Below are 57,671 nucleotides of genomic sequence, written 5' to 3' on the forward strand. Positions count from 1 at the left end.
CAATCCGCCGAACCAGCCGTTGCCGATGTGATAGGGCAGCGACATCGAGGTGTAGCGGATCTTGGTCGGGAACAGTTCGACCAGCATCGCCGCGATCGGCCCGTAGACCATGGTGACGAAGATCACCAGGATGAACAGCAGACCGATGATCGCGGCCACCTGCGGACGGAAGATGTCGAACGGATGCGCCATCTTCACGATGCCGGGGTCACCCGCCTTGGGATAACCGGCTGCCTGCACCGCCGCGAGGACGGCCGGGTTGCTGTCCTTGGCGTTGGCGTAGGGCACTTCCGTGCCGTTGACGACGACCTTGACGCCGGAGCCGGCTGCGCCGGGCATCGTCACGTATTTGACCGACGACTGCGACAGGAAGGCGCGTGCGGTGTCGCAAGGCGCGGTGAAGACGCGGGTGCCGACCGGGTTGAACAGGTCGCCGCAGCCTGCTGGATCTGCCCACACCTCGACCTTGCCGGCTTCGATCGCCTTCTCCAGCGCCGGGTTGGCGTTGGTGGTGATCATCTTGAAGATCGGGAAGAAGGTCAGCGCCGCGATCAGGCAGCCGCCGAGGATGATCGGCTTGCGGCCGATCTTGTCGGACAGCGCGCCGAACACGACGAAGAAGCCGGTGCCGAACAGCAGCGACCAGGCGATCAGCAGGTTGGCGGTGTAGCCGTCGACCTTCAGGATCGATTGCAGGAAGAACAGCGCGTAGAACTGGCCGGTGTACCAGACCACGCCCTGGCCCATGGTGCCGCCGAGCAGAGCGAGCAGCACGAGCTTGCCGTTCTGCCAGTTGGCGAAGGCCTCCGTCAGCGGCGCCTTCGAGCTCTTTCCTTCGTCCTTCATCTTCTGGAAGATCGGCGATTCATTGAGGCGGAGCCGGATCCAGACCGAGACGCCAAGCAAGAGCACCGAGACCAGGAACGGAATGCGCCAGCCCCACTTCGCGAACTCGGCTTCGCCGGTCGCGGTGCGGGTGAACAGGATCACCAGCAGCGACAGGAAGAGGCCGAGGGTCGCGGTGGTCTGAATGAAGGAGGTGTAGTAGCCGCGCTTGCCGTTCGGCGCGTGCTCGGCGACGTAGGTCGCCGCACCGCCATACTCGCCGCCGAGCGCGAGACCCTGGGCGAGGCGCAGCGCGATGAGGATCACCGGAGCTGCGAAGCCGATGGTCGCGGCGTTCGGCAGCAGGCCGACGATGAAGGTCGACAGACCCATGATCAGGATGGTGACGAGGAAGGTGTATTTGCGGCCGACGATATCGCCGACGCGGCCGAACACGATGGCGCCGAACGGACGGACCAGGAAGCCGGCGGCGAACGCCAGCAGCGCGAAGATGTCACGGGTTGCTGGCGGATAGTCCGAGAAGAATTGCAAACCGATGATGCCGGCCAGCGAGCCGTAGAGGTAGAAGTCGTACCACTCGAAGACGGTGCCGAGCGATGAGGCGAGAATGACGAACCGTTCGTCCTTCGTCATGCCTCCTGCGCCAGCACGGGACACAGTCATTGTCGTCATGTTGAAGTCGCTCCCCGTAAATCGTTTCCTCGCTCCCAGATGTCCGGACTCAGCCGGCGGCTTCTGGGCTTGCTTACCCCCAAGGTAACATCGCCGTGAAACCGGTCCCAATACGACTTTTGGCCTTTCGCACTGACGCGTGGCTGACGGCTGCTGGCATGCAACGCCCCGGGAGGTGGAAGATCGGGATTAACCCCTTTGCCGCAAAGGGATAATGTGGGCTTGCATGCCACGGCCGCTCGGGGAAGAATTGCCCCGCCGGCGCCTGGCTAGCTGGCCCGACCACAATGACAGCAAGAGATCGATGAACGCTCCCGCAACCCGCCTCGTCATCGCCGATGACCATCCGCTGTTCCGCGATGCGCTGCGCCAGGCCGTGGCCGGCGTTCTGACTTCAGCGCGGGTCGACGAGGCCGGATCGTTTGAGGACCTGACCAAGCTCCTGGAACAGGATTCCGACGTCGACCTGGTCCTGCTCGACCTGTCGATGCCGGGAATCTCGGGCTTTTCCGGCCTGATCTATCTGCGTGCGCAATATCCGGCGATCCCCGTGGTCATCGTCTCGGCGTCGGACGACAGCGCCACGATCCGCCGTTCCCTCGACTTCGGCGCCTCCGGTTTCATACCCAAGCGGTTCGGCGTCGAGACCCTGCGTGACGCCATCCTGAAGGTGATGGATGGCGACGTCTGGGTCCCGCCGGATACCGACCTCAACTCGGCCGCCGATCCCGACATGATGCGTCTGCGCGACCGTCTGGTGACGCTGACGCCGCAGCAGGTGCGGGTGCTGATGATGCTGTCGGAAGGTCTCCTCAACAAGCAGATCGCCTATGAGCTCGGTGTCTCCGAGGCGACCATCAAGGCCCACGTCTCCGCGATCCTGCAGAAGCTTGGCGTCGAGAGCCGCACCCAGGCCGTGATCGCCGCCGCCAAGATCGCCGGCGGCCAGTGGAAGCAGGGCACGCCGACGCAGTAGAACCAAGCTGTCATTCCGGGGCGATGCGAAGCAACGAACCCGGAATCTCGAGATTCCGGGTTCGTTTCGCGCCCCGCAATGACGTCATCTCACTCCGCCGCCACCATCTGCTGGGTGCGCCATTGCCCGAGAAGGGCGCGGAGCGAGGCGGGCTTCACCGGCTTGTTCAGCACGGCGATCTGCTCCTCGCGCGCGGCGACCTGGACGGCCGGGCTGCGGTCGGCGGTGATCAGGATCGCCGGAAGATTGTCACCGAAGCGGCGACGGATGTCGCGGATGGCGGCGATGCCGTTGCCGCGGTCGAGATGATAGTCGACGAGCAGGCCCGTCACGTTACGTCCGGCGGCTTCGATCGCACTGATCGCGCCCTCGGGGTCTGCGACCGCGATGACCTCGGCGTCCCAGGCTTTCAGCAGCGTGCGCATGCCGTCGAGGATCGCCGCGTCGTTCTCGATGCACACGATCAGCGCGCCGGCAATCGGCGCGCGCGCGAGCGGTGTGGCGCTGGTCACGGCTGCGGTATGGGTCGCCGCCTTCGCGGTCGGCACCGTCACCGAGAACATCGAGCCGCCGCTCGCATTGGCATCGATGGCGATGCCGTGCTTGAGCACGCGCGCCAGGCGCTCGACGATCGACAGACCAAGGCCCAGGCCGCGCGCAATCCGCGCGCCCTGTTCGAGGCGGTGGAATTCCTTGAAGATCTCGGCGCGCTTCACGGTCGGGATGCCGACGCCGGTGTCGTAGACGCAGACTTTCAGCGATTGTCCCTGGCGGCGGCAGCCGACTAAAACGCGCCCGCGCGGCGTGTATTTGATCGCGTTGGAGATCAGGTTCTGCAGCAGGCGCCGCAGCAGCAGCCGGTCCGATTTGACCGCCAGCGAGCAGGGCATGAAGGTCAGCCGCAAGCCCTTGGCGCGGGCGATCGGCGCGAACTCGATCTCCAGCGACCGCATCAGGTCGCCGATCTTGAAGCTCGAGATCGAGGTCGTCATGGCGCCCGCATCCAGCCGCGAGATGTCGAGCAGCGCGCCCAGGATCTCCTCGATCGCCTGGAGCGATTCGTCGATGTTCTCGACCAGCCGCGTCTCTTCGCCGCCATGCTGACGCTCGACCAGGCTCGTGGCGTAGAGCCGCGCGGCGTTCAGCGGCTGGAGGATGTCATGGCTCGCCGCCGCGAGGAAGCGCGTCTTGGAAATGTTCGCGTCCTCGGCGGTGCTCTTCGCCTGGGCCAGCTCCGAGTTCAGCCGTGTCAGCTCCTCGGTGCGGTCGCGCACCCGCTTTTCCAGCGATGCGTTGGCGCGCTCCAGCGCTTCCGCCGCCTCGAAGGACGGGGTGACGTCGGTAAAGGTGATGACGAAGCCGCCGCCCGGCATGCGATTGGTCAGGACCTCGATGACCAGGTGGCGATCGGGCAGGCGCTCCAGATACGGCGCGCTATCGGTCGTATAGGCGATGAGCCGTCGTGCCAGCATCGCCTCGTGGTCGTCGACCTCCGCCGGGTTGCCGGCGCCCATGAATTCCAGGATCTCCCGCAGCGGCGTGCCGAACTGGATGAAATGCGGCGGCACGCTCAGCAACTCGCCGAACTGCCGGTTCGAGCAGATCAGCTGCAGGTCCTCATCGAACACCGCAATGCCCTGACGCACATGGTTGAGCGCGGTCTGGAGGATCTCGCGGTTGAAATGCAGCGCCGCATGGGAATCGTCGAGCAGTTTGAGCGCGGCTTTTGCCGACACGGTCCGCTTGCGCAGCAGGAGCGACATCACGAGCCGCGAGGAGGCCGCTCCGATCGAGGAGGCGATCATGTGCTCGGCGTGCTGCAGCAGCTCGAAATCGGCCGGTGCCCCGGCTTCGAGCCGAACATTGCGCCGTGCCGCAAAGGCCTCGAAGGAATGCCGCGCGCGGTCGGGCCCGAGATATTGCGCGACCGTGCTCTGGATGTCCTGCACGGTGACGGTGGTGCGCCAGCGGCGGAAATTCGGTGCGATCGGCGCGAGCGTGTTGGGGACGAACAGGTCGCCCTGCACGAGCTCGATCGAGCTCGGCTGGCGTGCCAGCGAGAGCAGCACGTAGGTGAGGATGTTGAGCGACAGCGACCAGGCGACCCCATGCAGCAGCGGCGGCAGGTCGGCGCCGAACAGCGCCTGCGGCCGCAACGCCTCGATGCCGAACGGGCCGTGCTGTAGCAGCAGGATGCCCGAGGTCGAGGAGTCGAGGAAGCTCGGCAGGAACAGCGTGTAGAGCCACACAGCGAAGCCGACCAGCATCCCGCCGATGGCGCCGCGCGCGGTGGCGCGCCGCCACAACAGGCCGCCGAAGAAGCTCGGCGCAAGCTGGGCGATGGCTGCAAAGGACAGAAGACCAATGGCCGCGAGCTGGGTGTTGCCAAGCGCGCGATAATAGAAATAGGCCATCACCATGATGGCGAAGATCGCGAGCCGCCGGGAGCGCAGCAGGAAGTCGATGAAATCCGTGGCGCCGGTGCGGCCCTCGGGCCGGCGCTTCAGCACCAGCGGCACCACGAGATCGTTGGAAACCATGATGGAGAGCGCGACGCATTCCACGATCACCATCGCGGTCGCCGCCGACAATCCGCCGACGAAGATGCCGACGCTGAGCAGGTCGCTGCCGCCCGCCATCGGCAGCGCCAGCACGTACATGTCGGGGTCGATCGCACCGAACGGGAAGGTTACGAGGCCGGCGAGCGCGATCGGGATCACGAAGACGTTGATGGCGACGAGATAGAGCGGGAACAGCCAGCGCGCGCGGCCGACTTCGGCATCGGACGAGTTCTCCACCACGCTGACGTGGAACTGGCGCGGCAGCAGCATGACCGCGCAGAACGACAGCAGCGTCATGGTCAGGAAGTTGCCGATCGAGGGCGAATAGTTGATGGCGCGCACCGCCTCCGGCGTCTTCATCGCGCGCTCGATCAATTCGTGCGGCGAGAACATCCAGAAGGTGACGAAGGCGCCGGCGGCGAGGAACGCGACCAGCTTGACGATGGATTCGGTCGCGACCGCGAGCATCAGCCCGTGCTGGTGCTCGGTGGCATCCGTCTGTCGCGTGCCGAACAGCACGGCGAAGGCCGCCATCGCCAGCGTCACCATCAGCGCCATGTCGCCGAGGATCGGGATGTGGGAGAAGGCCTGGTCCTCGCTCAAGATGGTCTCGAGCGAGGAGGCGACGGCCTTCAGCTGCAGGGCGATATAGGGCACCGAGCCGATGATGGCGATCAGCGCGACCGTTGCCGCCACCGCCTGGCTCTTGCCGTAGCGCGCGCCGATGAAGTCGGCGATCGAGGTGATGTTCTGTGCCTTGGCGAGCTGGATCACGCGGCGCAGAATGCCGGTGCCGATCCCGATCATCAGGACCGGGCCGACATAGATCGCGAGGAAGTCGGTCGAGGTGCGGGTGGCGAAGCCGACGGAGCCGAAGAAGGTCCAGGAGGTGCAGTAGATCGCGAGCGAGAGCGGATAGATCAGGCCGGAGGCACGGCCGGCCCGCGCCTGGGAGCGGCGGTCGCCGTGGCTCGCCACCAGGAACAGAAAGCCGATATAGCCGAAAGCGGCTGCGATCACGCCCCAGTCGTGCAGCATTGCTGGGGAACCTCTCCCTTGCGTCGCGGCCAAAGCCGCGTCCGATCTCATTTTCCGAAGAAAATCTAGCGCTTAAGCTTGCCGCAAGCGACAGCCATTTTTCCGGTTGTCGTAGGAACCATCATCGTCGTTAAGCCCAAGGCGAGCTTACCCTCCCTTGGAGGGGAGGGGTCGCTTCGCATGCAGCGCAGCGCAATGCGAAGCGGGGTGGGGTGATCTCTCCCCTCGGACACCGCTTCAATGGAAAGACTGTCATCCCACCCCGCTCGCGCTTCGCGCGATCGACCCTCCCCCTCCAGGGGAGGGTGAAACGCAGCCTACTCCGCCGCCAGCGACTTCTGGCGCAGTGGCAGGCCGAGGCGGTCCCAGACCTGGAGGAGGGCTTCGGCGAGCTGATCGATGAGGCCGTCGTCGTGATAGGGCGAGGGCGTGATGCGCAGCCGCTCGGTGCCCTTGGCGACGGTGGGATAGTTGATCGGCTGGATGTAGATGCCGTGCTCTTCGAGCAGCAGGTCGGAGGCCTGCTTGCACTTCTCGGGATCGCCAACGAACAGCGGCACGATATGGGTATCGCTCGACATCACCGGCAGGCCGGCGGCATCGAGGATCGCCTTGACGCGGGCGGCGCGGTCCTGGTGGCGCTCGCGCTCCCAGCTCGAGGTCTTCAGGTGCTTGATCGCGGCGGTTGCGGCCGAGCAGATTGCCGGCGGCAGCGCGGTGGTGAAGATGAAGCCCGGCGCATAGGAGCGCACGGCGTCGATGATCTGGCCGTTGGCCGCGATATAGCCGCCGAGGCAGCCGAAGGCTTTCGCCAGCGTGCCTTCCAGGATGTCGATGCGATGCATGACGCCGTCACGCTCGGCGATGCCGCCGCCGCGCGGACCGTACATGCCGACCGCGTGGACTTCATCCACATAAGTCATCGCGCCGTATTTCTCGGCGAGGTCGCAGATCCTGGCGAGCGGGGCGACGTCGCCGTCCATCGAATAGAGGCTCTCGCAGGCGATCAGCTTCGGCCGGTTCGGGCCGGCGGCCTTCAAGAGCGCTTCGAGATCGGCGAGATCGTTGTGGCGGAACACGATCCGCTCGCAGCCGGACTGGCGGATGCCCTCGATCATCGAATTGTGGTTGAGCTCATCTGACAGGATCAGGCAGTTCGGGATGAGCTTTGCGATCGTCGCAATCCCGGTCTGGTTCGAGACGTAGCCGGAGGTGAAGAGGAGAGCAGCCTCCTTGCCGTGGAGGTCGGCGAGCTCGGCTTCGAGTTGCACCAGCGGATGGTGGGTGCCGGCGATGTTGCGGGTGCCGCCCGCACCGGTGCCGACCCGGGTCGCGGTCTCGACCATGGCGCCGACCACCTTCGGGTGCTGGCCCATGCCCAGATAGTCGTTGGAGCACCAGATCACGACGTCGCGCTTGCCGTTGGGCGAGTGCCATACCGCATGCGGGAACCTGCCGGCCATGCGCTCGAGATCGGCGAACACGCGATAGCGCCGCTCGGCGTGGAGGCGGTCGAGGGCAGAAGAGAAGTACTGGCTGTAATCCATCGGCAGACCTGCAGCGGAACTTAAGGGCCCAAGCGGCTAATCTTCTTAGAGCTTTTCAAGCTCTAATGTCTATGCGCCAACCCGCATTTGGCAATGCGGCGGGAAGGACCATTCATAACGGCGGGGCATCAGCAATAATTGATGTGGATCAACCGGCTAGCGCAGCCGCGACGCGGCGGGGCGCCGGCGCTTGGGCTGCGTGGTCGCGCTCGCGGCGGCATGGACATTTCGTCCATGTCGCTTCGCCGGTCATGATCGCGGAACCGGCTGGGCCGGGCGCGGCTGAAACGGCTGCGGTGCCGCCGTCCCCGGGCGGACAGCTCTTGCAAAGGGAAGCGCTATGAAACGAGTGATGATCCTGAACGGCCCGAACCTCAATCTCCTCGGCGTGCGCGAGCCGCACATCTATGGCACGACGACGCTTGCCGAGATCAAGGCAAGCTGCGAGGAGGCTGCTTTGAGGCTCGATCTCACGGTCGCCTTCCACCAGTCCAACCACGAGGGTATCCTCGTCGACCTGATCCAGTTGGCGCGGCAGGATGCCGATGCCGTCATCATCAATCCGGCTGGCTTCTCCTTCACCTCGGTCGCGATCATGGATGCGATCAAGGCGTTCGAGGGCCCCGTGCTGGAGGTGCACATCTCCAACATCCACGCCCGCGACGAATATCACCGGCATTCAAAGATTTCGTTCGTCGCAGCCGGCGTGATCTGCGGGCTCGGGCCCTATGGCTACATCGCGGCGATGCACGCGATCGCGCAGATGCAGTGAGGGCGGGCGCTCAGGTCGTCCTGAACTGGAGCACGCCGTCCTTCTCTTCCGCGGTCAGGCGTCCCTCGACCAGCATGTAGTTGACGTGGGCGATCAATTCGCCCGCGGCAAAGCCCATCTGGTGGGCATCGAGCACATGCTTGTGGAACACGACCGGCACGAGCTGGGACGAGGTCTGCGGCACCTCGCGGCACGCTTCCGCGATCATGCGGCAGCGCTCCTCGTGATGGTCGGCGAGCTGCTTGATGCGGGTCTTCAGCCCAAAGAACGGCACGCCGTGGCCCGGCAGCACCAGCACGTCATATGGCAACGTCGTGGTGAGGCTCGCGAGCGAGGCCAGATACTCGCCGAGCGAGTTCTGGTCGGGCTCGACCGCCCAGACGCTGACGTTCGGCGAGATCTTGCTCAGCACCTGGTCGGCGGAGAGGAACAGCTTGTCGTCGGCGCAGTACAGCATCACCTGATCGAGCGCGTGGCCGCCGCCGGTGATGACCTTGAAGCGGCGGGTGCCGATCACGACCTCGTCGCCATGCGAGATGCGGCGGTAAGAGGCAGGCAGCACCGACACGCGCTTCAGATATTCCTGGCCGCGGCCGAGCAGCTTGTCGGTTAGCGTCTCGTCCATGCCGTGGCGGCGGAAGAACAGTCGCTGCGCGTTGCGCCGCTCCTCGGTGCCGCGGTTCTGATGGTAGACCGATTGCAGATATTCGACCTGTGACATCTCGAGCGGGCAGTTGAACCGCTCGACGATCCAGCCCGCCAGGCCAACATGGTCGGGATGCGAATGGGTGACGATCAAGCGCGTGATATGGACGCCCCTCAGCGGCCCGTCGAACAGCTTTGTCCAGGCCTCGATCGTCTCCTCGTTGCCGAAGCCAGAGTCGATCATCGCATAGCCATCGCCGTCGGCGAGCAGGTAGATGTTCACATGGTTGAGGCGGAACGGCAGCTTGAGCCGTACCCACAACACGCCGGGGCGCACCTCCACGACCTCTTCGGGGCCGGGATGCTGTTCCCAGGGGTAGCGCAGCGCCTCGGCTGAGGACTGCGCGCTGTCGCTCTTCGAATGCATGGACTATCGGTACCCGCACATCGGGCGGGACGCCAGCCGAAAAGCGCTGCGGAGTAACCCCGCATAGCGGTCATTCCGTCCGTAGTTTTCCGTAGCCCGGATGGAGCGAAGCGAAATCCGGGAATTCTCACGCGCAAATGCCCCGGATTGCGCTTCGCTCCATCCGGGCTACGCATACACGGTCATTCCAGGGGCGCGCGTAAGTGCCCCGGAATGTCGGCGGCGGCGACTAGGCCGCCCGGATATTGCTGAGGAACGCGTCGATCTCCCCGCGCAGCACGTCGGCCTCGCGGCGCAGCGCATCGGAGGCGCTCAGCACTTCCGTCGCCGCAGCACCCGCTTCGGCCGAGGCCGTGGAGACGCCGACGATGTTGCTGGAGACCTCGCTGGTGCCCCCCGCGGCGTGCTGGATGTTGCGGGCGATCTCGCGCGTCGCTGCGCCCTGTTGCTCGACAGCGGCGGCGATCGTCGTGGTCACGTCGTTGATCTCGCCGATGATCTGGCCGATGCCTCGGATCGCGCCGACCGCAGAACTCGTGACCTGCTGCATGCTGGCGATCTGGGTGCGGATCTCATCCGTCGCCTTCGCGGTCTGGCTGGCGAGGCTCTTCACTTCGGAGGCGACCACGGCGAAGCCGCGGCCGGCCTCGCCGGCACGCGCCGCTTCGATCGTGGCGTTGAGGGCGAGCAGATTGGTCTGCGAGGCGATGGTCTGGATCAGATCGACGACCACGCTGATGCGGCTCGCGCTGTCTGCGAGGCCCTGCACGGTCGCGTCGGTCGCGCCGGCCTCGTGGACCGCCTTCTTTGCGATCTCGGCCGAGGTGACCACCTGGCGGCTGATCTCGGCAATCGACGACGACAATTGCTCGGTACCGGCCGACACCGTCTGCACGTTGACCGAGGTCTCCTCCGCTGCTGACGCCACTGCGTTGACCAGCGCATTCGACTGGTCGGCCGTCGACGACATGCTCTGCGCGGTCGCCTGCATCGAATTGGCCGATTGGGCGAGGCTGTCGAGCGCTGTGCGCACGGTGCCTTCGAACGATCCGATCTGCGCCTCCATGCGCGCGGCGCGCTCGGCCTTCGCAGCGCGGTCCTTGTCCTGCTCGCTCGAGAGCGAGCGGGCCTTGATCATGCCTTCGCGGAACACCTGCAACGTGTCCGTCATCGCGCTGATTTCGTCATTGTGCCTGGAGCGGGCAATCTCGGTGTCGAGGTCGCCTGCGGAGAGCAATTGCATCGCGCGCTGCAGTCCGCCGATGCGCCGCAGGATGTTGCGTCCGACATAGAGCCAGACGAATAGCGCCGAGCCGACCAGGGTCAACGCGCCCAGCGCCAGCATGACCATGGTGGCGAACGAAATCTGCCTGCGCGCCTGGAAGGTCGAGTCGTTGGTCTCCCTCTGCACGCCTTCGACCAGTTGCTGCACGCTGATGCCGAGGCCGACATTGAGCTTGCGGGTTTCATCGAGCACGGTCTGGCCGTAGTCGGTGGCGTCGAGCTCCTTCTCACGCAGGTTGAACACACCGGTCTTCCCGGTGCCGAGCGCAAGCAGCTTTTCGGCCGTCTCGCGCAGCATCTTGCTGCCCTGATTGTCCGGCAGCAGGTCGAGGTTGGAGCGAAGGCGTCCCTGCGCCGTCTTGAAATCCTTCTGGATGTCATCGAGCTTGTCGGCGGTATTGGCCGAAAGCGCCGCGCTCATGTCGGCCGCCGCAAGATTGCCGGCGGCAACGACGTTGCCGAGCTGGCCGACGGTCTGCGCGGCTTCGGTGGCGTCTTCGGCCGAAAGGTTCGCGGAGCCGAGAATCGCGTTCACCTGGGTCTGGGCGTTGAGCATCGCGGGGCTGGCCGCGCCGACGAAGTCGCCCTGCGCCTTGCGTAGCGCATCGTATTGCTTGTCGTGAAGGGCCGCGACGTCGAGCCGCTCGCGCGCGGCCGAGGTCAGGCTTTGCGCCGCCTCATTGAGATTCTTGATGGTGTCGTTGAGTCCCGTGACGACCGTCTTATCGGCGCCGAGCTCGATGATCTCGCCGAGCTTCTGCTGGACCTGCTGCTGCAATTCCTTGAGCTTCCTGGTGTGCTCGTTCAGCGCATCCTCGCTCGGCGCCGCAAGGAGCGCCGGACCCTGTGCGGCGAGGCTGGCGCTCAGTGCCGACAATTGCAGACTTGCAGCGAGACGCGGAATGTCCCGTCCGCTCAGATCGACCATGCGTTCGCCGAGATTTTGCAGCACGTAGCCGGCGCCTGCCGAGATCACGAGGCCCATGCCGGCGATGACCGCGAAGGCGGCGAACAGGCTGCCGCGCACACCCCATTTCAGCAACGAGACACGAGGCCTGAGTCTGCCCAGGCTCATACGGATCGCCATCAGAATTCCCCCACGCCGACTGCTTTATATTTTGCGGGCGGCAGTATCGGGGTAGCGAGTTAAAAAATCGCAAGTGACGCAATTGCTTGCGCTCTTTCCACATGGCGAAAAAAGAAGGGCCGGCAAGATTGCCGGCCCTCCTCGCAAGATCAGTGTGGTTAGCGATCAGTAACGCGCAGCCGCTGGGCCGGCCCAATTGAAGCGGTAGTTGACGCCCGCCTTCACGGTGTGATCGTCGGTGGTGAAGCTGCCGGCCGACACCAGCGCGGCCGGCGCGATGAAGGTGGCGCTGCCGAAATTGTAGTACTGATACTCGGCCTTGGCCGACCAGTTCGGAGCGAACATGTATTCGAGACCGGCCCCGACGGTGTAGCCATTGCGATGATCGCCGGAGATCGCGAACGCGACCGGCGCCCCGCCGAGTGTCACATGCTCGTTGTTGTCGGAATAGGCGTAGCCACCCTTCACGTAGAGCAGGCCCGGGCCCCAGGTGTAGCCGACGCGGCCGGTGATCGAGCCGAGCCCGCGCTGGTCGTTGGTGTAGGCGTAGCCGCTCGGGAACACCGCGCCGACGCTGCCGGACAGCCAGGAGTACTGGCCTTCGACGCCGACCACGAAGTTCGGGTGGAACTGCCAGTCCGCGCCGGCCTGGAGACCGCCGAGGAAGCGGCCATTTCCGTTGTTGCCGGTGGAGAGGCCGTTGAAATTGTTGTCGCTCGAGAACGCGCCGCCGAGATGCGCACCGAGATAGAAGCCGGTCCAGTTGTAGATCGGCGAAACATAAGCCGGCGCAGGCGCCTTGTTGTAATAGGGCCGGGCGCCGAGATCAGCGCCGACGGCGGGCGCGGCCGCGCTCAACGAGAGCAGCGCAACGGTCGCGAACAGAATCTTCTTCATCGTCTCTAACTCCAACACTTCATTCCCGGCAGGCGCGCTTTCCGCGCCGTCGTTGCCTTGGCAGATAGCGGGCTTTTGACTAAAATGCTGTCGCATGCGTGGCACAGTCGCCGCCAACCCAACGTATTGGCGGGTAAATGCTTTTCGTGCTTAACGTCGGCTTAAGAAACGGTGAAGGAAAGCTTAACGCGCAGCGTTCGTGGAGACGATCGGCCGCTCTTCGTTACGCCAGGCGCCGGCGCACCTCCTCGCGCATCTGCTCGCGAAACTTTTCGCGCTGCGCGGGCCGGTCCTTCTCTGCGATGGTATGACGATCGAAGATGTCGAACTTCTCCAGGATCGGATAGCGCTCGCTCGCCATCGCGAGCACGCCGAGCACCTTGGCCGCCGACGCGCTCGGGCCGCGGACCTCCCAGCGCCGGATCGTCACGGTCCCGCTCGCAGCCGGCAGGCCGCACAGCTTCGCCATGTCGGCGACCGTCAGCTCCCGGCCGAGCGCCTCGGACAGGTCGGCGCGCAATTGCTTCAGTTCGGGGCCGGTCATGTCACCTCAAGTCAGCGAAATCGAGGTGAATGCACTAGCGCTGATTCGGGCCGATCCGAAGGCGGGCCTGTCTCATCCGCCGGGACCTGCCAAAGCGACGCAATCAACCTCCACGTCGAATGGCCCCGGCCACGACGGGACATGCACGAAGATGCGCGCGGGGGATTCGTCCTCGAAGTAGCGGGCGTAGACCTCGTTGAACGCGGCGAAGTGCGAGGGGGCGGGCGTGCAATAGACGTTGCACTTGATGACCTGTTTCAGCGCGGAGCCTGCCGTTTCCAGGCAGCGCTTCATCTGGTCGAGCACGATTTCGGCCTGCCGCTCGAATGGCAGTGGTCTGATCTCGCCCGTTTCGGGATCGAAGGGCGGCAGTCCGGACAGATAGACCAGGCCGTTGGCGACGACCACCGGATAGATCGGGCCTTTGCGGCGGCGTTCGAGATAAGTCGAAATCGGCTCCACGCGGATTCGTTTCATGTCGCTCCTCCTGGCCCTGCTGGCAGCCACCAAGCTACCGCATGCCGGCCGTCAATGGTTCGGCGGCTGCCGAACTGTCGCCGTTGTGGAGCTGCGGCCGTCGCGATAGGATCAGCCATGGTCGCGGCGGCAAACATGGTCGAGGTGGCGGCATTGGTTGGCGACACCGCCCGTGCCACCATGCTGGCCGCGCTCATGGGCGGACAGGCGCTGACTGCAAGCGAGCTCGCTGCGCGGGCGCGAGTATCAAAGTCCACCGCTAGCGGACATCTCGGCAAGCTGGTCGGTGCGAGGCTGCTCAGCGTGACGCAGAAGCGTCGCAACCGCTACTACCGCATCGCGTCACCTCTGGTGGCGAGGATGCTGGAAAGCATCAAGGCTGTCGCCGCCATCGAGGCTCCGTCGCGTCACCAGCCGCGTTCGATCGGCGATGACCGGCTCCGTTTTGCACGCACCTGCTACGATCATCTGGCGGGTCATCTGGGGGTTGCCATCGCCGATGCCCTCGTTGCCAAAGGGCACGTCGTCCTTACGGACGACGGCGGCGAGGTGACCGCTTCCGGTACGCGTTTCCTCTCCCTGTTCGGTGCCGAGCTGGCACCGACGTCCCGGAGCAGGCGAATTTTCTGCCGCCCGTGCCTGGACTGGAGCGAGCGCCGCTATCACGTCGCCGGCCACGTCGGTGCGGAAATTCAACGATGCTGCCTGGAGCTCGGCTGGCTGAGGCGCGATCGGGACACGCGGGTCGTGCGCATCACGCCGGCCGGGCATATCGGCTTGCGCAAGACATTTGGCGTCGACCTGAGCGACGCCAGCCGCGGTTCTTCAAATGCCCGTTCGTGAATTCCCATGCTAGTCTCTCCTTGCCGGTTGCGCGTCAGCGAGGGGAATTTGCATGCCCGTGTTCAAGCTGCCCCTGTCGGGGGATGTCGTTCAGTCGATCTATCCGTCGTTCTTCAGCCCCACCGGCGGCCAGCTCGGGCTGGTCAACATCACGGTCGGGCAATCCTCGGCGCCGGAGGTCGAGAAGGACGTGCTGTCGGATGTCGGCAGCTACGGCAAGCAGATCGGCCAGATCGCGGACGCGCTGCTCGCGGTCATCGAGCATCTGGAGGGGGACGCCGACGGGATGCTTAAGCGAGACAAGGCAATCAAGGACTTCAAGACCATGCTGCACGCGGTCGCCAAGGTGAAGAACGCCCACCATCGCGAGGCACGGCGCCCGCGCGACTGATCGCGTCATACGTTCTGCACGTTCTGTCCGGGGGAGGCGGCGAGCGGCCCCTTTGGCGCAGTCGGCATCCGCCGCACAAAAAATGTACAGCGCGATCCTGTTTTCACTTGATTCATCTCCCTGTCACGGAGACAAGTCCGCCATGGACAACGCCACCCGCTCGGAACGATCTCGCAACGCTGCGCTGGAAGCGGCGATTGCCATCATTGCGCGCGACGGACCCGGCCGGCTGACGCTCGACGCCATCGCGCGCGAGAGCGGCCTCAGCAAGGGCGGCGTGATGCATCAGTTCCGCACCAAGGAAGCCGTGCTCAAAGCACTGCTCGAGCGCCAGATGGCGCATTTCGAGGAATTTTCGAACAGCTACATGGCGAAGGTGAGCGCAACCTCCGCGAACCCCGCGCTCGCAACCCAGCTCGCGACAGTCCGCGAAGCGGCCGCGTCGCCGAATTCGGCGGCGCTGGCGCTGGTCGCGGCCATGGTCGAAAATCCCGGCCTGATGTCGTTGCCGCGCGATCGCGAGATGAAGCGGGTCGCGGCCATCAAGGCGGAGGCCGCCGACCCGGATCTTGCATTGCTGCGTTGGGCCGCTGCACGCGGACTGCTGCTCAGCGGCCTGTTCGGCATGTCGCCGCTCAGCAAGGAAGAGCATCAGCGCCTGTTCGCGCGCCTGCTCGACGATAGTCAGTGGAGCGCGCTGGAAAAGCCTGCCAAGCCGCGCACCGTGAAGACGGGTGCAGCGACGCCGGCCAAGAGCGCAACCGCGCGCAAGCGCGCCTGAGCGGCCGTCAGCAATACGAATCCCTCACCGCCAGGCATGCCCAACCCCTCATCCTGAGGAGCTTGCGGAGCAAGCGTCTCGAAGGATGAAGGCCAAGCTGCAAGAGGCGGGCCTTCATGGTTCGCCCGGCGATGCGAAGCATCGTCCGGAGACGGCGCTGGCGCGCCTCCTCACCATGAGGGTCAAATAGCGCGACCGGCGCGGCCGACGGTATCAGCCGCATTTTCGTACTTTACAAACCGTCTGGTCGGTTTTATAAACGAGGACACTGAGGCCCGGCCCAAGGCTTCGGATCATGGCCCCGGAAGATGCCTTGGGTCGGTAATTGTGAGCACCGCAGCCGCGTTCTTGTCCCGTGCGCGGCTGCGGTCGCCGCTGCCTCTCATTGCGTCTTAAGAGGAGTATGGAATGGATCGCTCGATCGCCATGCGCGGTCTGGGAACGCTCGCGCTGTGCGCCGTCGTGGTCGGCTGCGCCAGCGTGACGCCGGTGCCCTATTCGGAGATGGCCTCGTCGGCCTACATGGCGCCAGACAAGTCGGACACTTCCGGCCGCGTGCCCTACCGCTACTCCGCGCAGGTCGATTGGCGCACCTACAATAAAGTCATCCTCGACCCCGTCGTGATCTACCGCGGCAAGGATCATCAGTTCGGCGACATGTCCGACAAGGACAAGGCGACGCTCGCCGCCTACATGCAGAACCGCTTCGCCGACAAGCTGCGCAGCCGCTTTGCGCTGGTGAGTGCCCGCGGGCCGAACACGTTGCGGGTGCGGCTGACCCTGACCGGTGCCGTCGCCAACACGCCGGTGCTCGGCACGCTGTCGCGCTTCGATGTCGCGGGCGCCGTCTATAACGGCGTGCAGGCCGCGCGCGACGGCGAGGGCACGCTGACCGGCTCGGTCATCTACGGCGTCGAGATCTTCGACGCCTCGACCTCGCGCCTGCTCAGCGCGTACGTCACCAAGCAATACCCGAACGCCTACGACATCAAGGCGAGCGTCGGCTCGCTCGCGGCCGCCACGGCCGGCATCGAGAAGGGCGCCGACGCCTTCATGGCGCAGCTGAACTGAAGCGAGAGAGGCCGAGAGATGAACATCCTTCTTCGCATCGTCGTCCGTGTCGCGATCACCATCGCGCTGATGATCTTCGACGGCCGCGCCGGGGCGATGAGCCCCACCGATCCCGCCGGCACCTGGGTCACCGAGGACGGCCGGGCACGCATCCGTCTCGAGCGCTGCGGTTTGGGGCGCGACCGCATCTGCGGCTTCATCGTCTGGATGAAGACCCCGACGGACAAGCGCGGCCAGCCGTTCCGGGACAGCGAAAATCCCGATCCCGACAAGCGCGCTCGCGCGCTGCTCGGCCACCAGCTCATCATGGGCCTGGAGGCGACACCGGAAGGCCGCTTTGCGGGCGAGATCTACAATGCCGAGGACGGCAAGCGCTATTCCGTCTCGCTGTGGCGCGAGGCCGCCGACAGACTGAAGCTCAAGGGCTGCCTGATCAGGTTCTTGTGCCAGACCCAGACCTGGCAGCAGACCTTCGACGCCCAGCCGGGCCAGCTCATCGGCCTGACCGGTGACGTCAACGGTCCCCGCGCCGACAAGGAATGGGCCGCGGCGTCGCCGCCGAAGCCGACGCCGGTGAAGGGGAAGTAGAGGCTACTTCCGCAGCGGCTCACCTGGTCGGTGAGGGGTTGGGCGCCGTCTCCTCATACTCCGTCATTGCGAGCATAGCGAAGCAATCCAGAGTCCCTCCGCGGAACGATTCTGGAATGCTTCGCTGCGCTCGCAATGACGACGTGGTGGAAGCGTGTCCGCCGCTACTTCCCCAGCGCCTTCTGCAACTCGGCAGGCGCCTCGCCGAGTTGCTCGCGATGCGCGGCACTGATCTAGAAGGCGATGGCACTGTCCTGCGCCGCGTGCCAAGATGCATCCGATCGTCAAAAACAGTTTCAACAACCAGATCGGTGGATCATGAATGATCAGCCTTTTCCAGGACCCGCCTTGCGCCCGCTGAGCTTGCAGATCGGCGCCCAGATAATCGCCGGCTTCGAGAGCGCAGGCACCGGCCGCCCGATCCTCCTGATCCACGGCAACTCATCCTCGTCCCGGATCTGGCAGAAGCAGTTGCAGGGACTGCCGGGGACAAAATTCCGCGTGATCGCGATCGACCTGCCGGGGCATGGTGCGTCGTCGCCTCCGCCCAATCCTGAGGCCGACTATTCAGGCCCGGGCTATGCCTCCGTGATTGCCACGATCGCCCGTGAGCTCGATCTGAAAAAGGCCGTGGTGGTCGGCTGGAGCCTCGGCGGCCACGCCGTGCTCAATGCGGCGGCTGCGCTGCCGATGGCCGCCGGTCTGATGATCTTCGGCACGCCGCCGATCGGCAAGGCGCCGGACGGCTTTTCCGGCTTCAAGGGCCTGTCGGCGACGGTGTTCACGCCGAAGCCGAGCGAGCCCGAGATCGAGGATTGGACGAAATCGGCCTTCGCGCCCGGCTATGCTCCGATTCCCGATTTCGTCGTCGCGGACTTCCGCAATACGGACGGCAACGCCAGGGGTTATCTCGGCGCCAACGTCCAGGCCGGCCGCATCTCCGACGAGGCCGAGATCGTCCGCAATCTCAAAATTCCGCTTGCGATCGTCCACGGCCGTGAAGAGCAGATCGTCGATCTCGGCTATCTCCAGCGACTGGCGGCGCCGACGCTGTGGCGCGGCGAGGTGCAGGTGATCGATGGCGCCGGCCATGCGCCGCAATGGGAGAAGGCGGAGGCGTTCAACAAGTTGCTCGACGAATTCGCATCGAGCGTTTGACCTTCCTCATCTCAACCCCGCCCTTCGAAATCCCTCCAGATAGTGCTCGCGATCTGCTTCGCTCCGCCAGGGCAGTTGCGTCGTGATCCAGGCGAGCGAGATATTGGGCTGGGTGCGGCGCAGCTCCCGCAAAGCAGTCGTGGCCAGCTCCTGATCGCCGCGCATCCCGGCCGAGACCGCGAGCACGCGATAGGCGCCGGTGAGATCGCCGCGGTGGCGGATCGCCTCCCGGGCAAGGGCGATCGCCTCGTCATAGCGGCGCTCGGTGAAGCGGGCGTAGCCGGCGATGCCGTAGTAGATCGCGAGCGACGGATCGCGCGGACTGAGCCGAATGACCTTTTGCGCCGCCTCGAACGAGCAGCTCGACCGGCCGGCATAGGACAGCGCCAGCGCGTAATAGCCCTGCGCCAGCGAGAAATTAGGGTTGAGCCTGAGCGCCTGCTCGAACTCCGACAGCGCGTCGTCCAGTCGCCGCGTCGAGAAGTAGACGCTGCCGAGCGCGGTATGCGCCCAGGCATCCTCGTGATCGCATTTGACCGCCGCGAGCGCGGCAGCTTCCGCGACGGGGGCCGCGGTCGCCAGCTCCGCCCAGCCGAGATGCACGCCGAACATGTGGCTTGCCGCCAGCAGCGACAGGGCCTGGCCGTAATCGGGATCGATCGCGATCGCCTGGGCGAGCAGCGCCTGCGCCGTCAGATGATCTTGCGGCGTCACACGCCAGTAGTGCGACAGCCCTCGCATCAGCAGGTCCCAGGCGTCCAGGCTCGATGGCTGCTTGCGCCGGGCGTGAAAATTCTCCGCCGCATAGATCTGCGGCTCGATCGCCGCGACGATCGCGTTCGTGATCTCGTCCTGAACGGCGAAGACGTCGCCGAGCTCGCGATCGTAGTGCTCGGCCCAGATGTGGCTGCCGGTGACGGCGTCGTTGAGCTGCGCAGTGATCCGCACGCGGTCGCCGGCCTTGCGCACGCTGCCTTCGACGACATAGCCGACGCCGAGCTCGTCGGCGATCTCCCGGATGTGCACCGCGCGGCCCTTGTAGGTGAAGGACGAGTTGCGGGCGATCACCAGGAACCAGCGCACCTTCGACAGCGCGGTGAGGATGTCCTCGGCGATCCCGTCGCAAAAATACTCCTGCTCGGGATCGTCGCTCATGTTCTCGAACGCCAGCACCGCGATCGCCGGCCGCTCGGGAGCGCTCCGTGGCGCCTTCGCCTCGGCCGCAGGCGGCGCCAGAGTCTCGTCCAGCACCTCGCCGACGAAGCGAAAGCCCTTGCGCGGGATGGTCTTGATCAGCCGCTGCCTAGCGCCGTCGTCGCCGAGCGCCTTTCGTGCCGCATTGATGCGGCTATTCACCGCAGAGTCCGAAACGATGCGGTTGTCCCAGACCTCGTTGATCAGGTCGTCCTTGGTGACCACACGCGTGCGTTGCTCCACGAGATAGAGCAACAGATCGAATACCTGCGGCTGCAATGGAACGACCGCGGCGTCCTGCGTTAGTTCGTGCAGTTCGCTATCGAGCACATAGTTTTCAAAACGAAATCGCACGGCCTCGTCATCTCAAGCAAAAATCAGCGACGTCTCAGGCGAAAATCAATCGTCCGCAAAAGTTTCGGCGCGTCCAATGCGGCAGGGTGTAGCGACCCAAGAAGTGCCGATCCCGGCACAACGGAGCTACATATGAGCCAAGTTCATTCCGACGTGAATATCAGCCCGGATGTCGTGGGCTCCAAAGTTCTCAAGTTCATCGCCTTTCTGTACGGAATTGCCGCCTATCTCGTATTTCTCGTGACCATCCTCTACGCCATCGGCTTCGTCATGGGCCTGGTGGTGCCCAAGAGCATCGACACCGGGACCGATTCCTCGGCGATCGAGGCGGTCACCATCAATCTGCTCCTGATGGCGCTGTTTGCCGTTCAACACAGCGTGATGGCACGGCAGCGCTTCAAGGCGTGGTGGACGCAGTTTGTGCCAAAGCCTGTCGAGCGCAGCACCTATGTGTTGCTGGCGAGCCTGTCGCTGCTGCTCCTGTTCTGGCAGTGGCGGCCGCTGCCGGCGATCATATGGGACGTCCAGGATCCGGATGTCGCCGTGACCATCGTCACGCTATCCCTTGCCGGCTGGGTGCTGGTCTTCATCTCGACCTTCCTGATCAATCACTTCGAGTTGTTCGGTGTGCAGCAGGTGACCCAGCAACTGGTCGACAGGCAGGCCTCGTCGCCGCGTTTCACGACGCCGCTGTTCTACAAATTCGTCCGGCATCCGCTCTACCTCGGCTTCATCATCGCGGTCTGGGCCGCGCCGACCATGACCGTGGGCCACCTGCTGTTTGCATCCGTGATCACGCTCTACATCCTGCTCGGCATCACGCTCGAGGAGCGCGACCTCGTCGCGATGTTTGGCGACGAGTACCGGCAATACAAACAGCGCGTATCGATGCTTATTCCCTGGCGCCGGTCGGCTTGAGCCGCTCTTCACCTCTCTCCGTAAGAACGGGGAGAGGGAGACGAGGCATTCATCATTCAAGGAGAGCACTTCAATGAAACACGTCGGAAACTGCTTCTGCGGCGCCGTCGCGATCGAAGTGACGGGCGCGCCGGAGGCGATGGGCTACTGCCATTGCCGTTCCTGCCGCTCGTGGTCGGGCGGGCCAGTCAATGCATTCAGCCTGTGGAAGCCGGAGGCCGTGCGCATCACCGCCGGCGCCGATCACGTTACGACCTATGCCAAGACGCCACTCAGCCAGCGCAAATATTGCCGCAAATGCGGCGGCCATCTCATGACCAGCCATCCGCCGCTCGGCCTGATCGACGTCTTCACCGCCGCCATCCCGACGCTCGCCTTCACGCCCGCCGTCCACGTCAACTACGCCGACACCGTGCTGCCAATGCGCGATGGCCTGCCCAAGCTGAAGGATTTTCCCGCAGAGTTCGGCGGCAGCGGCGAGATGATGAAGGAGTAGGTGATCGCTTCGCCTCTCTCCGCTCGCGGCGAGCGGCCGGAATGCGTGCGCAGCGCGGATTCCGGGTGAGGGGGAGCTTCCGCAAGTCCAACTCTCGCCGTGATTGCGGATGCAGCCCCTCACCCCAGCCTTCTCCCCCGCAAGAACGGGGAGAGGGGCCGGCTACCGCAACCCTGCGCGCCGCAAGCCTTCGAGGTAATGCTCCCGATCCTCGGCGCGCTGCATCGGCAGCTCGCTGGTGATCCAGGCGAGCGACACGTTGGGCTGGGCACGACGCAGGCCTTCGAGTGCGGAGGCCGCCAGCTCGCGATTGCCGAGCATGCCGGCGGCGGCCGTCAGCGCGCGATGCGCGCCGACGAAGTCGCTGCGCTGCCTGAGCGACTCGCGCGCGAACTGGATCGCGTCCTCGTAGCGATGGCCGATGAACTGCGCATAGGCGGCGACCCCGCAATAGATCGCCGAGAACGGATCGCGCGGACTGAGCCGCAGCGCGCGGCGTGCGGCCGCCTCGCCGTCCTCCCAGCGGCCCGCATAGCACAGCGTCACGCCGTAGAAGGCGTGCGTCATCGCAAAATTGGGATTGAGCCGCAGCGCGAGCTCGAATGCGGCGATGGCGTCGTCGAAGCGCCGCCGGAACAAGTAGGTGTAGCCGAGCCCGTGATGGGCCCAGGCGTCGTCGCGGTCTGCCTCGACCGCGGCGAATGCGGCGCGCTCCGCGATCGGCAGCGTGGCCGCCATGTCGGCCCAGCCCATATGGGCGCCGAACATATGGCTGGTCGCGAGCAAGCCGAGAGCCTTGCCATAGGCCGGGTCGATCGTGATCGCCTTCTCGAGCAGCCCCTGGGCTGCGACATTGTCGCCCCGTGTGATGCGCCAGTAACGCGACAGCGCGCGCATCACCAGATCCCAGGCATCCAGGCTTCCCGGCGGCTTCTGCTGGGCGCGAAAGCTTTCGGCGGCGTAGAGCTGCGGCTCGATCGCGGCGACGATGGCATCGGTGATCTCGTCCTGCACGGCGAAGACGTCGGCGATGCTGCGGTCGTAGCGCTCGGCCCAGAGATGGCTGCCGCTCGTTGCGTCGTTGAGCTGCGCGGAAATGCGCACCCGGTCGCCGCTCCGCCTGACGCTGCCCTCGAGGACGTAGCGCACGCCGAGCTCGCGGGCGATCTCGCCGATATGCACCGCGCGGCCCTTGTAGACGAAGGAGGAGTTGCGCGCGATGACGAAGAACCAGCGCAGCTTCGACAGCGCGGTGATGATGTCCTCGCTGATTCCGTCGGAAAAGTAATCCTGTTCGCGGTCGCCGCTCATATTGGTGAATGGCAGCACCGCAATTGCAGGGCGATCGGGCAGCGGCAGCGCGGCCGGGGCTTCCCTGGCCTGGCCGGCAGGCTCCGCCAGGCTGGCATGGCCGTTCCGCATCTCGACGTCGCCGACGAAGCGAAAGCCTTTGCGCGCCACGGTGCGGATCAGCGCCTGGCTCGCGCCGGAGTCGCCGATCGCCTTGCGTGCCGCGTTGATCCGGCTGGTCAGGGTCGATTCCGAGACCGAGCGCCCAAGCCAAATCTTGTCGATCAGCTCGTCCTTGGTCACCACGCGGTCGCGATTCCGCATCAGGTGAACGACGAGATCGAAGACCTGCGGCTCGACCGCGATGGGAACCCGATCGCGGCTCAGCTCCCGCCTGTCGGTATCAAGTAAGTGATCGCTAAACAGAAACTGCACTGCGACGACTCTGGCCTCATGACAAAATCAAGCATCCGAAATGGCAACATGAATTGGGCTTTGATTCTGTGAGTCCATCGAAGATGCATTTCGGTTCATCGGAGCGTCGGCGGTTGCCCTGAACTGGGCAGATGCCAGCTATGTCGCCGATGGGCGGCCGGGCGATGGAACCGGCCAAGAGGGGGGCAGACTTTCGCCAAGAGGGTAGACCTTCCAAGGGTGGGCAAAAGTCGCAATTTGCGCCGTGCCCACCCCCCCAATTTATGGCGAGGCGATCACGGACACGGATGCCGGCGGCCGTCATTGCCAAGGAAGGTGCCGCTGTTTGGATCGTAGGACCGGTAGCGCTGCATGCAATAGGCGACCGCATCGTCGGCGGGTGGTGCTGCATAATAGGCGGGGGGCGGAGGCGGATAGCCTGGACCGTAATAAGGCGCAGCCAGCGCGCCGCCGATCAGCGCGCCGGCGGCGAGGCCGCCGACGAATGCGCCGCCGCCCCAGCCGCGATGTCCGTACCAGCGGACCTGCTCGACATTTGCGGATTGCGAGGGCGCGACCGCCAACGGATGGCCGATCGGCGCGGCGTATGTCGGCGACGGCGCGCCTGCCGCAAGGCTTGCAAGCAGTACGGCTCCAGCAACTGAGCGAAACGATTTCAACATCAAGGTCTCCTCGTCATGCGAAGGCGATCGACGCCTCGCGCCAGAGATAAAGCAACCCGCCGGTACCGATGGATTAAAGTTTCGACAGGATGACGGCTCGCAGCGACCGGGCTGAAGCAGCCGCGCCGCGATCGCAGCGCCTATCTCACTGAAATATGACCTTGGCGCTGCTCAACCGGGCCACTGGGGCGGCAACGTGTTGAAAACCAAGATGCGTGAAATTGCGTATCCTGGCTCAAGGCGCGCAATTGGCTCGCGCACTTGCGCCATGCGATGCTAGACTTAGATGGAATAGTAATTTCGGCAGAGGACCCGGCATGACCGATCAACGCAACACCTCCACTCCCATCGATCCCGCAAAACTCGACCGGCTGGCCGAGGTGGCGGTGAAGGTGGGCCTGGGCTTGCGGCCGGGCCAGGATCTGTTGCTGACCGCGCCGGCAATCGCGCTGCCACTGGTACGGCGGATCGCGGTGCATGCCTACAAGGCAGGCGCGGGCATCGTCACGCCGATCCTCTCCGATGAGGAGATGACGCTGGCGCGCTACCGCCACGGTGACGACAACAGTTTTGATCGCGCTGCCGGCTGGCTCTACGAGGGAATGGCAAAGGCCTTCTCGGAAAATACTGCGCGACTGGCCATCGTCGGCGACAATCCGATGCTGCTGTCGGGCGAGGACCCCGCCAAGGTGGCGCGCGCCAGCAAGGCCAATTCCATGGCCTACCAGCCTGCGCTGGAAAAAATCGTCAATTTCGACACCAACTGGAACATCATCGCCTATCCGAGCGCGTCCTGGGCGAAGCAGGTGTTTCCCGATGATCCCGAGGACATCGCGATCGGCAAGCTCGCGGATGCGATCTTTGCCGCGTCCCGTGTCGATCGCGCGGATGCGATGGCGAACTGGGCGCAGCACAATGCGGCGCTGCGCGAGCGCACGGACTGGCTGAACGGCAAGCGTTTCCGCGCGCTGCAATACTCCGGGCCAGGCACCGATCTGACCATCGGTCTTGCCGATGGTCATGAATGGGAAGGCGGTGCCTCGCTCTCCAAGAACGGCATCAGCTGCAACGCCAACATCCCGACCGAGGAGGTCTTCACCACGCCGCATTGTCGGCGCGTCTACGGCCACGTCATCAGCTCGAAGCCGCTGTCCTATCAGGGCACGCTGATCGACAACATCGCCGTGCGCTTCGAGGACGGCAAGATCGTCGACGCAAAGGCCTCGCGCGGCGAGGAGGTGCTGAATAAGGTGCTCGACACTGACGAGGGCGCCCGTCGGCTCGGCGAGGTGGCGCTGGTGCCGCACTCCTCGCCGATCTCGCAGAGCGGGCTGTTGTTCTTCAACACGCTGTTCGACGAGAACGCGGCGTCGCACATCGCGCTCGGCCAGTGCTATTCGAAGTGCTTCATCAATGGCGCCAAGCTGACGCCGCAACAGATCGCGGCGCAGGGCGGCAACCAGAGCCTGATCCACATCGACTGGATGATCGGCTCGGCCGAGACCAACATCGATGGCATTCTGGCCGACGGCAGCAAGGAGCCGGTATTCCGCAAGGGCGAGTGGGCGAAATAGCCGCGCGAGCATGATCCGGAAAAGTGGGAACCGGTTTTCCGACCAGATCATGCTCAATCAAAAAAAAGCCTCATGCCGCTGCGTTGCGCAGCATCGGAATGCGATCGATCGTGAAGCGGTTGAACAGCGTGGTGAACGGGCTGCCGTCGGTCGCGCGCACGATGGCGTCGGACGCGGCGACCGCTTCATAAAGCACCCCGATGGGATCCGCTAACGCGGGAAGGTCGAACGCGTCACGGATCGCGTCGCGGGCGTCGTTGATGTCGTCCTCGTCGTCGAGCGTCGCCTCCAGCGCGACCGCTGCGCGCCGCATCTGTTCGAGGTCGCCGCCGGCGGAGAATTTGAGGATGTCGAGCCAATAGGGACAGGCGACGACGATCTGGATGAAGTCCTCGAATGTTGCCGCGATGATCCCGGCGCGGCCCTCCGACGAAGCATAGAGCACATGGTTTGACGGCAGCAGCACGAACGCGCCGCCCGAGCCGTCGCTGCCGACTTGCCGGGGCGCCTCGATGCCGTCGATGGAGAACCAGTCGGGCGGCGGATCGTCGGCTTCAAGGCAGACGTCGAGGGCCGCGAGGTGCCCGGCAGCCTCGCTGTTGGCGCTCACGGCCTCGGGGAAAAGGGGCATCGGACCGGCTCCTTGCTGATTGGACTCCGCGCATTTTGTCGCACCCTGCAAAAGCCGGGTTCAAATGCACGAATCCAAAGGCAAATCGACGCGTTAGGCGCGCCGCACATGCAACTTGCGGCTGATTGTCCGGGCCCGCGTAAGGAAGAATTAAAAAACGGATTCTAGCGTCATGCGCACTGTTTGAAACGGCCCGGGGCCTGGGCCAGCCCACTCATATTTCTATCCCCAGAGGAAGCCGATGTCGCGCGCGTTGATTGAAACCGGAAATTGTGCCGTCGATCTGGAGCTGCGGCCGATCGAGCCGTCATGGATCATCGAAGGCAATCCGGTGTCGCGGTCGCACATCCTGTCGACCAGCACCGACGGCACGGCATCGACCATCATCTGGTCCTGCACCGAAGGCCGCTTCAACTGGTACTACGATTTCGACGAGACCATTATGATCCTTGAAGGATCGATCGTGCTCGAGAGTGAAGGCTTGCCGTCGAAGCGCTACGGGGCCGGCGACGTGATCTTCTTCCGCGACGGTGCGCATGCCAAGTGGCACGTCGAGGGCTACGTCAAGAAGATCGCCTTTTGCCGCAAGACCAATCCGGCACTGATCGGCTTCATGGTCCGTGTCGTCAACAAGCTGAAGCGGATGTTCCTCGCGCCCGGCGAGCGTCGTTCCGCGACGCTTCTGGGGGCCGGCTGACCCAAGTTCTACCAAGGCGCTTCCGAGCGAATGGCCTCGAAAAGGGCCGGGACCAACGTCCCGGCCCTTTCTCATGTCATGACGGCAGTTCGAGCCGGTAGAAATCGGTCGCCGTCTGCGCGAACAGAGCCGTCTTCTCGGCTTCACTCAGCGGTGCGGCGATGCGCTTGAAGGCATTGAAGATCACCTGGTAGCTGCACTGGCCCTTGTCCGGTGGGAAATTGCTCTCGAACATCGCGCGCTTCGCACCAAACGCCTCGATGCAAGTCTCGACATAAGGCCGCCACGCCGCCGCAAGCTCCTCGGAAGATGGCGGCCTTTCGCGCAGATGGAAGTCATAGCCGAGCAGGCACATCGCAAGCCCGCCGAGCTTGACCACGACGTTCTCGCATCTCGCGATCTCCTTGATTGCCGCCCGCCATACCGGAAACACCTCCTCGCGCCTGCCTGCGAACCGGCCGGTGCCGGCCGGCCCGCCGCAATGATCGAGCACGATTCTTGTGTCGGGAAAGGCACGCGCCAATTCGGCCAACTCGCCGATCTGCGGATGAAACAGCCAGGCGTCGAAGCTCAGGCCCAGCGGCGCGAGGCAGGCAAAGCCCTTGCGGAAGGTTGCGTCTTCCAGCAACCGCTTCGGCCGGCTCGCATACATGCCCGCGACCACGGGGTCCTCGTCCCAGGCGGAGGAATGCCGGATGCCACGAAAGCGGCCGTTTCCGGCGGCGATCTCGGCTTCCAGTACCGGTTTTGCCGCATCACCAAGCAAGAGATTGACGTGGCTGACGATGCCGGCACAGATCGCGGCCTTGCCATAGCCGCCGCTTGCACTCATCGCGGCGACGCCGCTCGCGAACTCGACCTCGCCGACGGGGCGGAAGGCCTCAGGCCCGTGCGCGCGGTACATCGAGCGGCAGTCGACATAGACGGTTGCGATCACGTTATGGCCGGAGGCGATGTCGGTGGCCATCTCCTCGATCAAGTAGCGCTGCCCGCCGCGATCCCAGAGGTGGTGGTGGGGATCGACGATCGGCCGCAGGGGATCGATGACCTCCTCCTGGTGCAGCGCGAGCCAGTCCTCGCGCGGATCGGCAAAGAGTCCGCTCTTGTTGGCGGGCATATTGCTCGCGGCCATCGGCATTCGCTCCCCTGATTGTCGTTGCGGTAAGGCTAGCATCCGGGGGCGGTGCGCGGCAGCGCGTGTTGCGCAACGCGCCCTTCTGCGAGAGCGGATCAGGCGGCCCGGCGGCGCCGCGCCTGCACCTCGACCACCAGCCGCCAGTCCGGCGACGTGGGCGGCTTGCTCTCGCCGAGCCAGTGGAACGCATTCTCGGAGATCTCGGTAAAGCTCCAGCGTGACAAGTCGCCGTTGTCGGTGGCGCCTTCCTGCACGATGTCGGCGCCGCTGCGACGGCCGATCTGCTGACGGAACACGCTGCGGCCGGGATCGAGCCAAAAAATCCGCCAGGCGTCGATGGTCGGATCGTACACGCGCAACGTCGTGCCGTACCAGTTACCGGCGATCGGGAACGGCGGTGCGCCGGCGGGGCGAGGGATCATCCAGACGTCCTGGACGGCACGGCCCTCCAGCACCCAGCCGAAATTGATTTCGCCGACCGCGCGATGGGTGGCGCCGTCAGGCGCGTGCGCGATGATCTCGGCATCCCAATCGCCGATGAACTGGCCGTAAAGCCTCAGCGCTTGCGCATGTTCGCGGTTGGGCCCGTCGGCGTGCAGAAATCTGGCAAAGTCGGTCATGTCAGTCTCCGTTGCTGCGGAGAGACCATCACGCGCAGCCGGCAACCGGCTTGGAGAAAATTGCGCGGGCGCGCCTCAAACGCCGTCGAGGATGATCACCGTCGGCGTCCCCGGCAGCGAATCCCGCGAGGTCCGGAGCGAGCGTTCGAGGCGGCGGTCGATCTCGAAGTCGCGGCCGATCCGGCGCATGAAGTCGTCGAGGGGCGTTGCGAAGCGGTGCATTGGCAGCACGACGGAGGCGCGCAGGCGTTTTGTGATCTCGGAGATGCCGTCGAGCGACATGGTGTAGGTGCCGTCGATCGGCACCATGACGATGTCGAGCCGGCCGATCTGGGCAAAATGGCTGTCGTCGAGCTTGTGGTGAAGATGGCCGAGATGGCCGATGCAGAGACCGGCGACCTCGAAGATGAAGATCGAGTTGCCGTCACGGATCATGTCGGTGCCGGAATCGTCGCCGAAATAGCGGCGGATGTCGGTCGTGACGTTGCGGATGAAGGTGTCGCCGATGCGCTCTGAGATCTGCGCCGGCTTGCCGTCTTCGCCCCAGCCATGCAGCACATGGGGAATGCGTTTGTCCGGATATAAGGAGTAGTGCGTGCTGTGGGCGCGGTTCATGGTGACGACGTCGGGCAGCCGGCCGACCTGATAGGCGCCGCTATAGTCGGTTGCGATGCGCAGGCCGCCGGGCGTGTCGATGAAATAGGTGGAATGGCCGGCATAGGTGATCTCGACCTCGGCTGCATTCGCCGCCTGCTGAAAGACGACCGGCAGTGCGCGCGGCGCCGCATTCGCCATCGCCAGGCACTCGCTGCGCTGGAGCTGTTGAGCAGTCGCGGGCGAAAGGGATGCGCCGAGCAGCGCAAGGAGCGCGGAAAGAAGTCGCCACATTAGATCCGTCCCCAATGACGTCGGGGAAGTCTAGCGTGCAATTCAGCCTGCGGCCAATCGATCGGGATCAACAGCGCGTCAGTTTCGCGTCCCTTCACTCCCGCCGCGGGCTGAACTTCCAGGTGACGGCGACGAGGCCCGCGGTGATCAGGCCGCTGACGACGCCGGCGAGAGGAAGCGCGAGCAGTAGCGCGGCGGTTGCCGCCCAGCCGATCGAGGAAAAGGCCTCCGCGAAGGTCGCAAGGCGCGACGAGGTCTGCCGGCGGCGGAATTGGCTGCGCCGGGCTTGCACGCGGAACCAGAGCTGGATCGCTGTGGCGGACGCCGCACTGACGATGATCGCACCTGCCGTGATCGCCGCCTGGAGCGGCGAGGCAAATCCAAGCGCTGCGATCAGCGGAGCGAAGATCACGGCGATCGCGATCAGCACGACCTCGATCTTGGCGCGGATGACGTGCGAGGGCGACAGCGGGGCGGTCGCGACGAGGTCGGGGGCGTCCTCGCCCGAAATCGTCAGCCAGGCGAGACCGCCGGCAAGCTGTCCGGCCGCCATCACGATGACGGGCGTGATCAGCATCAGCGCCGCAGAGCTGTCGGCAAAGCTCCGCCACAACAGGAGTGCGGGCGGCACGAGATAAAGCAGTTGCATCAACGTCTGCGAGATCAGCCAGGGATCGCGCCACAGCAGCATGAATTCCTTGCGCCGCAGCGCCTGGGCACGCGAGCCAGCGCGGAAAGGCCGCTCGCGCGTGGTGCGGCGGCCGGATCTCCCGTGGGCGGCGGCATCGATTGCGGTGTCGGCGAAGCGCCCCGAGAACAGCGCCATCACGCCGCCCAGCATGACGAGGCCGAGCGCGAGCAGCAGCGCCAGCGCCTCGCTGTCGCCCATCACCGCCCGCGCAGGCCACCAGAGGATGCTGTCGACATCGGGCGCATAGGCGGCCGTGGCATCAGAGGTCAATACCGCGAAGCGCGACAGCGTGCCGTAGGAGATGATCGCGGCGATCTGGAGCGCGATGACGAAACCGGCACCGATGATCGCGGCCAGGATTTGCGCGATAAATCGCGTCCGCGCCGGGCCGATCAACCGGAACAGCAGGATCGTGACGGCGATCGCGACGGCCGCGGCCGACATCCCCATGGCGACGACCACACCGAACGCCGCGAGCCATCGCGGCCCGCCGCCGATCACCAGCACGTCGATGAAGGGCGTGGAGAACAACAGCGCCATCATCGTGACCGCGAGCGCAATCGCGGCGATGCGCACGGAGAATAGGTTGGTGAGCGTTGCCGGTGACGACATGATGAGATCGAGATCGGCGCGGGCGTAAAACACGCGCGTCACCGATTCGATCGCCTGCGATAGCATCAACGACCAGGCGAGCGCGATCGTTGCCGAAATCACGATCAGCGACGGTTTGTCGAGCGGCAATTGAAGTCGGGCGAAGCGGCCGATCACGGCCCAGGCAGGCAGGTGCAGGAGTGCCGCAAAGGCGATCAGGCCGATCACGGCGGCGCGCTTCCGCTTGCGCTGGCCTGTCATCATGGCGAGCCATTCGCGCCAGGCGAGGCGGAGCTCGTGGCGGGCAAACCACGACAATGCAGTCGCCGAGCTCATGCGGCGGCAGCCTCCAGCGTGACCAGCGCGATGAAGAGATCCTCGAGGCTGGTGTCGGTGTGGCCGTTCTGCTGGCGCAGCTCGGCGAGCGTGCCTTCGGCAACGAGGCTGCCCGACGCGATCACGCCGATCCGGTCGGCCATGCGCTCGGCGACCTCGAGAATATGCGTGGTCATGATCACGGTGCAGCCGGCGCGGACGCGCTCCGCCAAAAGGCCCTTCACGTGGCGGGCGGAGAGGGCATCGAGGCCGGTCAGCGGCTCGTCGAGAATGATGAGCAGGGGGTCGTGGACCAGCGCGCCGGCCAGCGCTACCTTCTGGCGCATGCCCTTGGAAAATCCCTCGCAGCGCTCGTGGCGGTGTGGCGCCAGGCCGAGCGAGCTCAACAGCTCCTGCGCCACGGGTTCGGAGAGGGCGGGCGCTATGCCCCAGAGCCCGGCGACGAATTCGAGATATTCGAGCGGCGTCAGCTTGTCATAAATCATCGGCTCGTCCGATACCCAGGCCATCACCTGCTTGGCGGCCACGGGATCGGCGAGGGCATCGATGCCGAAGATCGACACCGCGCCGGCATCGGGCCGCAGCAGCCCTGCAACCATGCGCAAGGTGGTGGTCTTGCCGGCGCCGTTGGGGCCCACCAGCGCATAGAATTCACCGGCGTGAATGGTGAGATCGAGGGAATCGACCGCCAAACGGTCAAAACGCTTCGTTAACCCTCGTACGCTCAGCGCCGAGCTGTCCGGTTTCATGACGGCCACACCATACGGTTTCGCATCGCTTGCGACCTTGATCTGAAGATGTTTCGGCGCGGTGAATCAACCTGCCACAAATTCCGTCATCCCGCAGGGATTCATCCGTCTCTCGTTTTATTGACAGCGCTAGGCGGTTCAGGCTGAATTGTACCGGGCAAATGGCGCTTTCCGCGAGTCATATGATCGCGTAGCGACTGGAACAAGATGCGACGAGACGGCCGCCAAGAGCCGCAGGGGAGCATCGGGGAGGATGCTCGGCGATGCTGGACTTCGTTCAGCAGCTGGTCAGTGGCATTGCACTCGGCTGCGTCTACGGCCTGATCGCGCTTGGCTTCGTGCTCGTTTACAAGGCAACCGAGGTCGTCAACTTCGCCCAGGGCGATCTGATGATGCTGGGCGGCTTCTTCGCCTTCACCTTCATCGGCATGATGGGCCTGAACTACTGGGTCGGCTTCGCCGGCGCGGTGATCGCCATGGCGCTGTTCGGCATGCTCGCCGAACGCATCGTGGTGCGGCCGATCCTCGGCTATCCGCAATTCTCCATCATCATGGCGACCATCGGGCTCGGCTACTTCCTGCGCTCGATCGCCGGCATGATCTGGGGCACCGACGATTTCAAGATCGAGACGCCGTTCAGCCAGGGTGTGTTGCGCATCGGCGCTCTGGTGCTTGCTTATGACAAGCTGTCCGTGATCGCGGCAACGGTCATCCTCTGCACACTGCTCTATCTGTTCTTCAACAAGACCACGCTCGGCACGGCGATGCGCGCCAGTTCCGAGAACATGCTCGCGGCCTACTACATGGGCATTCCCGTGAAGCGTGTCGTCTCGATCGTCTGGGCCATCAGTGCGGCGGTCGCGACCTGCGCCGGCGTGCTGCTGGCACCGATCACCTTCATTCACTCCAATGTCGGGCTCGTGCTCGGGCTGAAAGCCTTTCCCGCCGCCGTGCTCGGTGGCTTCGGCTCGATACCCGGCGCGGTCGTCGGCGGCGTCTTGATCGGGGTGATCGAGAGCATGGCCGGCTTCTATCTGCCCGAGGGCTGGAAGGACGTCGCGCCCTATATCGTGCTGCTCGCAGTGCTGCTGCTCAAGCCCGAGGGTCTGTTCGGCCTTCACGTCCGCAAGAAGGTCTGAACGCATGCGCTTTCTGTTCAAGACCGACTATGAGGACGACATCCGCCTGTTCCCGCATTCGGGCTACGTGGTCTCCTACGGGCTCCTGATTGCGGTGCTGCTGATCGCGCCCTACGTGCTCTCCAGCTATCTGACGAGCCAGCTGGTCTTTGTCTGCATCTATGCGACCGTCGGCGTGGCGCTGCTGATCCTGACCGGCTTCACCGGACAGGCTTCGCTCGGGCATGCCGCGTTCCTCGCCATCGGTGCCTACACGGCGGCGTACTTGCAGAAATACAATGTGCCGTTCCCGGTCTACTTCCTCGCTGCAGGCGTTTTGACCGGATTGATCGGCGCGCTGGTCGGTTTCCCCGCGCTGCGTCTCCAGGGCATCTATCTCGTCATCGCCACGATCTCCTTCGCCTTCATCGTCGAGGAGATTCTGGCGCGCTGGGAAAGCGTCACCAATGGCAATGAGGGCATGCGCATCAAGCCGCTCTCGCTGCTCGGCGTCGCCGTGCCGCGTGACGGTCCGACGTTCTATTTCCTTTGCCTCGCCGTTCTGATTCTGACCATCGTCGGCACGCTCAATCTCCTGCGCTCGCCGACGGGGCGCGCCTTCGTCGCGATCCGCGACTCCGAGACCGCAGCGCGCAGCATGGGCGTCAATGTCGCGTTCTACAAGGTTAAGTCCTTTGCGATCTCGGCCGCGATCACCGGTTTTGCCGGCGTGCTGTTCGCGCACAAGCTCTCCTTCATATCGCCGGAGATGTTCACGCTCCAGCTCTCGATCGAGTTCATCATCGTGATCCTGATCGGTGGCACGTTCAGCCTGCACGGTGCGGTGCTGGGCGCGATCTTCATTGTGATGATCGATCCGTTCCTGACGTATCTCAAGGACGACATGCCTGGCATCATCGCGGGCGTCGCCGCGACGTTGGGGGCCAGCACCGAGAGCGCGGCGAGCGTCCAGTCGAAAGTCGCGGCCTTCGCCTCCCTCAACGGCCTGAAGGGCGCGATCTACGGCATCATCATCGTGCTGTTCGTGCTGTTCGAGCCGCTCGGCCTCTACGGCCGCTGGCTCAAGATCAAGTTGTTCTTCCAGCTCTTCCCGCTCTACAAGCGAGCGACCTTCAAGCGCCAGAAGATTTACGTGAAGTCGGAGCGGAACCGATGAGCTATTTCCGCGCCGAAAACCTGTCGCTGCATTTCGGTGGCCTCAAGGCGGTCGACGCAGTCTCGTTCGCAGTCGAGAAGGGCGAGATCCTCTCGATCATCGGGCCGAACGGAGCAGGAAAAAGCTCGATCTTCAATCTGATCTCGCGGATCTACCGCCCGACCTCGGGCCGCATCTTCTTCGAGGACCAGGACATCACGGAACAGCCGCCCTACGACATCGCAAGGCTCGGCATCGCCCGCACCTTCCAGAACATCGAGCTGTTCGAGAATGCGACCGTGCTTGCGAACCTCCTGGTCGGGCGCCACCGTCATTCGACTACGCAACTCTGGCAAGAATTGCTGTTCCTGCCGAGCGTGCGCGCGAACGAGAAGCTGCACCGGCGTCGCGTCGAGCAGGTGATCGAGTTCCTCGATCTCGAGCCCTATCGCGACAAGCTGATCTCAGGTCTGCCCTACGGTGTGCGCAAGGTGATCGAGCTTGCTCGCGCGCTCTGCTCCGAGCCGAAGCTCATCCTGCTCGACGAGCCCTCATCGGGGTTGAATGTCGAGGAGACCGACGACATGTCGTTCTGGATCCGCGACATGAAGAGCGAGCTCGGCATCACCGTGCTGATGGTCGAGCACGACATGTCGCTGGTCAACCGTATCTCCGACCGTGTGATTGCGCTGAACTACGGCCGGGTGCTGGCGATGGGCTCGCCCGCCGAGGTGCAGCAGCATCCCGACGTCGTCGCCGCCTATCTCGGAGCCTGACGCGATGGACGCTGCCGTGCCCGACATCATCCTGAAGCTCTCGAATATCGAGAGCTACTATGGACCGATCATGGCGATCCGCGGCATCTCGCTCGAGGTGCCGCGCGGCCGTATCGTGACGCTGCTCGGCGCCAATGGTGCGGGCAAGACGACGGTGCTGAAGACCATCTCGGGGATTCTCGATCCGCAGAAGGGCACGATCGAGTTCATGGGCAAGCCGATTCAGCGCATGGAGGCCGACAAGATCGTCCGGCTCGGCCTCAGTCACGTGCCGGAAGGGCGCGAGGTCTTTCCCTTCCTCTCCGTGCGCGAGAACCTGATGATGGGCGCCTATCCGCGCAAGGATCGCGACGGCGTTGCGGAGGATCTCGAGCGGGTCTACGGCTATTTCCCGCGGCTGAAGGAGCGCATCGACCAGCCGGCCGGGCAGCTGTCCGGCGGCGAGCAGCAGATGCTGGCGATAGGGCGTGCGCTAATGAACCAGCCGACGCTGCTGCTGCTCGACGAGCCATCGCTCGGGCTCTCGCCGATCCTGGTGAAGGAGATCTTTACGATCATCCGCCGCGTCAACGAGGAGCAGGGCATGTCGATCCTGCTCGTCGAGCAGAATGCCAAGGTGGCGCTGGAGACGGCGCATTACGGCTACGTGCTGGAGATCGGCCGCATCGTGATGAACGACACCTGCGACCGCTTGATGCATTCCCAGGACATCCAGGAATTCTACCTCGGTGCCAAGGAAGCCGGTGCCAGGGGCGAACGGCGCTGGAAAAAGAAGAAAACGTGGCGTTAAATATGGCGTCTCCCCGTTAACGAACAGACCGACGGCAAGGCAGGCAGCGCGCGGAGGCGAAGCGACAAGGAGGCAATGGCATGGCTCGACCGGCGGTGCTGACGGTCGCAGACACGATCGCAAAGAGTTTTCTGCACGCGGTGGAGACGCGCGGGGAGAGGCCTGCGATCCGCGAGAAACAGTTCGGCATCTGGCAGCCGACGAGCTGGCGCGCGTGGCTGGAAATCTCCACGGAGATCGCCTACGCACTGCATGCTTCGGGCTTCAGGCCTGGCGACGTCGCCTCCATCATCGCCAACGCCGTGCCGGAATGGATCCATGCAGACATGGGCATCTTGTGCGCGGGCGGCGTCTCGTCCGGCATCTATCCAACCGATTCCCCGGCGCAGGTCGAATATCTCGTCAACGACTCCGCTACGCGCGTGATGTTTGCCGAGGACGAAGAACAACTCGACAAGGTCCTCGCCGGCCGCGCGCGATGTCCGACGCTCGAGAGGATCGTTGTGTTCGACATGGAGGGCCTGAGCGGCTTTGCCGACGACATGGTGATGTCGTTCGACGAGTTTCGCGCGCTCGGCCGCAATCACATGGTCGGCCGCGAGCAGCTCTGGCAGGAGATGATCGACAGCCGCTGCGCGAGCGATCTCGCCATTCTCGTCTACACCTCGGGCACGACCGGACCACCCAAGGGCGCGATGCATTCCAACCTTAGCGTGACGCATCAGATGCGGCACGCCAACGATTTCATTCCGGCGAGGGAAGACGAGGACCGGCTGATCTTCCTGCCGCTCTGTCACGTCGCCGAGCGGGTCGCCGGCTACTACATCTCGGTCGCGCTCGGCTCGGTGATGAATTTCGCCGAAAGCCCGGAAACCGTGCCGGACAATCTGCGCGAGGTGCAGCCGACCATCTTCTTCGCGGTGCCGCGGATCTGGGAAAAATTCTATTCCGCAATCACGATCGCGCTCAAGGATGCGACGTCGTTCCAGCAATGGGTCTATCGCCGGGCCATCGACATCGGCCTGCGCATGGCGGATTGCCGGCTCGATGGACGCTCGCCGTCCGTCTCGCTCAGGATCGCGAACCGCGTCGCCTACCGACTGGTGTTCCGCAACATCCGCCGCATGATCGGGCTGGATCGCTGCCGCATCGCCTTCACTGGCGCGGCGCCAATCGCGCCGGACCTGATCCGCTGGTATCTCGCGCTCGGCATCGACATGCATGAGGTCTACGGCCAGACCGAGAATTGCGGAGTTGCGACCATGATGCCGTCCGACCGCATCAAGCTCGGCTCGGTCGGCAAGGCCGTGCCCTGGGGTGAGGTCAGCCTCTCGCCGGACGGCGAGATCCTGATCAAGGGCGACTTCCTGTTCATGGGCTATTTGAACCAGGCGGCAAAGACGGCCGAGACCATCGATACGCGGGGCTGGCTCCACACCGGCGACGTCGGGACCATCGACAACGAAGGCTTCGTCAAGATTACCGACCGGATAAAGGACATCATCATCACCTCCGGCGGCAAGAACATCACGCCGTCGGAGATCGAGAACCAGCTCAAATTCTCGCCCTACATCTCCGATGCCGTCGTGATCGGCGACAAGCGGCCGTATCTCACCTGCCTCGTGATGATCGACCAGGAGAACGTCGAGAAATTTGCGCAGGACCACGACATTCCCTTCACCAACTATGCGAGCCTGTGCCGGGCGATCGAGATCCAGGACCTGATCCGGCGCGAGATCGAAGAGGTCAACGGCCATTTCGCCCGCGTCGAGACCATCAGGAAATTCCATCTGATCGAACGCCAGCTCACGCCGGAGGACGAGGAGCTGACGCCGACCATGAAGCTGAAGCGCAGCTTCGTGAACAAGCGTTACGCCGGCGAGATTGACGCGATGTATCGCGAGCGCGCGGTGGCTTGAAGCGCGCAGGCCCCCGGAAAAGTGGAAACCGGTCTTCCGGGAAGGGGCATGCGCAGAAAAGAGATGCGGAGCAGCGATGGCCATGCCCTCCGCGCAACACAGGCCTTGAAGAGAGAGGAGACGTCGATGTCGAAATCGTTCTGTGCGTTCGGCCTTGCGGTGGGCGCGATGGCGTTCACGTGTCTTCCGGCCGCAGCGCAAACCAAGGTCACCAATGAAGGCATCTCGGCAAGCGAGATCGTGATCGGCACCCACCAGGACCTGTCGGGGCCGATCAAGGGCTGGGGCGTGCCGGTCTCCAACGGCATGAAGATGGCGGTCGAGGAGATCAACGCCGCCGGCGGCATCAACGGCCGCAAGATCAAGATGATTTTGGAGGACAACGGCTACGACCCCAAGAAGGCTGTGCTCGCCACGCAGAAAATGATCGAGCGCGACAAGATCTTCGCGATGGTCGGCCCGATGGGCTCGCCGACGGTGCTGGCTGCGCAGGACACGCTGTTCGATGCCGGCGTGCTCCAGCTCTTTCCGCTGACCGCGGCCGAGTTCACCTTCAAGTTCGATCCGGCCAAGCCGCAGGAGCGGCTGAAGTTCAACAACCTCCTGCCTTACGTCGAGAGCACGCGCGCCGCGCTGAAATACATGATTGAGTGGAAAAACTTCCAGAAGCCCTGCATCATGCACCAGGACGACGAGTACGGCAAAAACGTGCTCGACGGCTTCAATCAGCAGCTCACCGCGATGAAGGTGCAGCCGGCCTCGATCACCAGCTACAAGCGCGGCGCCTCCGATTTCAGCGCGCAGGTCGCCAAGATGAAGTCGGACGGCTGCGATCTCGTGGTGCTCGGCACGGTCATCCGCGAGACCATCGGCGCGATGACGGAGGCGAAGAAGCTCGGCTGGGACGTCACCTTCCTGGGGGCAACGCCGACCAACGTGCTGGAAGTGCCGACGCTGGGCAAGGATGCCGTCGATGGGCTTTATGCCGCGTCCCAGTTCGAGATTCCCTATGAGGACAGCGCCAAAGGCCCGGTGAAGGACTGGCTTGCCAACTACAGGAAGATGTTCAATTCGGACGCCAATACGCAGGCGATCATCGGCTACAACACGGTGATGACCTTTGCCTTCTACGCGCAGAAGGCGGGCAAGGATCTCACGGGACAGAAGATGCTGGACTCGCTCGAGTCAGGTGAAAAATTCCTCGACATCTTCAACTCGCCGCCGGCGAAGTTTTCCAAGACCGACCACCTCGCCAACACCATCACCCAGGTGCAGCAGGTCAAGGGCGGCCGCTGGGTGCTCGTGAAGGATAATCTGATGTTCTGATGCGGCCGCTCTCGCCGCGCGGTTGGTGCACCCTCTCCCCTTGCGGGAGAGGGTGGCTTCGATGCGAAGCATCGAAGCCGGGTGAGGGGTTCTCTCCGCGAATGACCCTCTCGCGATTGAGTTCGTGGAGAGAATCCCTCATCCGCCTTGCCTTCGGCAAGGCACCTTCTCCCGCAAGGGGGAGAAGGAAGAAAAAGGCGCTGCGCGGCCTACGATCCGCCGCCGGCGACGCCGGACTCCACCGGTGCCAGCTCGTCTTCCCTGCAGCGCCAGCCATCGGCGGCTTTCTGGAACACGAAGGTTCGCTGGATCCTGAGCCGGCGCGTCACATTGAAGCTTTCCCTGGAGCCTTGCCTGGACGCCGCGGCCGGTTGTGCGTTGCCGGACCTCGGGTCCCAGCAGGTGCCGGTGCAGCTCGATGCGACCGGGCTGCAGGTGGTGAAGGGTGACAGCACGACCATGTCGATGTCCGCGGTGACCTTCGCTTCCTGCTCTCCGACGTCGCTACCGGTCGCGAACACGCGACTGATGCGGACGAAGTCGCCGCAGGAATTGGCCGCATGGATCTTGGCGACGCAGAAGTCGGCGGCATCGGTATCAGGCAGCCGTGCAGCGATCTGGCGGCCGAACACACGTTTCGGATCGCCCTTGGCGCCAAGGATATCAGCGGTCTTTCGGCTGAGATATTCGGCGAGACAGCCTTGCGCGGACGGCAGCTCGGCCGGCGGCACGTTTTCCTTGCCGACGAGGTCGCATTTGCGATCGCGCTCCCTTGTCCAGCGGCCATATTCGGCGAAGGCAAAGCGGGCTTCGGTCGGGGTCAGCTTGCCGATCAGGCCGAGGACCTTGCTGTTCAGCTCTTCTTCCGCCAGCGCCAGCTCCGGATCGCTGCAGATCAGCGCGCCGGCCGCCGTGTTGGCCGCGAGGCAATCGAAATCGGGGTCGCGCAGGATCGCGGCGCGCTCATCGGTCTCCCTGAGCCGGCAGGTCTTGACGCGATCGATGTCGTCGGTGCGGACCGCGGTCTGGCCGAAGATGCCGCAGCTCAGATTGCGCTGCCGGATCCACAGCGCGTTCTCCTCGATCGCAGGCAGACGATCCGGCAGGCGGGAGAGCCGCGCCTCGATGGCCGCGCTGAGATTCTCGGCGGCTGCGGAAAGTTCGCTGTCCCCGCAAAACAGCTGACCTGCAGATCGCGCTGCCGCTCGCAATGGTTCTTGACGAACAGCGGCAGCTTCTCGGCGATCGAAAGGTCTGAATTGGGCGCCTGAGCGCGGGCGGGTGACATCAGCGGCAGCATCGCCGCAACCATCGCCAGCACGAACGTCCGCATTCCGCTTGTCCCCGAAGCCCGCATGATCGCCATGCTAGCTTCCCGTGCGGTGCGGCGAAACCGTGAATGTGTGGGTGCGCGTCGGAATCGTAGCCCGGATGGAGCGAAAGCGAAATCCGGGATTGCAAACGGATGTGAGGTCCCGGATTTTCGCTTTCGCTCCATCCGGGCTACGCAGCACCGCCGGGTGTCAGCGCGACGCGATCATTGCCGAGCGGTTGTTGTCCGGTGCGGCGGCAAACGCCGGCTCGTCGACATATTTCAGCACCGCGGACTGATAAAGCACGAACAGCGGCTGATAGGTCCGCGCCACCTCATCCTCGACCATGGCCATGCGGCGGTTGTCGAGCATCAGCCAGTGGCCGTCGAGCCTGGCGGCCGCGACCGCATGCTCCTCGCCGACTTGCCTGTCGCGCACGAAAACGATGCGCAGATCCTCCGGCGCAATGCCCGCGAGGCGGAGCGCGGCGAGTTTTGCGATCGCATAGTCCTCGCAATCGCCGGCGCCGCGCTGGAAGGTGGCGAGTGGCGAGCTCCAGACGTCATCGGGGCCGTCATTGGCCGCCTTGATCGCGAGATTGATGGCGCGGTTGGCTTCACCGAGGCGGGCGCGGCCCTCGCGGCTGCGCGCCTGGTCGACGATGGCGAGCAGCTTCAATGCGGCGGGCGAGACGCAGTTGTCGCGGTCGCCGTCGCACAGCGCGAGCTGCACCATCTCGTCGTCGAGCTTGTCCTTCAGGTGAAACCATTTGTCGCGAACGCGACCTGCGGAGATCGCGAAGGCGAACACACCGAACGGTTCTGCGGATTTCCGCACGAGGACGGCGGACCCGGGCGACAGCAGCGTGCCGGCGCGAAGGTCGGCAGCCGATCCGAACAGGATCAATCCGCACAAGAGCAGGACTGCGCGCCAGGCGCGCGAGTGAGCAACGGTCTCCATCTGACTTCCCCTGTCCAGCATCGGCAGGACACCCCTGACCCGCACGTGCCGGCTTTGTTTCTGGTGCGGTGACAGTGAGGGAGGGCCGTTTGATTCTGCTTAACGAGCCCGGCCGGGGGCCCAAAACCGCGCAACAGGCTGAAATCGGTCTCGCCAGTTTGGGTAAAATTTTACGGGCCAGCCTCGGGAAGCCCCAATCTGCTGTGGAATGGAACCAATTGACGACACGGATTGAGTCGACTGCCGAATCTGGTTCATATGGCTAACGGCGTGCTTATTTCGCCAATTGTGCTGGCCAGGTCGACAGTAAAAACTCCGTATTTGTCACAGTATGTTGCAGGTCACTGCAACGGAAAGATGACATAAGTATTCGTAAGCAGGTTTCTTGGTAAAAATACTTTGGAATACTTGTAACGGCGGGATATGTCGTCGACATTCAAGAACTATACTCGAAATACTCAAGAAGATACCTCCGCTACCCTGACGCCGTCCTGCCTCTCATCGACTAAGGCTGCGCTGCCGCGTCGATTTGGACCAGAAATAGATGGTTTCGCTAAGGACTCGGTAATGATATGCAAGCTTAGGCAGCCGATACTTCTTTAAATATTAACCCTCTCTGCGGTGTTTTCCCGTTGAATTACGCTGGCAAATTTGACGCCGCGCTTTCCATTGACGGCCAAGGCTTTCACGCGCCCGCCAACGGCCATCTCGAATCGTTTTCCGTCGCGGGGCATGGAACCGTGCCGCAGGGCGCGTTCTTCGTTCCCGATCCCAATCTCCTGTTCCATGGCGAGTTCAAGCGCGCGGGCGTCGATCTCGTGCTGTCCAATGACGGGCACGAGTTCGTCATTCACGATTACTTCAAAGGCGAGAAGCGCGCCGCGATCGCCTCGCCCGATGGCGCCCATCTCACCGGCGACATCATCAACGCGCTCGCCGGCAACGTCCAATATGCGCAAGCGGCGCCTGGTGCCGCCGCCGCGCAGGTCATCGGCCATATCACCAAGCTGACTGGCAGCGCGACCGCCGTCCGCAACGGCGTGTCGATCATCCTGAACAATGGCGACAACGTCGAGAAGGGCGACGTGCTCTCGACCGGGTCGGACTCGACCCTCGGCGTCACCTTCATCGACGGCACCGTCTTCGGCCTCTCCTCCAATGCGCGAATGGTGCTGAACGAGATGGTCTACGACCCGAACGGGTCGAGCAACTCCTCGCTGCTGAGCCTGGTCGCGGGCACCATTACCTTCGTCGCCGGCGAGACCGCCAAGCACGGCGACATGAAGATCGACACGCCGGTTGCCACCATGGGCATCCGCGGCACCGCCGTGCTGACGGAGATCAGCTTCTCGGTTCCGCAGGGCGGCGGCGATCCGCAGCCGCAGGCAAATTTCCAGGTGCTGGTCGAGCCGGACGGCACCACCGGCTCCTACATCCTGTTCGACAAGGTCACGCTGCTGCCGATCGCCACCGTCAACCAGGCGGGGCAGATGATCCAGATCAGCGGCGGCAACGTCTCGGTCACCAACGCGCTGCTGTCGCCGGACGTGCAGAAGCTGATCACGGACGTGTTCACGCTGAAGTTCACGGACAACAACACCAACACCAAGCTGACGAACAACTCGACAGATACGATCACGCAGGACGCCAACCTGGTGTTGATCAAGACGCCGAACGGCTCGACGGCGCAGGCGACTTTCGTCACGCTCAGCAACGGGCAGTCGACCAGCAGTTCCGACAAGCCGGCGTCCGATAGCCGTGTTCCCGGTGCGCCGGATGCACGCAGCCTCGATCTCAACGGCAACGTGAAGGCGGCGTTCGCGCTGTCCGAGCTCGACGGCAAGACCGGCGTGACGACGCTCGATGCCGTCAGCGGCAAGATCACCTTCTTCGATTTCAACCTCGGTGACAGGCCGACTGTGAAGGTGGACTTCGCGTCCTTCACCTATCAGAACGCCGATCACACCGACGTCACCGCCGGATTGTCGGACCTGCAAAAGGCCGACATTGCCGCGACCGAGGCCAAGATCACCGTCGTTGCCGCCTCCGACAACAGCAACACGGGCTCGGCGACCTGGACCTACAGCGTTCCGGACGGCGCCTTCGATTTTCTGGCCGCCGGCGAAACATTGACGCTGACCTACAAGGTCCGCGTCGACAACAATTTCGCCGCCGACAACGAAACCGCCTTCATCGACATCACCATCACGGTCACCGGCACCAACGACACGCCGGTGATCACCTCGAGCGTTCCGACCATCACTTTCGAGGGCGGGACCAGCGTGCCCGGCGGCCCGCTCACCTCCAAGGTGCCGACCTCGGGAACGCTGACCTTCACCGATGTCGATCTCACCGACACCCACAAGGTGTCGGTGAAACTGACCGGCGCGACCCTGCCGGACGGCAGCACCGTGCCGCCGGGACCGCTGGCGATCTTCGAAAAGGCAATGTCGGTTGCGATCGATACCGACAGCACCGGGACCGGCGAGGGTGTCATCGACTGGTCGCTCGCCGACCTGCCCGTCTACCTCGCGGACTTCATTCCGAAGGGCGAGGTCCTGACGCTGACCTACACCGTGACGGTCACGGACTCGCAAGGCGCAACCGCGACCCAGACCATCACCGTCACCATCAAGGGGACCGACAGTCCCGCGGTGGTGTGGGTCGCGACGTCCGAGGCCGGTTCCTCGCCCGGCGGCTTCTGGAAGGACGCCGCGAACTGGGAAACCGGCACCGTGCCTACGATCAATGACGACGTCATCGTCATTACCGATCAGCTGCACGGCCTGACGCCGTCCTATCCGGTCACGATCGACGAGGCGGCGTTCGCCAAATCGCTGACCATGAACGATTTCGACACGTCCGCCGGGCACAGGGCGCCGGAGGTCATCAACCAGAGCACGCTGACGATCGCGCAGACGCTCAACCTCAGCGCCGATTCGATCCTGACCAATTCCGTGGGCGCCACGATTTCCGTCGGCGGCAAGGCCGAGATCCTGGACACCAGCGTGCTGACCAATTCCGGCACGCTGACGCTCGCGGGCGGCGGCGACTTCGCCGTCGGCGCCTCTATCACCAATGCCGGCACGATCGAGCTCACCGGCGGCACGCTCACGACGGTGGCCGAGATCCACAATGCCGGCGGCAAGTTCAAGGTCCATGCCGGTGCGACGCTGGACGTCAAGGGCGGGACCATCGAGAGCGGCAAGCTGATCATCCGCGGGGCGTTGGTGCTGGAGGGGACGAGCGTCCTGGCCCATGGCAAGCTGGACAATTCCGGCGCGGTCACCATCACGGGGACCGTCGCTTTCGACAAGGAGACCGTCGACAACGACTCGACCATCGAAATCCAGGCCGGTGCGACGCTGACACTGGACAGGGGGACCAAGGTCGCCAATTCGTCAGGCACCATCACCGTCGACGACAATGGCGTGCTGGTCCTCAATCAAGCCGAGATCACCGGTGGCACGCTGATGCTGTCCGGTACGCTGGTCTCGACCGGCATCAGCGCCATCAACAGCGCCGACATCACCAACACCGGCACGATTGACGTCACCGGCGGGACGCTGACGATCGACCCAGTCGTGCTGCACACCATCACCAATCAGAACCTCATCGAGGTGAATGGTGCCGAGCTCGACATTTCCGGTGATCTGATCGTCAACACCGGCACGCTCGAGGCGATCAAGGGCGGCACGCTGAAGTTTGACGCCGTCAAGGTCACCAACACCGGCGGAACGGTAACGGTCGACGGCACCTCGAAGCTGTATCTGTCCGGTGTCGAGATCAACGGCGGAAGCCTCGACAATGCAGGCCATCTCTATGGCGTTACGGGCAGCAACACCGTCACGGCCGCGGTCACCAATACCGGCACGATCGAAGTGCAGAGCGGCACGCTTCACCTCGCCGGCGGCCTCAGCGGCGTCGGCACGCTGATCATCGACGACGGTGCGACGTTGGAGCTCGCCGGTGCAACCGCGCAGACCGTCACCTTCGCCGGCGGGGCCGATACACTTCAGCTCGATAACGTCGCGGGCGAGAGCTTTACCGGCACCATCGCCGGCCAGTCCACCGCCGGCGGCACGTTCACCGTCACGGGCGCGGGCAACATCACGACGGCGAGCGGCGATGCGCTCGACTTCACGGCGTCTGGCGGCACGATCGATGCTCACGCCGACATCGTGCTCACGCCGACCGGCGCGCTGACGGGCGCGGCGGGCGGCATCTTCGTCACCCAGAACGGCGTTGGTGACATCTCGCTGACGGCGACAAAGGACATCACGGGCCAAAACGGCAACGGCATCTGGCTGCGCGACAGCGCGAGCGGGTCCGGCGACATCATCGTGACTGATCTCACCGGCAAGGCGAGCGGAACGGGCGCCGGTTCGGTTGGCCTGCTTGTTGAGAATCTCAACCCCGCCAACGACGGCGACATCACGATCAAGCAGCTCGGCGGCGCCGCGGGTGGCGCCTACGGCATCGACGCCACGACCAAGGGTGATGGCGACATCAGCATCGAAGCGGGCGGCAACGTCACCGGAGACACGGTCTACGGCACCGCGATCGGCGCGTTCGACCATGGCGGCGGCGACGTCCGCGTTACCAATGAAGGCGACGCCACCGGCGCGGTCGGCCTGTCCGCGCTTGCCACCGGTGCCGGCAACATCACCATCGTCAACGATGGCGATCTCACCGGCACCGGCACGGTCGGCATTATCGTGACGCAGAACGGCGACGGCGCGACCGGCTCGACCCAAATCACCAACACCGGCTCGGTCGTCGGCGCGGACGGCCACGCCGCGATCTTCGTCCAGGAGAACGCCGCCGGCACCGCGCTGATCGACAATTCCGGCACCATCGGGCCCGACGATTCGGGCACCGTGACCTCCACGACCTTTGCCATCGTGGAGACCGGCGGCGCCATCACGATCGACAACACCGGAGATATCAACGGCAATATCTCGGTCGCCAGCGCGACCTTCAACAATGAGGCGGGCGGCACCTGGACGGTGTCCGGGTCGAGCTTCTTCGGCACCCTGTCCACCTTCGGCAATGCCGGCGAGATCGATCTGCACGACGGCGCATCGATCTTCGGCGCGGACGGTGCGGCCTTCGCCATCACCAACTCCGGCGAGATCGAGAGCTGGGGTTCCACCTCCATCACGGGAGCCATCACCAACACCGGCAGCATCGAGGTCGACAGCGGCACCCTGACGCTGTTCGGCTCGCTATCCGGCTCCGGCTCCGTCACCATCGACGCTGGTGCGACGCTCACGCTCGAGGGGACGGTCTCGCAGACCATCACCTTCTCGGGCGACGCCGCCGAGCTCAAGATCGACACCACGTCATTCGGCGGATCGATCGCGGGGCTGACTGCGACCGACAAGCTGGACCTGTCGACGATCACCTTCGACGGCGGCACCACCGCGACCTACGACGCGGAGACCGGCAATCTCGTCGTGAGCGATGCCTATGGCCACAGCATCACGGTCAAGCTGGTCGGCGACTACAGCAACGCGCATTTCGCCGGCAGTGACGACGGCACCGGCCACACGCTGATCACGCTGAACGCGACCGACGACGCGCCGAGCTTCAAGGCTGCAGAAACCTCGCAGAGCGCGAGCTTCAGCGAGCTCGCCGACACGACCGGCGCGCCGAGCACGACCACCGATCCGGCGCCGGCGGCAACCGGCACGGTCCATTTCACCGACGTCGACCTGACCGACCGCCCGCAGGCCTCGATCACGGATCAGACCGTGACGTGGCTCGACACCGATCAGACCACGCACCTGACGCTGACCGCGGACGAGGTGACAGCGCTCGAACAGGCGCTGACGCTGCAGCAGGCCGGCAACCACAACAACGGTGCGATCGGCTGGACCTACTCCATCCCCGACAGCACGCTGGATTTCCTCGGCGAAGGCCAGACCGCGACCGTGGTGTCGACCATCACGCTGGACGACCAGCATGGCGGCACCGACACCGCCCAGGTGACCGTCACGATTTCAGGCAAGAATGACGCGCCGACGCTGGATGCGGCAACGCTGGCCTCGGTCGGCGGCGGTGACACGGATCCGGCCGGAGCGGCCACCAGCGATCTCTTCGCCGGCAAATTCCACGACGTCGATCAAGGTGCGAGCCTCAAGGCCATCGCGATCACGGCCGACAACGCCACGGAAAGCCAGGGGACCTGGCAGTACGAGGTTGCCGGCACCGACCAGTGGGTGGACATCACCGGCGTCAGCGACAGCAATGCGCTGGTGCTGAGCCCGGACACGCTGATCCGCTTCGTGCCGGCCGACGGCTATAGCGGCAGCCCGGGCACGCTCGACGTTCACGCCCTCGACGACACCTATGCCGGCGACATCACCGGCGCGACGCCGGTCTCGATCGACATCACCGCTACAGGCATCGGTCACGGCGGCTCCTCGCCGGCTTCGGATCTCGCCGCCTCCATCAGCACGGAGGCGACGGCGCCGTCGAACTCGAACGTCGATGTATGGACGGGGAGCGTCGACCAGAACTGGGACAATGACGGCAACTGGTCGCTCGGGCACGCGCCCACCGCGACCGAGGTCGCATCGGTCGATACCGACAGCACGGTCTATCTGGACCTCGGCAACCACGGTACCACGATCGGTGGGCTGACACTCAGCAGCGTCACCGAGCTCGACATCACCGGGACTGCCTTCACTCCGGAGTCAGAAGGCTTCGGCTACCTGCTGCTGAACGGCAAGCTAACGAACGACGGCTCGATCGATGTTCAGGGGGTTGCCCTCTACGAAGCCCACGACGTCACGAATGCCGGGATCCTCGAAGCCGACGGTCCGCACGGACTGCTCTGGTTCGGCCTCGGGCAGGGCAACACGATCGATAATGGCGGCGGCAAGATCGAAGCGGCTAACGGTGCCGAGGTTGATTTTACGTCTTCCACGGTCAATGGCGGAGAGATCGATGCCCTTGGCGAGGGGTCTCTCGTTTTTCTTTCCCAAGCGATCCTCAATGGCACCAGCCTCAAGAGCGAGGGCACCTCTTATTTCGAGGTCGGGGCGACGACGACCTTCAATGGCACCGACCATGCGATGGCCATCGACGCCCAGATCGCCATCAACGACTACGGCAAGCTGGTGCTCGACGGCTTCGTCAACGATTCGGGCGACGTCAATAATGCGGGAACGATCGTCGTCGAGACCGGACTGACCAGCATCCTCGGCGATCTCACCGGTTCCGGCATCGTGAAGATTCTGGGTGCGAGCCTCGAGCTCGGCGGCACCTCGGATTCCGCGATCCAGTTCGTCGGCTCCGGCGTCGGTACGCTGCACCTTGACTCGACGTCGCACTTCACGGGCACGGTGACCGGCTTCAGCTACGGCGACAACATCGATCTCTCCGGCATCGACCCCAAGAACGTTTCGCTGGTCTCGACCGAAGACGGCCTCCAGGTCCACTACGGCTCCGGCGATGGCGACTACTTCACCATCACCGGCAACTACGATGCGTCGGGCTTCAGCACGAGCAGCGACGGCAACGGCGGCACTGATCTCGTCTGGAGCCACCAGTCGCCGGTGATCGACACCACGCATTTCACCCACGTCCACGACGAGGCGACGAATACCGACACGGTCACGGGTCTGTCGGTCTCGGGGTCCTCGACCGAAACCTACACGGTGACCGCGGAGACCGAGGGCGCGAAGGAAGGCAGCAGCGTGACGCCGTCCTCGATCGATGGCGTCTCGCTCGACCAGGTCAACACGGCGCTCCACAGCGTGACCTACGATCCGGGCGCAACCCCGCCCGATACCGACATGATCACGTTCAAGGTGACCGACAGCCTTGGCGTGAGCGACACCGTCAACTTCATCTTCGACGAAGGCGGCTCGGGCCCGGTCACGCTGACCGGCACCAGCGGGAAGGACGTCATCTTCGCCACCGAGTCCAGCGACACGCTGATCAGCGTCGGCGGGCAGGACCAGTTCGTGTTCGGCCCGGCGTCAACGACGGACGCCGTCCAGCACACGGTCTACGGCTTCGATACGACCCAGGACAAGATCGACCTGCGGCAGTTCGATACCATCAATTCGGTCGCCGACCTTACCATCACGCAGCAGAACACCGATACGCTGATCACGCTGGACGATCACGAGACGATCCTGCTCAAGAACGTGGCCGCCGGCAACCTGCACGCCAGCGATTTCATCGTCACCAACCACGGCACGACGTAGCGCGGGCCTCGTTCTCCCGCCGCGCGGGACAGCAAAAAATCCGCCGATCGTCGCTTCCGGCCATGGCCATTTGCGTCCTGACGATCCAAGATCGAACCTGATCGGGTTCCGGGAAGTCCAACAGGCATGAAGCGGCTCAAGAAATGGCGGCGGTGGTTCGCGCGCAGGTTCGGCTATGCGCGGCTGGTCTGCCTTGCGCTGCTCATCGGCCTCGCAGCCGTGCGCCTCGCCGACTGGAGGCCGGTCGAGGAGGTTCGCGTCCGCACCTTTGACTGGTACCAGCGTCTCGACCCCCGTGAGAAGACCCAAAAGCCCGTCGTCGTCGTCGATATCGACGATCGGACGCTGAAGGCGGTTGGCCAGTGGCCATGGCCGCGAACCAAGCTTGCCGAGCTCACCACCGAGCTGACGCGGCTCGGCGCCGCGGCCATCGGCTTCGACGCGATGTTCCCCGAGCCCGATCGGCTCAATCCCGATCTTGCGGTCGAGACCTTCCGCAATCTGGACGAGGCGACACGCGAGAAGCTCAGGGCGCTGCCGAGCAACGACCAGGCGTTTGCCGAGGCGATCAAGAGCTCCCGCGTCGTGCTCGGCGAGACCGGCCTTCCGGTCAGCAACTCGGAACTCGACGAGAAGCTTCCGCAGACTGGCCTGGCGACCCTGGGTGAGGATCCGCATCCTTTTCTGTTCGAATTTCCCGGCTTGCTGCGAAATATTGCCGTTCTCGAGGCTGCCTCCGCCGGCCGCGGTTTGTTGACCATCAAGCCCGAGCGCGACGGCATTGTCCGGCGGCCGCCGATGATCGCGCAGGCCCAAGGCGTGATCCTGCCATCGCTGAGCTTCGAGATGCTGCGGGTGGTGTCCGGCTCCAACACGATGCTGGTCAAGGCCGATCGCGAAGGCATCGTCAGCGTCGGCGTGCCGCGCTTCTCGATCCCGACCGACAAGAACGGTCTGCTCTGGGTGCATTTCGCCCACCATGATCCCTCGATCTACGTCTCGGCGGTTGACGTGCTGGAAGGGCGAGTCGCGCCGGACAGGATCGCACAGCGGCTGGTACTGATTGGCACCTCGGCAGCGGGACTCAACGATATCAAGACGACGCCGGTCGACCCCGCTGTGCCGGGCGTCGAAATCCACGCCCAGGTGCTGGAAAGCGCGCTGACCGGCTCGATCATCTCGCAGCCGAATTACGGCCTCGCGATCGAGTTCTTCGCCGCCATGATGTTGGGCATTCTGGTGATCATCTTCGCTCCGAAGTTCGGGCCCGTCACGCTGGTCGGCGTCGGCGCGCTGTTTGCTTCGGTGTTGATCGGCTTCTCCTGGTACTATTACTGGCGCTATCGCCTCTTGATCGACGCCACCTATCCGCTGTTCTCGACCACCGCGATCTATTTGACGCTGATCTTCGCAAGCTTCGTGCGCGAGCAGCAGCAGCGCAAGCAGATCCGTGGCCAGTTCGCGCAATACATGTCGCCCGTGCTGGTCGAGCAGCTCGCGCAGGCGCCGGAGCGGCTGGTGCTCGGCGGCGAAGAGCGCGAGATGACGATCATGTTCTCCGACGTGCGCGGCTTCACCACGATCTCGGAGACCTACAAGCACGATCCGCAAGGGTTGACCGCGCTGATGAACCGCTTCCTGACGCCGCTCACCAACGCGATCCTGGCGCGCAAGGGCTATATCGACAAGTACATGGGCGACGCCATCATGGCGTTCTGGAATGCGCCGCTCGACGACAAGCAGCACGAGATCAACGCCTGCGAGGCCGCGCTCGACATGCTGGGGAAGATCGACGAGGTCAACAAGGAGCGCGAGCAGGAGGCCGCCGACGGCGGCCATGTCTATATTCCGCTCAACGTCGGCATCGGCCTCAATACCGGCATGGGCGTGGTCGGCAACATGGGCTCAGACCTGAAGTTCAACTATTCCGTGCTTGGCGACAGCGTCAACCTCGCCTCGCGACTGGAAGGGCAGACCAAGGACTACGGCTTCCCGATCATCGTCGGTTCCAAGACCGCGCTCGCCGCCAAGGACAAGTTCGCGATCCTCGAGCTCGACTTCATCATGGTGAAGGGCAAGACCGAGCCTGAGGTGATCTATGCGATCGCCGGCCGCGAGGACGTCATGCATTCGGGAGCCTTCCAGCGCCTGCGCAACACGACCATCGAGATGCTCGCCTGCTACCGCAGCCGCGACTGGCAGGGCGCGCTGGATGCGATCGAGCGCGGCCGCAAAAGCGAAGACGCCGACACGCTGGAGAGGCTGTTCCGCCTCTACGAGGCGCGCATCAAGTTTTTCCAGGCCAACCCGCCGCCGGACGACTGGAACGGCGCCTACGCGCTGCTGACGAAGTAGCGCAAGACGCGGTGCGTGCGGGGTTCACTGGAGCCTCACTGAAGGTGTCGTAGGGTGGGCAAAGGCGCACTTGGGGTGGGCAAAGGCGCACTTGCGCCGTGCCCACCATCGTTCAGCATAGTTGACACCAGAGGTGGGCACGCTTCGCTTTGCCCACCCTACAATGCTGTGTTTGATGCCGCAGAATAACTCACTCCACCCCGATCGTCGTCAGATCCTGGAACCAGTGCTGCGCCTGGACGAACTGCTTGATCTTCGGCGATAGCGCATGCGGGTTGGTGTCGTGGACGACCCAGACCAGCGCGGCATCGTCGACGATCTGGGCATGGGCCTGCGCCAGCAGCTCGTCCTGCTTCGCGGTATCGAATGTCTGCTTGGCTTCGTCGATCAGCGCATCGACCTTCGGGTTCTTGTAGCCGCCCCAGTTGACGCCGACCGGCGCGATCTGGCCCGAATGGAAGAAGCGCACGATGGCGTAGAGCGGGTCGGAGGTGACGTAGGCGATGTTGTTGGCGGTGATGCCGGCGTTCATCTCGTCGGCCGCGCCCTTGCGCCAGTGGGTGTAGAGCGTTTCGAGCTCGACGACCTTGAAGTCGATGTCGATGCCGATCTCCTTGAAACTCTGTTGCAGGAATTCATTCATCGGCAGCGAAAGCATCTGGCCGGTGCCGCCCTGCGCGATGATGAAAGTGGTCTTCAGCGGCTTGTCCTTGCTGTAGCCGGCCTCCTCGACGAGCTTCTTCGCGGCAGCGAGGTCGTACTTCAGTTCAAACGCCGGCTTGCCGAACCACGGGCTCGACGGGTCGACCTGGCCCTTCGCAGGCTTTGCAAGACCGTTCATCAGGCCCACGACCGCGTCGCGATCGATCGCGAGATTGAGCGCCTTGCGCAGGCGGATGTCGGTCCATGGTGAGCCCGGCAGCACGCTCAAATGATAATTCCAGACATGCGGCGTGACGTTGTCGACGATCTTCATGCCGGCGGTCTTGAGCTGCGGCACGGCGTCAGGGGCGGGCGTCTCGATCAGATCGACCTGTCCAGCAAGCAGCGCGTTGGTGCGCGTCAGCGCTTCCGGCATCGGCACCAGCACGAGCTTGTCGACCTTCGGAATCCGCTTCTTGTTCCAATAGTCCGGATTCTTGCTGAGCTCGGCGAGCTCGCGCGGCACGAGTTTCGTCAATTTGAACGGGCCGGTGCCGGAGGGCTGGCTCGCGAACTTGTCCCAGTCCTTGCCCAGTTTCTCATATTGCGCCGGGCTCGACACCAGGAACCAGAGCATCTGGTAGGGGAAGAAGGAATCGACCGTCTTGGTGGTGATCTCGACCGTATCGTCGTCGATCTTGGCGTAGCTCGCGACCGAAGGAAGTCGCGTCTTCACCTGCGCGCTCTGCCGCTTGTCGAATTGCGGCGCCTTGTCGTTGAGCACCTTGTCGAGATTCCAGATCACCGCGTCGGCGTTGAAGTCGCTGCCGTCATGAAACTTTACGCCCTTGCGCAAGGTGAAGCGCCATTTGGTCTTGTCAGTATCGTCGACCCTCCATTCGGTGGCGAGCCCCGGCACCAGCTTGCCCGGCCGGTCGGCGACGTCCATCTCCCAGGCAACGAGCGGATCGTAGATCGTGTAGGCCGTGAACTGATAGGCGCCGGCGCCGCGATCGGGCTGGCCCGTGGTCAGCGGAATGTCCGCCATCGAGATGCCGTAACGCACCACGGTTTCGGCGCGTGCCGAGATTGCGGAGAACGCCAACGCGAGCACGGCGAGACCGGTCGAGATTCGATTGCGCATGACCAAAGCTCCCAACGAAGAATCTGGAGCCGAACTTGCAATCTTGATGCCAGAATAGGCAGTGCATCGCTTTCACTGGAGCAGCATCACAAGGACTTGTCGTCGCAGGGGCAATTTGCAGAATAAGTTTCCTCATTGGCATAGCCATTGCATACGTTTGCATCAAAAATAATCATCGAAAGCCGGAAAAGGATTGAGGCGATGCTTATCGAAAAAACCACCCGCGCGGCATTGATCGCGGCGCTGGCGCTCACGACCGCAGCGGCCTTGCCGCGTGCGGCCGGTGCCGAAACCGTGCTGCGCATCGGCATGACCGCTGCCGATATTCCGCGCACGCTCGGCCAGCCCGATCAGGGGTTCGAAGGCAACCGCTTCACCGGCCTCACCATGTACGACGCGCTGACCATGTGGGACCTCTCCTCGGCCGACAAGTCGAGCGTGGTGATCCCGGGGCTTGCGACCGAGTGGAAGGTCGACGACGCTGATAAGACCAAATGGACGTTCAAGCTGCGTCCTGGCGTCACCTTCCATGACGGCTCGCCGTTCAATGCCGATGCCGTGGTGTGGAACGTCGAGAAGGTCTTGAAGCAGGATGCGCCGCAATTCGACGCCAGCCAGGTCGGCGTCACCGCCTCGCGTATGCCGACGCTCGCCTTCGCGAAGAAGATCGACGACATGACGGTCGAGCTGACGACCAAGGAGCCCGACAGCTTCCTGCCGATCAACCTCACCAATCTCTTCATGGCGAGCCCGACGAAGTGGCAGGCCTTCTACGACAAGGCGGAAGGTGCCGACGCCAAGGCGAAGTCGCAAGCAGCCTGGGCGGCGTTCGCCAAGGACGCTTCCGGCACGGGCCCATGGAAGATGTCGAGCTTCACCCCGCGCGAGCGGCTCGAACTGGTCAAGAACGCGAGCTACTGGGACAAGGCGCGCGTGGCCAAGATCGACAAGATGGTGCTGCTGCCGATGCCGGAAGCCAACGCGCGCACCGCGGCGCTCTTGTCCGGCCAGGTCGATTGGGTCGAGGCGCCGGCGCCCGATGCGCTGCCCGAGATCAAGCAGCGCGGCTTCGTGCTCCATACCAATGAAGAGCCGCATGTCTGGCCCTGGCAGTTCTCGCGCGTCGAGGGCTCGCCCTGGAACGACATCCGCGTGCGCAAGGCCGCAAACCTCTGCGTCGATCGCGAAGGCCTGAAGGACGGATTGCTCGCTGGCCTGATGGTGCCCGCGAGCGGCACCTTCGAGCCCGGCCATCCCTGGCGCGGCAATCCGACCTTCCAGATCAAATACGACAAGCCCGCCGCGCAAAAACTGATGCAGGAAGCCGGCTACGGTCCGAACAAGAGACTGACGGTAAAGGTGCAGACCTCGGCGTCGGGCTCCGGCCAGATGCTGCCGCTGCCGATGAACGAATATCTCCAGCAGGCGCTGGCAGAGTGCTATTTCGACGTGCAGCTCGATGTCATCGAATGGAACACGCTGTTCACGAACTGGCGTCGCGGCGCCAAGGATCCCAGCGCGAACGGATCCAACGCGACCAACGTCACCTATGCGGCGATGGACCCGTTCTTCGCGCTGGTGCGCTTCCTGCAATCGGGCATGGCGCCGCCAGTCTCGAACAATTGGGGTTTCATCAACAATCCCCAATTCGATGAGCTGGTGAAAAAGGCGCGGCAGACGTTCGATCCCGCCGCGCGCGATGCGGCGCTGGCCGAGCTGCACGCGGCCTCCGTTGACGACGCTGCCTTCCTCTACGTCGCCCATGACGTCGCCCCGCGCGCCATGAGCCCCAAGGTGAAAGGCTTTGTGCAGCCCAAGAGCTGGTTCGTCGATTTCTCACTGGTGTCGATGGCGCCGTGAGGCGGTTATCGCTCTATCCACGCGTCATGCCCGGGCTCATCCCGGGCATCCACGTCCATCCACTTGCTCCGTCATTCCGGGGCGCTCGCTGGGCGAACCCGGAATCTCGAGATTCCGCGCTCGGCTCTTCGAGCCGCCCCGGAATGACGGAGCGAGAAAAACGTGGATGGCCGGGACAAGCCCGGCCATGACGATTGAGATTTCTATGCACCAAACTGAGTAACCCTCGTGCTCGCCTATATCGCCAGACGCATCGCCTATGTCATCCCGATCGTCATCAGCGTGGCGCTGGTGTGTTTTCTGCTGGTGCATATTGCGCCGGGCGATCCGCTCGTCGCCGTGCTGCCGGCGGATGCGTCGCAGGAGCTCGCGGCGCAGCTCCGCGCGGCCTACGGCTTCGACCGGCCGCTGCCGGTGCAGTTCGGCCTCTGGCTCCTGCGCGCGCTGCATGGCGATCTGGGTAACTCCATCGCGACGGGACGCCCCGTGCTTGCGGAGGTCATGCGCGCGGTCGGCAACACCGTGACGCTGGCGATCGCTGCCGCCATCATCGGCTTCACGATGGGAATCCTGCTTGGCCTGATCGCCGGCTATTTCCGCGAGACCTGGATCGACAAGCTGGCGACGTCCTTTGCCATCGCGGGCGTCTCGGTGCCGCACTATTGGCTCGGCATGCTGCTCGTCATCATCTTCTCGGTCGAGCTGAACTGGCTGCCCGCGGTCGGTGCCGGCCCGGGCGGCTCCGGCGCCTGGGCCTGGGATTGGGCGCATCTGCAGTATCTCGTCCTGCCGGCGATCACGACATCGGTGATTCCCATGGGCATCGTCACCCGCACCGTGCGTGCGCTGACCGGCGACATCCTCAGCCAGGATTTCGTCGAGGCCTTGCGCGCCAAGGGCCTGCGCGAGACCGGTGTGTTTCGCCACGTCATCAAGAACGCCGCGCCCACCGCGCTGGCGGTGATGGGCCTCCAGCTCGGCTACATGCTCGGCGGCTCTATCCTGATCGAGACGGTGTTCTCCTGGCCGGGCTCGGGCTTCCTGCTCAACTCCGCGATCTTCCAGCGCGACCTGCCGCTGTTGCAGGGCACGATCCTGGTGCTGGCGCTGTTCTTCGTGTTCCTCAATCTGCTGGTCGACATCGCGCAAGCCGCGATCGATCCGCGCATCAAGCGGGGCTAGCGGGATGGAGTTGATCCCAGCCATGGCTGCGAAGGCAGTGCGCTCCCTCCCCCGCTTGCGGGGGAGGGTTGGGGAGAGGGTGTCTCCGCGATCGAGAGCCTCGAGGAGGAGAGAGTCCTCACCCGCGCCTTCGGCGCGACCTCTCCCGCAAGCGGGAGACGTGAGCCGCGCCCGTAGCTTGCATCGACCAAACCAACGCTCGTTTGGAGCCAGCCGATGAGCGAGCTTCCACTTCACGCCACCGGCGACGCCGCGCTCCAGATCGCACCCGCCACCAAAGCACGCGGCTATTGGGCGACAGTCGGCCGCCGCATCCTGCGCGACAAGGTCAGCATGGCCTGCGCGCTGGTGCTGCTGTTGATCTTCCTCTCCGCGCTGCTCGCGCCCTGGCTTGGCCTCGAGGACCCCTACAAGGGTTCGATGATCCGCCGCCTGCGCCACATCGGTACGACGGGTTATCCGCTCGGCACCGATGAACTCGGCCGCGACATGCTGGCGCGGCTGATCTATGGCGGGCGGCTGTCGCTCGTCATCGGCATTCTGCCCGTGATCCTCGCCTTCGGCATCGGCACCTCGCTCGGTCTCGTCGCGGGCTATCTCGGCGGCAGGCTCAACACCGCGATCATGCGCACGGTCGACGTGTTCTATGCCTTCCCCTCCGTGCTGCTCGCTATCGCCATCTCCGGTGCGCTGGGGGCCGGCATCCTCAATTCCATCGTGGCGCTGACCATCGTGTTCGTGCCGCAGATCACCCGCGTCGCCGAAAGCGTCACCACCGGCGTGCGCAACATGGATTTCGTCGAGGCTGCGCGCGCCTCCGGCGCGGGTCCAATCACCATCATGCGCGTGCACATCCTCGGCAATGTGCTCGGCACGATCTTCGTCTATGCGACCAGCCTGATCTCGGTCTCGATGATCCTGGCCGCCGGTCTCTCCTTCCTGGGGCTCGGCACAAAACCGCCGGAGCCGGAGTGGGGCCTGATGCTGAACACGCTGCGCACCGCGATCTACGTCAATCCCTGGGTCGCAGCCTTGCCCGGCG

Annotated in this window: 43 protein-coding genes (2 of these 43 only partly in view); 23 read left to right on the forward strand and 20 right to left on the reverse strand. The window is 64.3% G+C overall.

Annotated features, from left to right (window positions below):
- On the reverse strand, positions 1-1,479 hold the 5' portion of the coding sequence (locus tag Q3C01_RS19160) for an MFS transporter (RefSeq protein ID WP_458146914.1). The gene continues 147 nt to the left of window position 1, outside the view; 1,479 of the gene's 1,626 nt are visible here — the first part of the coding sequence; the start codon lies at positions 1,477-1,479; the stop codon falls past the left edge of the window.
- A gap of 343 nt (positions 1,480-1,822) precedes the next feature.
- Between Q3C01_RS19160 and Q3C01_RS19165 the strand changes: the two genes are divergently transcribed.
- Positions 1,823-2,494, forward strand: a complete 672-nt coding sequence (locus Q3C01_RS19165; protein ID WP_458146863.1) for a response regulator transcription factor — start codon at positions 1,823-1,825, stop codon at positions 2,492-2,494.
- An 89-nt stretch (positions 2,495-2,583) separates the two neighbouring features.
- Here the strand turns inward: Q3C01_RS19165 and Q3C01_RS19170 are convergent, their stop codons facing one another.
- Positions 2,584-6,093, reverse strand: coding sequence for a PAS domain-containing hybrid sensor histidine kinase/response regulator (locus Q3C01_RS19170; protein ID WP_458146864.1), 3,510 nt, complete (start codon positions 6,091-6,093; stop codon positions 2,584-2,586).
- Positions 6,094-6,410: 317 nt separating this feature from the next.
- Positions 6,411-7,640, reverse strand: a complete 1,230-nt coding sequence (hemA, locus tag Q3C01_RS19175; RefSeq protein WP_458146865.1) for a 5-aminolevulinate synthase — start codon at positions 7,638-7,640, stop codon at positions 6,411-6,413.
- A 340-nt stretch (positions 7,641-7,980) separates the two neighbouring features.
- Between hemA and aroQ the strand changes: the two genes are divergently transcribed.
- On the forward strand, positions 7,981-8,412 hold the full coding sequence (gene aroQ / locus Q3C01_RS19180; protein WP_458146866.1) for a type II 3-dehydroquinate dehydratase: 432 nt from the start codon (positions 7,981-7,983) through the stop codon (positions 8,410-8,412).
- A 10-nt stretch (positions 8,413-8,422) separates the two neighbouring features.
- Here the strand turns inward: aroQ and Q3C01_RS19185 are convergent, their stop codons facing one another.
- The 5 genes from Q3C01_RS19185 to Q3C01_RS19205 form a co-directional block, all read right to left on the reverse strand.
- Complete coding sequence (locus Q3C01_RS19185) at positions 8,423-9,484, reverse strand: MBL fold metallo-hydrolase (protein WP_458146867.1); 1,062 nt, start codon at positions 9,482-9,484, stop codon at positions 8,423-8,425.
- A gap of 229 nt (positions 9,485-9,713) precedes the next feature.
- Positions 9,714-11,855, reverse strand: a complete 2,142-nt coding sequence (locus tag Q3C01_RS19190) for a methyl-accepting chemotaxis protein (protein ID WP_458146868.1) — start codon at positions 11,853-11,855, stop codon at positions 9,714-9,716.
- Positions 11,856-12,020: 165 nt separating this feature from the next.
- On the reverse strand, positions 12,021-12,752 hold the full coding sequence (locus Q3C01_RS19195; protein ID WP_458146869.1) for an outer membrane protein: 732 nt from the start codon (positions 12,750-12,752) through the stop codon (positions 12,021-12,023).
- 223 nt (positions 12,753-12,975) lie between these two features.
- Entirely contained in the window at positions 12,976-13,296 is a 321-nt protein-coding gene (locus Q3C01_RS19200) for a hypothetical protein (RefSeq protein WP_458146870.1), read from the reverse strand.
- A gap of 72 nt (positions 13,297-13,368) precedes the next feature.
- The gene (locus Q3C01_RS19205) at positions 13,369-13,773 is read right to left on the reverse strand and encodes a RidA family protein (protein ID WP_458146871.1); all 405 of its coding nucleotides are present in this window, start codon (positions 13,771-13,773) and stop codon (positions 13,369-13,371) included.
- 117 nt (positions 13,774-13,890) lie between these two features.
- Here Q3C01_RS19205 and Q3C01_RS19210 point away from each other — a divergent pair, with 117 nt between their 5' ends.
- The 6 genes from Q3C01_RS19210 to Q3C01_RS19235 all read left to right on the forward strand — a co-directional run bounded on the left by Q3C01_RS19210 (position 13,891) and on the right by Q3C01_RS19235 (position 18,605).
- Positions 13,891-14,616, forward strand: coding sequence for an ArsR/SmtB family transcription factor (locus Q3C01_RS19210; RefSeq protein WP_458146872.1), 726 nt, complete (start codon positions 13,891-13,893; stop codon positions 14,614-14,616).
- 52 nt (positions 14,617-14,668) lie between these two features.
- Entirely contained in the window at positions 14,669-15,007 is a 339-nt protein-coding gene (locus Q3C01_RS19215) for a hypothetical protein (protein ID WP_458146873.1), read from the forward strand.
- Positions 15,008-15,149: 142 nt separating this feature from the next.
- Positions 15,150-15,788, forward strand: a complete 639-nt coding sequence (locus Q3C01_RS19220; RefSeq protein WP_458146874.1) for a TetR/AcrR family transcriptional regulator — start codon at positions 15,150-15,152, stop codon at positions 15,786-15,788.
- Positions 15,789-16,196: 408 nt separating this feature from the next.
- Positions 16,197-16,859 carry a DUF3313 domain-containing protein gene (locus tag Q3C01_RS19225; RefSeq protein ID WP_458146875.1) on the forward strand — a complete coding sequence of 221 codons (663 nt, stop codon included), beginning with the start codon at positions 16,197-16,199 and terminating at the stop codon, positions 16,857-16,859.
- A gap of 18 nt (positions 16,860-16,877) precedes the next feature.
- Positions 16,878-17,447 carry a DUF2147 domain-containing protein gene (locus Q3C01_RS19230; protein ID WP_458146876.1) on the forward strand — a complete coding sequence of 190 codons (570 nt, stop codon included), beginning with the start codon at positions 16,878-16,880 and terminating at the stop codon, positions 17,445-17,447.
- Between the two features lie 318 nt (positions 17,448-17,765).
- The gene (locus Q3C01_RS19235) at positions 17,766-18,605 is read left to right on the forward strand and encodes an alpha/beta fold hydrolase (RefSeq protein ID WP_458146877.1); all 840 of its coding nucleotides are present in this window, start codon (positions 17,766-17,768) and stop codon (positions 18,603-18,605) included.
- A gap of 6 nt (positions 18,606-18,611) precedes the next feature.
- Here the strand turns inward: Q3C01_RS19235 and Q3C01_RS19240 are convergent, their stop codons facing one another.
- Positions 18,612-20,153, reverse strand: coding sequence for a winged helix-turn-helix domain-containing tetratricopeptide repeat protein (locus Q3C01_RS19240; protein ID WP_458146878.1), 1,542 nt, complete (start codon positions 20,151-20,153; stop codon positions 18,612-18,614).
- 132 nt (positions 20,154-20,285) lie between these two features.
- Here Q3C01_RS19240 and mddA point away from each other — a divergent pair, with 132 nt between their 5' ends.
- On the forward strand, positions 20,286-21,071 hold the full coding sequence (mddA, locus tag Q3C01_RS19245) for a methanethiol S-methyltransferase (RefSeq protein WP_458146879.1): 786 nt from the start codon (positions 20,286-20,288) through the stop codon (positions 21,069-21,071).
- A 73-nt stretch (positions 21,072-21,144) separates the two neighbouring features.
- On the forward strand, positions 21,145-21,567 hold the full coding sequence (locus Q3C01_RS19250; protein ID WP_458146880.1) for a GFA family protein: 423 nt from the start codon (positions 21,145-21,147) through the stop codon (positions 21,565-21,567).
- Positions 21,568-21,729: 162 nt separating this feature from the next.
- Here Q3C01_RS19250 and Q3C01_RS19255 read toward each other — a convergent pair whose 3' ends face one another.
- Positions 21,730-23,292 (reverse strand): winged helix-turn-helix domain-containing tetratricopeptide repeat protein, encoded by a 1,563-nt coding sequence (locus tag Q3C01_RS19255; RefSeq protein WP_458146881.1) that lies wholly within the window; start codon positions 23,290-23,292, stop codon positions 21,730-21,732.
- Between the two features lie 275 nt (positions 23,293-23,567).
- Entirely contained in the window at positions 23,568-23,954 is a 387-nt protein-coding gene (locus Q3C01_RS19260; protein WP_458146882.1) for a BA14K family protein, read from the reverse strand.
- A gap of 317 nt (positions 23,955-24,271) precedes the next feature.
- Between Q3C01_RS19260 and Q3C01_RS19265 the strand changes: the two genes are divergently transcribed.
- Positions 24,272-25,528, forward strand: a complete 1,257-nt coding sequence (locus Q3C01_RS19265; protein WP_458146883.1) for an aminopeptidase — start codon at positions 24,272-24,274, stop codon at positions 25,526-25,528.
- Positions 25,529-25,598: 70 nt separating this feature from the next.
- On the opposite strand, the gene Q3C01_RS19270 is transcribed toward Q3C01_RS19265, so the two are convergent.
- Positions 25,599-26,159 carry a hypothetical protein gene (locus Q3C01_RS19270; RefSeq protein WP_458146884.1) on the reverse strand — a complete coding sequence of 187 codons (561 nt, stop codon included), beginning with the start codon at positions 26,157-26,159 and terminating at the stop codon, positions 25,599-25,601.
- Between the two features lie 241 nt (positions 26,160-26,400).
- On the opposite strand from Q3C01_RS19270, the gene Q3C01_RS19275 reads away from it, so the two are divergent.
- Positions 26,401-26,856, forward strand: coding sequence for a cupin domain-containing protein (locus Q3C01_RS19275; RefSeq protein ID WP_458146885.1), 456 nt, complete (start codon positions 26,401-26,403; stop codon positions 26,854-26,856).
- A gap of 76 nt (positions 26,857-26,932) precedes the next feature.
- Here Q3C01_RS19275 and Q3C01_RS19280 read toward each other — a convergent pair whose 3' ends face one another.
- The 5 genes from Q3C01_RS19280 to Q3C01_RS19300 all read right to left on the reverse strand — a co-directional run bounded on the left by Q3C01_RS19280 (position 26,933) and on the right by Q3C01_RS19300 (position 31,866).
- Positions 26,933-27,988, reverse strand: a complete 1,056-nt coding sequence (locus tag Q3C01_RS19280; RefSeq protein ID WP_458146886.1) for an amidohydrolase family protein — start codon at positions 27,986-27,988, stop codon at positions 26,933-26,935.
- Positions 27,989-28,086: 98 nt separating this feature from the next.
- Complete coding sequence (locus Q3C01_RS19285) at positions 28,087-28,611, reverse strand: hypothetical protein (protein WP_458146887.1); 525 nt, start codon at positions 28,609-28,611, stop codon at positions 28,087-28,089.
- A 75-nt stretch (positions 28,612-28,686) separates the two neighbouring features.
- On the reverse strand, positions 28,687-29,499 hold the full coding sequence (locus Q3C01_RS19290) for an MBL fold metallo-hydrolase (protein WP_458146888.1): 813 nt from the start codon (positions 29,497-29,499) through the stop codon (positions 28,687-28,689).
- A 94-nt stretch (positions 29,500-29,593) separates the two neighbouring features.
- Complete coding sequence (locus Q3C01_RS19295; RefSeq protein ID WP_458146889.1) at positions 29,594-31,117, reverse strand: permease; 1,524 nt, start codon at positions 31,115-31,117, stop codon at positions 29,594-29,596.
- The gene (locus Q3C01_RS19300; RefSeq protein ID WP_458146890.1) at positions 31,114-31,866 is read right to left on the reverse strand and encodes an ABC transporter ATP-binding protein; all 753 of its coding nucleotides are present in this window, start codon (positions 31,864-31,866) and stop codon (positions 31,114-31,116) included. Before Q3C01_RS19300 ends, Q3C01_RS19295 begins: the two co-directional genes overlap by 4 nt.
- A 263-nt stretch (positions 31,867-32,129) precedes the next feature.
- On the opposite strand from Q3C01_RS19300, the gene Q3C01_RS19305 reads away from it, so the two are divergent.
- The 6 genes from Q3C01_RS19305 (at position 32,130) to Q3C01_RS19330 (ending at position 38,951) form a co-directional block, all read left to right on the forward strand.
- Positions 32,130-33,005 carry a branched-chain amino acid ABC transporter permease gene (locus tag Q3C01_RS19305; protein ID WP_458146891.1) on the forward strand — a complete coding sequence of 292 codons (876 nt, stop codon included), beginning with the start codon at positions 32,130-32,132 and terminating at the stop codon, positions 33,003-33,005.
- Between the two features lie 4 nt (positions 33,006-33,009).
- Positions 33,010-34,161, forward strand: coding sequence for a branched-chain amino acid ABC transporter permease (locus tag Q3C01_RS19310; protein WP_458146892.1), 1,152 nt, complete (start codon positions 33,010-33,012; stop codon positions 34,159-34,161).
- Entirely contained in the window at positions 34,158-34,916 is a 759-nt protein-coding gene (locus Q3C01_RS19315; protein WP_458146893.1) for an ABC transporter ATP-binding protein, read from the forward strand. The genes Q3C01_RS19310 and Q3C01_RS19315 overlap by 4 nt, the downstream gene beginning before the upstream one ends.
- A 4-nt stretch (positions 34,917-34,920) precedes the next feature.
- Positions 34,921-35,706, forward strand: a complete 786-nt coding sequence (locus Q3C01_RS19320) for an ABC transporter ATP-binding protein (RefSeq protein WP_458146894.1) — start codon at positions 34,921-34,923, stop codon at positions 35,704-35,706.
- Between the two features lie 80 nt (positions 35,707-35,786).
- On the forward strand, positions 35,787-37,625 hold the full coding sequence (locus tag Q3C01_RS19325; protein ID WP_458146895.1) for an AMP-dependent synthetase/ligase: 1,839 nt from the start codon (positions 35,787-35,789) through the stop codon (positions 37,623-37,625).
- Positions 37,626-37,751: 126 nt separating this feature from the next.
- A complete protein-coding gene (locus tag Q3C01_RS19330; RefSeq protein ID WP_458146896.1) occupies positions 37,752-38,951 on the forward strand; it encodes an ABC transporter substrate-binding protein in 1,200 nt (399 codons plus the stop codon).
- A gap of 209 nt (positions 38,952-39,160) precedes the next feature.
- Here the strand turns inward: Q3C01_RS19330 and Q3C01_RS19335 are convergent, their stop codons facing one another.
- Both Q3C01_RS19335 and Q3C01_RS19340 read right to left on the reverse strand, forming a co-directional pair.
- A complete protein-coding gene (locus Q3C01_RS19335; protein ID WP_458146897.1) occupies positions 39,161-40,162 on the reverse strand; it encodes a lysozyme inhibitor LprI family protein in 1,002 nt (333 codons plus the stop codon).
- Positions 40,163-40,474: 312 nt separating this feature from the next.
- Positions 40,475-41,224 (reverse strand): transglutaminase-like cysteine peptidase, encoded by a 750-nt coding sequence (locus Q3C01_RS19340; protein ID WP_458146898.1) that lies wholly within the window; start codon positions 41,222-41,224, stop codon positions 40,475-40,477.
- 632 nt (positions 41,225-41,856) lie between these two features.
- Between Q3C01_RS19340 and Q3C01_RS19345 the strand changes: the two genes are divergently transcribed.
- Positions 41,857-49,446: a FecR domain-containing protein gene (locus Q3C01_RS19345; protein ID WP_458146899.1), complete on the forward strand. Its 7,590-nt coding sequence runs from the start codon at positions 41,857-41,859 to the stop codon at positions 49,444-49,446.
- Positions 49,447-49,572: 126 nt separating this feature from the next.
- Complete coding sequence (locus tag Q3C01_RS19350; protein WP_458146900.1) at positions 49,573-51,801, forward strand: CHASE2 domain-containing protein; 2,229 nt, start codon at positions 49,573-49,575, stop codon at positions 51,799-51,801.
- A 190-nt stretch (positions 51,802-51,991) separates the two neighbouring features.
- On the opposite strand, the gene Q3C01_RS19355 is transcribed toward Q3C01_RS19350, so the two are convergent.
- A complete protein-coding gene (locus Q3C01_RS19355) occupies positions 51,992-53,587 on the reverse strand; it encodes an ABC transporter substrate-binding protein (protein WP_458146901.1) in 1,596 nt (531 codons plus the stop codon).
- 201 nt (positions 53,588-53,788) lie between these two features.
- On the opposite strand from Q3C01_RS19355, the gene Q3C01_RS19360 reads away from it, so the two are divergent.
- The 3 genes from Q3C01_RS19360 to Q3C01_RS19370 form a co-directional block, all read left to right on the forward strand.
- Complete coding sequence (locus tag Q3C01_RS19360) at positions 53,789-55,447, forward strand: ABC transporter substrate-binding protein (protein ID WP_458146902.1); 1,659 nt, start codon at positions 53,789-53,791, stop codon at positions 55,445-55,447.
- 228 nt (positions 55,448-55,675) lie between these two features.
- Entirely contained in the window at positions 55,676-56,629 is a 954-nt protein-coding gene (locus tag Q3C01_RS19365; protein WP_458146903.1) for an ABC transporter permease, read from the forward strand.
- A gap of 216 nt (positions 56,630-56,845) precedes the next feature.
- Positions 56,846-57,671, forward strand: the 5' portion of a protein-coding gene (locus Q3C01_RS19370) for an ABC transporter permease (protein WP_458146904.1). The gene runs 77 nt beyond the window's last position; the window shows 826 of its 903 coding nt (coding positions 1-826); it begins with the start codon at positions 56,846-56,848; the stop codon falls past the right edge of the window.

The organism is Bradyrhizobium sp. UFLA05-109 (genome assembly GCF_054185165.1).

Bases quoted from the DNA above. Each gene is read 5' to 3' on its own strand.
- Q3C01_RS19165 (WP_458146863.1), top strand. From the start codon at position 1,823: ATGAACGCTCCCGCAACCCGCCTCGTCATCGCCGATGACCATCCGCTG.
- Q3C01_RS19170 (WP_458146864.1), bottom strand. From the start codon at position 6,093: ATGCTGCACGACTGGGGCGTGATCGCAGCCGCTTTCGGCTATATCGGC.
- hemA (WP_458146865.1), bottom strand. From the start codon at position 7,640: ATGGATTACAGCCAGTACTTCTCTTCTGCCCTCGACCGCCTCCACGCC.
- aroQ (WP_458146866.1), top strand. From the start codon at position 7,981: ATGAAACGAGTGATGATCCTGAACGGCCCGAACCTCAATCTCCTCGGC.
- Q3C01_RS19185 (WP_458146867.1), bottom strand. From the start codon at position 9,484: ATGCATTCGAAGAGCGACAGCGCGCAGTCCTCAGCCGAGGCGCTGCGC.
- Q3C01_RS19190 (WP_458146868.1), bottom strand. From the start codon at position 11,855: ATGGCGATCCGTATGAGCCTGGGCAGACTCAGGCCTCGTGTCTCGTTG.
- Q3C01_RS19195 (WP_458146869.1), bottom strand. From the start codon at position 12,752: ATGAAGAAGATTCTGTTCGCGACCGTTGCGCTGCTCTCGTTGAGCGCG.
- Q3C01_RS19200 (WP_458146870.1), bottom strand. From the start codon at position 13,296: ATGACCGGCCCCGAACTGAAGCAATTGCGCGCCGACCTGTCCGAGGCG.
- Q3C01_RS19205 (WP_458146871.1), bottom strand. From the start codon at position 13,773: ATGAAACGAATCCGCGTGGAGCCGATTTCGACTTATCTCGAACGCCGC.
- Q3C01_RS19210 (WP_458146872.1), top strand. From the start codon at position 13,891: ATGGTCGCGGCGGCAAACATGGTCGAGGTGGCGGCATTGGTTGGCGAC.
- Q3C01_RS19215 (WP_458146873.1), top strand. From the start codon at position 14,669: ATGCCCGTGTTCAAGCTGCCCCTGTCGGGGGATGTCGTTCAGTCGATC.
- Q3C01_RS19220 (WP_458146874.1), top strand. From the start codon at position 15,150: ATGGACAACGCCACCCGCTCGGAACGATCTCGCAACGCTGCGCTGGAA.
- Q3C01_RS19225 (WP_458146875.1), top strand. From the start codon at position 16,197: ATGGATCGCTCGATCGCCATGCGCGGTCTGGGAACGCTCGCGCTGTGC.
- Q3C01_RS19230 (WP_458146876.1), top strand. From the start codon at position 16,878: ATGAACATCCTTCTTCGCATCGTCGTCCGTGTCGCGATCACCATCGCG.
- Q3C01_RS19235 (WP_458146877.1), top strand. From the start codon at position 17,766: ATGAATGATCAGCCTTTTCCAGGACCCGCCTTGCGCCCGCTGAGCTTG.
- mddA (WP_458146879.1), top strand. From the start codon at position 20,286: ATGAGCCAAGTTCATTCCGACGTGAATATCAGCCCGGATGTCGTGGGC.
- Q3C01_RS19250 (WP_458146880.1), top strand. From the start codon at position 21,145: ATGAAACACGTCGGAAACTGCTTCTGCGGCGCCGTCGCGATCGAAGTG.
- Q3C01_RS19260 (WP_458146882.1), bottom strand. From the start codon at position 23,954: ATGTTGAAATCGTTTCGCTCAGTTGCTGGAGCCGTACTGCTTGCAAGC.
- Q3C01_RS19265 (WP_458146883.1), top strand. From the start codon at position 24,272: ATGACCGATCAACGCAACACCTCCACTCCCATCGATCCCGCAAAACTC.
- Q3C01_RS19270 (WP_458146884.1), bottom strand. From the start codon at position 26,159: ATGCCCCTTTTCCCCGAGGCCGTGAGCGCCAACAGCGAGGCTGCCGGG.
- Q3C01_RS19275 (WP_458146885.1), top strand. From the start codon at position 26,401: ATGTCGCGCGCGTTGATTGAAACCGGAAATTGTGCCGTCGATCTGGAG.
- Q3C01_RS19280 (WP_458146886.1), bottom strand. From the start codon at position 27,988: ATGGCCGCGAGCAATATGCCCGCCAACAAGAGCGGACTCTTTGCCGAT.
- Q3C01_RS19285 (WP_458146887.1), bottom strand. From the start codon at position 28,611: ATGACCGACTTTGCCAGATTTCTGCACGCCGACGGGCCCAACCGCGAA.
- Q3C01_RS19290 (WP_458146888.1), bottom strand. From the start codon at position 29,499: ATGTGGCGACTTCTTTCCGCGCTCCTTGCGCTGCTCGGCGCATCCCTT.
- Q3C01_RS19295 (WP_458146889.1), bottom strand. From the start codon at position 31,117: ATGAGCTCGGCGACTGCATTGTCGTGGTTTGCCCGCCACGAGCTCCGC.
- Q3C01_RS19300 (WP_458146890.1), bottom strand. From the start codon at position 31,866: ATGAAACCGGACAGCTCGGCGCTGAGCGTACGAGGGTTAACGAAGCGT.
- Q3C01_RS19305 (WP_458146891.1), top strand. From the start codon at position 32,130: ATGCTGGACTTCGTTCAGCAGCTGGTCAGTGGCATTGCACTCGGCTGC.
- Q3C01_RS19310 (WP_458146892.1), top strand. From the start codon at position 33,010: ATGCGCTTTCTGTTCAAGACCGACTATGAGGACGACATCCGCCTGTTC.
- Q3C01_RS19315 (WP_458146893.1), top strand. From the start codon at position 34,158: ATGAGCTATTTCCGCGCCGAAAACCTGTCGCTGCATTTCGGTGGCCTC.
- Q3C01_RS19320 (WP_458146894.1), top strand. From the start codon at position 34,921: ATGGACGCTGCCGTGCCCGACATCATCCTGAAGCTCTCGAATATCGAG.
- Q3C01_RS19325 (WP_458146895.1), top strand. From the start codon at position 35,787: ATGGCTCGACCGGCGGTGCTGACGGTCGCAGACACGATCGCAAAGAGT.
- Q3C01_RS19330 (WP_458146896.1), top strand. From the start codon at position 37,752: ATGTCGAAATCGTTCTGTGCGTTCGGCCTTGCGGTGGGCGCGATGGCG.
- Q3C01_RS19340 (WP_458146898.1), bottom strand. From the start codon at position 41,224: ATGGAGACCGTTGCTCACTCGCGCGCCTGGCGCGCAGTCCTGCTCTTG.
- Q3C01_RS19350 (WP_458146900.1), top strand. From the start codon at position 49,573: ATGAAGCGGCTCAAGAAATGGCGGCGGTGGTTCGCGCGCAGGTTCGGC.
- Q3C01_RS19355 (WP_458146901.1), bottom strand. From the start codon at position 53,587: ATGCGCAATCGAATCTCGACCGGTCTCGCCGTGCTCGCGTTGGCGTTC.
- Q3C01_RS19360 (WP_458146902.1), top strand. From the start codon at position 53,789: ATGCTTATCGAAAAAACCACCCGCGCGGCATTGATCGCGGCGCTGGCG.